The 57,671-nt window shown below is 45.8% G+C and carries 55 protein-coding genes and 1 rRNA gene (1 of these 56 running past the window's edge); 7 read left to right on the plus strand and 49 right to left on the minus strand.

What is annotated here, in order from left to right; translation table 11 throughout:
• From AAC978_RS06350 to AAC978_RS06525, 36 genes are all read right to left on the minus strand, one after another.
• A 16S ribosomal RNA gene (locus AAC978_RS06350) occupies positions 1-239 on the minus strand; the annotation flags it as partial.
• 517 nt (positions 240-756) lie between these two features.
• Positions 757-2,223 (minus strand): lysine--tRNA ligase, encoded by a 1,467-nt coding sequence (lysS, locus tag AAC978_RS06355; protein ID WP_341547209.1) that lies wholly within the window; start codon positions 2,221-2,223, stop codon positions 757-759.
• A gap of 319 nt (positions 2,224-2,542) precedes the next feature.
• Positions 2,543-3,013 carry a transcription elongation factor GreA gene (gene greA / locus AAC978_RS06360; protein WP_341547210.1) on the minus strand — a complete coding sequence of 157 codons (471 nt, stop codon included), beginning with the start codon at positions 3,011-3,013 and terminating at the stop codon, positions 2,543-2,545.
• A gap of 216 nt (positions 3,014-3,229) precedes the next feature.
• On the minus strand, positions 3,230-4,195 hold the full coding sequence (gene dusB / locus AAC978_RS06365; protein ID WP_341547211.1) for a tRNA dihydrouridine synthase DusB: 966 nt from the start codon (positions 4,193-4,195) through the stop codon (positions 3,230-3,232).
• 18 nt (positions 4,196-4,213) lie between these two features.
• On the minus strand, positions 4,214-4,990 hold the full coding sequence (locus AAC978_RS06370; RefSeq protein ID WP_341547212.1) for a type III pantothenate kinase: 777 nt from the start codon (positions 4,988-4,990) through the stop codon (positions 4,214-4,216).
• Positions 4,991-5,101: 111 nt separating this feature from the next.
• Entirely contained in the window at positions 5,102-6,082 is a 981-nt protein-coding gene (locus tag AAC978_RS06375; protein ID WP_341547342.1) for a biotin--[acetyl-CoA-carboxylase] ligase, read from the minus strand.
• Positions 6,072-6,956 (minus strand): carboxylating nicotinate-nucleotide diphosphorylase, encoded by an 885-nt coding sequence (gene nadC / locus AAC978_RS06380; RefSeq protein ID WP_341547213.1) that lies wholly within the window; start codon positions 6,954-6,956, stop codon positions 6,072-6,074. Before nadC ends, AAC978_RS06375 begins: the two co-directional genes overlap by 11 nt.
• Positions 6,922-8,541, minus strand: coding sequence for an L-aspartate oxidase (gene nadB / locus AAC978_RS06385; RefSeq protein ID WP_341547214.1), 1,620 nt, complete (start codon positions 8,539-8,541; stop codon positions 6,922-6,924). Before nadB ends, nadC begins: the two co-directional genes overlap by 35 nt.
• 164 nt (positions 8,542-8,705) lie before the next feature.
• A complete protein-coding gene (gene panD / locus AAC978_RS06390) occupies positions 8,706-9,089 on the minus strand; it encodes an aspartate 1-decarboxylase (RefSeq protein ID WP_341547215.1) in 384 nt (127 codons plus the stop codon).
• The gene (panC, locus tag AAC978_RS06395) at positions 9,090-9,938 is read right to left on the minus strand and encodes a pantoate--beta-alanine ligase (protein ID WP_341547216.1); all 849 of its coding nucleotides are present in this window, start codon (positions 9,936-9,938) and stop codon (positions 9,090-9,092) included.
• A 23-nt stretch (positions 9,939-9,961) separates the two neighbouring features.
• Complete coding sequence (locus tag AAC978_RS06400; protein ID WP_341547217.1) at positions 9,962-10,840, minus strand: Rossmann-like and DUF2520 domain-containing protein; 879 nt, start codon at positions 10,838-10,840, stop codon at positions 9,962-9,964.
• A 201-nt stretch (positions 10,841-11,041) separates the two neighbouring features.
• Positions 11,042-11,524, minus strand: a complete 483-nt coding sequence (gene folK / locus AAC978_RS06405) for a 2-amino-4-hydroxy-6-hydroxymethyldihydropteridine diphosphokinase (protein ID WP_341547343.1) — start codon at positions 11,522-11,524, stop codon at positions 11,042-11,044.
• A gap of 5 nt (positions 11,525-11,529) precedes the next feature.
• Positions 11,530-11,898, minus strand: a complete 369-nt coding sequence (gene folB, locus AAC978_RS06410) for a dihydroneopterin aldolase (RefSeq protein ID WP_341547218.1) — start codon at positions 11,896-11,898, stop codon at positions 11,530-11,532.
• Positions 11,888-13,111 (minus strand): dihydropteroate synthase, encoded by a 1,224-nt coding sequence (gene folP / locus AAC978_RS06415; RefSeq protein WP_341547219.1) that lies wholly within the window; start codon positions 13,109-13,111, stop codon positions 11,888-11,890. The genes folB and folP overlap by 11 nt, the downstream gene beginning before the upstream one ends.
• Positions 13,112-13,144: 33 nt before the next feature.
• On the minus strand, positions 13,145-13,669 hold the full coding sequence (locus AAC978_RS06420) for an HD domain-containing protein (RefSeq protein WP_341547220.1): 525 nt from the start codon (positions 13,667-13,669) through the stop codon (positions 13,145-13,147).
• Between the two features lie 133 nt (positions 13,670-13,802).
• Positions 13,803-15,473 carry a formate--tetrahydrofolate ligase gene (locus AAC978_RS06425; protein ID WP_341547221.1) on the minus strand — a complete coding sequence of 557 codons (1,671 nt, stop codon included), beginning with the start codon at positions 15,471-15,473 and terminating at the stop codon, positions 13,803-13,805.
• A gap of 143 nt (positions 15,474-15,616) precedes the next feature.
• Positions 15,617-16,312 (minus strand): DUF881 domain-containing protein, encoded by a 696-nt coding sequence (locus AAC978_RS06430; protein WP_341547222.1) that lies wholly within the window; start codon positions 16,310-16,312, stop codon positions 15,617-15,619.
• On the minus strand, positions 16,312-17,022 hold the full coding sequence (locus AAC978_RS06435; RefSeq protein WP_341547223.1) for a DUF881 domain-containing protein: 711 nt from the start codon (positions 17,020-17,022) through the stop codon (positions 16,312-16,314). The genes AAC978_RS06430 and AAC978_RS06435 overlap by 1 nt, the downstream gene beginning before the upstream one ends.
• Before the next feature lie 125 nt (positions 17,023-17,147).
• Entirely contained in the window at positions 17,148-17,597 is a 450-nt protein-coding gene (gene ndk / locus AAC978_RS06440; RefSeq protein ID WP_341547224.1) for a nucleoside-diphosphate kinase, read from the minus strand.
• Positions 17,598-17,608: 11 nt separating this feature from the next.
• Positions 17,609-19,612: an ATP-dependent zinc metalloprotease FtsH gene (gene ftsH, locus AAC978_RS06445; protein ID WP_341547225.1), complete on the minus strand. Its 2,004-nt coding sequence runs from the start codon at positions 19,610-19,612 to the stop codon at positions 17,609-17,611.
• 126 nt (positions 19,613-19,738) lie between these two features.
• Positions 19,739-21,202: a tRNA lysidine(34) synthetase TilS gene (gene tilS / locus AAC978_RS06450; RefSeq protein ID WP_341547226.1), complete on the minus strand. Its 1,464-nt coding sequence runs from the start codon at positions 21,200-21,202 to the stop codon at positions 19,739-19,741.
• A gap of 58 nt (positions 21,203-21,260) precedes the next feature.
• Positions 21,261-23,351, minus strand: a complete 2,091-nt coding sequence (locus tag AAC978_RS06455) for a SpoIIE family protein phosphatase (protein WP_341547227.1) — start codon at positions 23,349-23,351, stop codon at positions 21,261-21,263.
• Between the two features lie 285 nt (positions 23,352-23,636).
• A complete protein-coding gene (locus tag AAC978_RS06460) occupies positions 23,637-24,035 on the minus strand; it encodes a S1 RNA-binding domain-containing protein (RefSeq protein WP_341547228.1) in 399 nt (132 codons plus the stop codon).
• 133 nt (positions 24,036-24,168) lie between these two features.
• Positions 24,169-24,495: an FtsB family cell division protein gene (locus AAC978_RS06465; RefSeq protein WP_341547229.1), complete on the minus strand. Its 327-nt coding sequence runs from the start codon at positions 24,493-24,495 to the stop codon at positions 24,169-24,171.
• Complete coding sequence (locus AAC978_RS06470) at positions 24,464-24,703, minus strand: sigma factor-like helix-turn-helix DNA-binding protein (protein ID WP_341547230.1); 240 nt, start codon at positions 24,701-24,703, stop codon at positions 24,464-24,466. The genes AAC978_RS06465 and AAC978_RS06470 overlap by 32 nt, the downstream gene beginning before the upstream one ends.
• A 209-nt stretch (positions 24,704-24,912) precedes the next feature.
• On the minus strand, positions 24,913-25,422 hold the full coding sequence (gene yabQ, locus AAC978_RS06475) for a spore cortex biosynthesis protein YabQ (RefSeq protein ID WP_341547231.1): 510 nt from the start codon (positions 25,420-25,422) through the stop codon (positions 24,913-24,915).
• Between the two features lie 45 nt (positions 25,423-25,467).
• Positions 25,468-25,737 carry a sporulation protein YabP gene (gene yabP / locus AAC978_RS06480; RefSeq protein ID WP_341547232.1) on the minus strand — a complete coding sequence of 90 codons (270 nt, stop codon included), beginning with the start codon at positions 25,735-25,737 and terminating at the stop codon, positions 25,468-25,470.
• Positions 25,738-25,912: 175 nt separating this feature from the next.
• Entirely contained in the window at positions 25,913-26,179 is a 267-nt protein-coding gene (locus tag AAC978_RS06485; protein ID WP_341547233.1) for an RNA-binding S4 domain-containing protein, read from the minus strand.
• Between the two features lie 69 nt (positions 26,180-26,248).
• Positions 26,249-26,524, minus strand: a complete 276-nt coding sequence (locus AAC978_RS06490; protein ID WP_015260648.1) for an HU family DNA-binding protein — start codon at positions 26,522-26,524, stop codon at positions 26,249-26,251.
• Between the two features lie 75 nt (positions 26,525-26,599).
• Complete coding sequence (gene mazG, locus AAC978_RS06495) at positions 26,600-28,063, minus strand: nucleoside triphosphate pyrophosphohydrolase (RefSeq protein ID WP_341547234.1); 1,464 nt, start codon at positions 28,061-28,063, stop codon at positions 26,600-26,602.
• A gap of 143 nt (positions 28,064-28,206) precedes the next feature.
• Entirely contained in the window at positions 28,207-28,749 is a 543-nt protein-coding gene (gene spoVT, locus AAC978_RS06500; protein ID WP_341547235.1) for a stage V sporulation protein T, read from the minus strand.
• A 365-nt stretch (positions 28,750-29,114) separates the two neighbouring features.
• Positions 29,115-30,065: a peptidylprolyl isomerase gene (locus AAC978_RS06505; protein ID WP_341547236.1), complete on the minus strand. Its 951-nt coding sequence runs from the start codon at positions 30,063-30,065 to the stop codon at positions 29,115-29,117.
• 38 nt (positions 30,066-30,103) lie between these two features.
• Positions 30,104-33,640: a transcription-repair coupling factor gene (gene mfd / locus AAC978_RS06510; RefSeq protein WP_341547237.1), complete on the minus strand. Its 3,537-nt coding sequence runs from the start codon at positions 33,638-33,640 to the stop codon at positions 30,104-30,106.
• 137 nt (positions 33,641-33,777) lie between these two features.
• Positions 33,778-33,954 (minus strand): hypothetical protein, encoded by a 177-nt coding sequence (locus AAC978_RS06515; protein WP_341547238.1) that lies wholly within the window; start codon positions 33,952-33,954, stop codon positions 33,778-33,780.
• Between the two features lie 105 nt (positions 33,955-34,059).
• Positions 34,060-34,566: a GNAT family N-acetyltransferase gene (locus tag AAC978_RS06520; protein ID WP_341547239.1), complete on the minus strand. Its 507-nt coding sequence runs from the start codon at positions 34,564-34,566 to the stop codon at positions 34,060-34,062.
• A 115-nt stretch (positions 34,567-34,681) separates the two neighbouring features.
• Entirely contained in the window at positions 34,682-35,032 is a 351-nt protein-coding gene (locus AAC978_RS06525; RefSeq protein WP_341547240.1) for an arsenate reductase family protein, read from the minus strand.
• A 198-nt stretch (positions 35,033-35,230) separates the two neighbouring features.
• On the opposite strand from AAC978_RS06525, the gene AAC978_RS06530 reads away from it, so the two are divergent.
• A complete protein-coding gene (locus AAC978_RS06530; protein WP_341547241.1) occupies positions 35,231-36,280 on the plus strand; it encodes a hypothetical protein in 1,050 nt (349 codons plus the stop codon).
• Between the two features lie 199 nt (positions 36,281-36,479).
• Here AAC978_RS06530 and AAC978_RS06535 read toward each other — a convergent pair whose 3' ends face one another.
• The gene (locus AAC978_RS06535; RefSeq protein WP_341547242.1) at positions 36,480-37,898 is read right to left on the minus strand and encodes a DUF4179 domain-containing protein; all 1,419 of its coding nucleotides are present in this window, start codon (positions 37,896-37,898) and stop codon (positions 36,480-36,482) included.
• 1 nt (position 37,899) lies between these two features.
• Positions 37,900-38,400: a sigma-70 family RNA polymerase sigma factor gene (locus tag AAC978_RS06540; RefSeq protein ID WP_341547243.1), complete on the minus strand. Its 501-nt coding sequence runs from the start codon at positions 38,398-38,400 to the stop codon at positions 37,900-37,902.
• A 362-nt stretch (positions 38,401-38,762) separates the two neighbouring features.
• On the opposite strand from AAC978_RS06540, the gene AAC978_RS06545 reads away from it, so the two are divergent.
• A complete protein-coding gene (locus AAC978_RS06545; protein WP_341547244.1) occupies positions 38,763-40,373 on the plus strand; it encodes an ASKHA domain-containing protein in 1,611 nt (536 codons plus the stop codon).
• 11 nt (positions 40,374-40,384) lie between these two features.
• On the opposite strand, the gene pth is transcribed toward AAC978_RS06545, so the two are convergent.
• A complete protein-coding gene (gene pth, locus AAC978_RS06550; protein WP_341547245.1) occupies positions 40,385-40,942 on the minus strand; it encodes an aminoacyl-tRNA hydrolase in 558 nt (185 codons plus the stop codon).
• Between the two features lie 98 nt (positions 40,943-41,040).
• Between pth and AAC978_RS06555 the strand changes: the two genes are divergently transcribed.
• Positions 41,041-41,931: a PRC-barrel domain-containing protein gene (locus tag AAC978_RS06555; RefSeq protein ID WP_341547246.1), complete on the plus strand. Its 891-nt coding sequence runs from the start codon at positions 41,041-41,043 to the stop codon at positions 41,929-41,931.
• 57 nt (positions 41,932-41,988) lie between these two features.
• Here the strand turns inward: AAC978_RS06555 and AAC978_RS06560 are convergent, their stop codons facing one another.
• The 8 genes from AAC978_RS06560 to AAC978_RS06595 all read right to left on the minus strand — a co-directional run bounded on the left by AAC978_RS06560 (position 41,989) and on the right by AAC978_RS06595 (position 51,254).
• A complete protein-coding gene (locus AAC978_RS06560; RefSeq protein WP_341547247.1) occupies positions 41,989-42,930 on the minus strand; it encodes a ribose-phosphate diphosphokinase in 942 nt (313 codons plus the stop codon).
• Between the two features lie 16 nt (positions 42,931-42,946).
• Positions 42,947-44,305: a bifunctional UDP-N-acetylglucosamine diphosphorylase/glucosamine-1-phosphate N-acetyltransferase GlmU gene (glmU, locus tag AAC978_RS06565; protein WP_341547248.1), complete on the minus strand. Its 1,359-nt coding sequence runs from the start codon at positions 44,303-44,305 to the stop codon at positions 42,947-42,949.
• A gap of 206 nt (positions 44,306-44,511) precedes the next feature.
• Positions 44,512-44,766 carry a septation regulator SpoVG gene (gene spoVG / locus AAC978_RS06570; RefSeq protein WP_005814955.1) on the minus strand — a complete coding sequence of 85 codons (255 nt, stop codon included), beginning with the start codon at positions 44,764-44,766 and terminating at the stop codon, positions 44,512-44,514.
• 213 nt (positions 44,767-44,979) lie between these two features.
• Positions 44,980-45,798 (minus strand): pur operon repressor, encoded by an 819-nt coding sequence (gene purR, locus AAC978_RS06575; protein WP_341547249.1) that lies wholly within the window; start codon positions 45,796-45,798, stop codon positions 44,980-44,982.
• 11 nt (positions 45,799-45,809) lie between these two features.
• Positions 45,810-46,526, minus strand: coding sequence for a GntR family transcriptional regulator (locus tag AAC978_RS06580; protein ID WP_341547250.1), 717 nt, complete (start codon positions 46,524-46,526; stop codon positions 45,810-45,812).
• Entirely contained in the window at positions 46,519-47,391 is an 873-nt protein-coding gene (gene ispE, locus AAC978_RS06585) for a 4-(cytidine 5'-diphospho)-2-C-methyl-D-erythritol kinase (protein ID WP_341547251.1), read from the minus strand. The genes AAC978_RS06580 and ispE overlap by 8 nt, the downstream gene beginning before the upstream one ends.
• A 263-nt stretch (positions 47,392-47,654) precedes the next feature.
• Entirely contained in the window at positions 47,655-50,306 is a 2,652-nt protein-coding gene (cphA, locus tag AAC978_RS06590) for a cyanophycin synthetase (protein ID WP_341547252.1), read from the minus strand.
• Positions 50,307-50,444: 138 nt separating this feature from the next.
• Positions 50,445-51,254, minus strand: a complete 810-nt coding sequence (locus tag AAC978_RS06595) for a cyanophycinase (protein ID WP_341547253.1) — start codon at positions 51,252-51,254, stop codon at positions 50,445-50,447.
• Between the two features lie 136 nt (positions 51,255-51,390).
• On the opposite strand from AAC978_RS06595, the gene AAC978_RS06600 reads away from it, so the two are divergent.
• Positions 51,391-51,738, plus strand: a complete 348-nt coding sequence (locus AAC978_RS06600; RefSeq protein ID WP_341547254.1) for a L,D-transpeptidase — start codon at positions 51,391-51,393, stop codon at positions 51,736-51,738.
• A gap of 302 nt (positions 51,739-52,040) precedes the next feature.
• On the opposite strand, the gene yabG is transcribed toward AAC978_RS06600, so the two are convergent.
• The gene (gene yabG / locus AAC978_RS06605) at positions 52,041-52,877 is read right to left on the minus strand and encodes a sporulation peptidase YabG (RefSeq protein WP_341547344.1); all 837 of its coding nucleotides are present in this window, start codon (positions 52,875-52,877) and stop codon (positions 52,041-52,043) included.
• Between the two features lie 112 nt (positions 52,878-52,989).
• Here yabG and AAC978_RS06610 point away from each other — a divergent pair, with 112 nt between their 5' ends.
• Both AAC978_RS06610 and AAC978_RS06615 read left to right on the plus strand, forming a co-directional pair.
• Entirely contained in the window at positions 52,990-53,841 is an 852-nt protein-coding gene (locus AAC978_RS06610) for a glycosyltransferase (protein WP_341547255.1), read from the plus strand.
• Positions 53,842-53,974: 133 nt separating this feature from the next.
• Positions 53,975-54,727 (plus strand): heparan-alpha-glucosaminide N-acetyltransferase, encoded by a 753-nt coding sequence (locus tag AAC978_RS06615; RefSeq protein WP_341547345.1) that lies wholly within the window; start codon positions 53,975-53,977, stop codon positions 54,725-54,727.
• Positions 54,728-54,738: 11 nt separating this feature from the next.
• On the opposite strand, the gene AAC978_RS06620 is transcribed toward AAC978_RS06615, so the two are convergent.
• Positions 54,739-56,505, minus strand: coding sequence for a methyl-accepting chemotaxis protein (locus AAC978_RS06620; RefSeq protein WP_341547256.1), 1,767 nt, complete (start codon positions 56,503-56,505; stop codon positions 54,739-54,741).
• A gap of 551 nt (positions 56,506-57,056) precedes the next feature.
• Between AAC978_RS06620 and AAC978_RS06625 the strand changes: the two genes are divergently transcribed.
• On the plus strand, positions 57,057-57,671 hold the 5' portion of the coding sequence (locus tag AAC978_RS06625) for a methylenetetrahydrofolate reductase C-terminal domain-containing protein (RefSeq protein WP_341547257.1). 933 nt of this gene lie beyond the right edge of the window; 615 of the gene's 1,548 nt are visible here — the first part of the coding sequence; its start codon is at positions 57,057-57,059; the stop codon falls past the right edge of the window.

Here is a 57,671-nt window from a genome sequence, read left to right on the forward strand (position 1 = left end):
GTTACTCACCCGTCCGCCACTAACTAACGTCTAGCACTCAGTGTTCCTAATGTTCTTTTCTACTGAAGTTGTGTCGGCCCTTTATATAACGTGGAGCTCTCTCTCCGTTTCACTACGTTCGAGCTCTCGCTTTATCCAACTTCACTGACCACTCAGTGCTAAACGCTAGCCCGTTCGACTTGCATGTGTTAGGCACACCGCCAGCGTTCGTCCTGAGCCAGGATCAAACTCTACATAAAATTTATGAAGAAAATTTGATTGCTCAAATTGTCTTTACTCATTTGACGAGTCATTGGCTGTTCCTTGTTGTTTAGTTTTCAAAGACCATTATTTGTAGCCTTCGTGGCTTGAGCCACATTTATAAATGATACTCGAAAATCCTTCAATTGTCAACTATCATTTACTCTTTTTATTCTGTCACAACAGTGTGTGAAGCGGAACATTTGATACTATACCACAGCGCGATATTACTTCACAATCGCTAAATTCATCGGCAATCTTTGATATTTTTTGTTTATCCTTATTTTACGCCAGATACCTCTCCTATCTTCTTACTTTCATGAACTTACCCATGTGTATTTATGCTTATTAGTCGATGCCATTGGCCGTTCATTTGCTTAATGAAGGTAGACAAAAAGGGAGATGTCCATCCATCTCCCTTTTTAACTAGCCTATAAGGCATATTCTTTATCCTATAAGACAATAGAAGTCTATATCTATATTATTAGGAAAGTATACAATTTTTCTCGCCGTCACTTAGTCATCTTCTCTGGGCCGCATGGTCGGGAAAAGAATAACATCGCGAATCGATGGAGAATCCGTTAAGAGCATGACTAGGCGGTCAATACCGATTCCTAATCCCCCTGTCGGTGGAAGGCCATACTCTAGGGCTTGGACGAAATCCTCATCCATCATATGAGCCTCATCATCACCTTTATCCCGCTCGGCAACTTGTGCCTCGAACCGTTGTCTTTGATCAATGGGATCATTTAACTCCGAGAAAGCATTACCTAATTCTCTACCATAGGCAAAAGCTTCAAACCGATCCGTATACTCTGGGTGTTCGGCATTTCTCTTAGCCAAAGGAGAGATTTCCACCGGATGCCCAATAACAAAGGTCGGCTGAATGAGTTTAGGTTCTACAAATTCTTCAAAGAACTCATTGATAATCTTACCCCGTGAACTGCCTGGTTCAACCTTCAATCCCTTATCCTTAGCCGCTTGTTGTGCCTCTTCATCAGTGAGAATCTGGCTAAAGTCGATTCCCGCATACTCTAAGATTCCTTCAAGCATGGGCAAACGACGCCAAGGTGTTTTAAAATCAATGGTTTGCTCTTGATACGTGACTTCCGTCGTTCCATGAACCTCTTTCGCGATCGAGGAAATCATGTTCTCGGTAAGCTCCATAATATCTTCATAGTTAGCGTAAGCTTGATAGAGCTCCATCATAGTGAATTCAGGGTTATGCTTAATGGAAATCCCTTCATTACGGAAGTTTCGACCAATCTCAAATACTTTATCAAAGCCGCCGACAATTAAGCGCTTCAAAGGGAGCTCCAGAGCAATCCGCAGATAGAGGTCCATATCTAAAGTGTTGTGATGGGTAATAAACGGACGCGCTGCCGCCCCGCCCGGAATCGTGTGCAGGGTTGGGGTTTCTACCTCCAAGAATCCTTGACCTTCTAAGAAGTTTCGCATAGAACGAATAATTTTACTTCTCATCACAAAAACATTTCTGACTTCTGGGTTCACAATGAGATCCAAATACCGTTGACGATATCGCAACTCCACATTCGTTAAACCATGGAATTTCTCTGGCAATGGACGCATGGACTTTGATAAAAGCTGGACTTCTGAGGCATGAATAGAGATTTCCCCACGACGGGTGCGGAACACCATCCCTTTCACGCCGACAATATCACCGATGTCGAATTTAGTAACTAGCTCAAACCACTCTTCACCGATATCATCTTTACGAATATAGGCTTGAATCTGTCCGCTAAAATCCTGTATATGCGTAAATATTACTTTACCTTGGTCCCTTTTGGACATCATACGGCCGGCGATTTTGACTTCTTGACCTTCCAGAACCTCGAAGCCGTCCAAAATTTCCTGGGCCATATGTGTTCTCTGATATTGATCCGCATAGGGCTCTACCCCATATTCTCTTAACTGAGCAAGCTTGTCCAAGCGAACCCGCCAAAGATCATTTACTTCATCCATCAATCATACCCCCAACAGTAATTCCTTTAACAATTTTACCAAAACCAAGTGACAATAAACAACATTTCCAGTCAAAAAGTTTTAACTCCTCCGCCATGGAAGGTAAAACAAAGTGTCGGCAAGAGCTCTTGCCGACTTATCTTTATACAAAACTTGGCTGACGTGACGAAAGTACAGTTTTCGTACATATTGTCTGAAGACGACGTCGACTACCCAAGTTGCCATATACTATCAACCGAAGGCATGCTTCGGCGCGTTAGAAAACATTGGTCTTTAACCATTGCCTTCACTCAAACTCAGACTAGCAAAAAGACACTGATTAGCGAATATCGACAATCTCATAATGGAGAATGCCGGCAGGAACATTGACTTCCACGATAACTCCTTTAGGTTGCCCCAAAACAGCTTTTCCTACTGGAGATTCATTGGAAATTTTATTGGAAGTCGGGTCTGCTTCTGCAGACCCGACGATGGTATATTCCTCTTCATCACCATAATCTTTATCTCTCAAAACTATAGTTGTGCCGAGAGCGACGATCTCACTGCCTTCTAAATCGTCAATGACTCGAGCATTTCTCAACATTTTCTCCAGAGTAATAATACGACCTTCAATAAATGCTTGTTCATTTTTGGCGTCATCGTACTCTGAGTTTTCGCTGATATCTCCAAACTCGATGGCCTGCTTAATTCGTTCTGCCACTTCGCGTCGCTTTAAAGTCTTTAGAAGTTCTAGTTCTTCTTCTAATCTTTTCAATCCTTCAATAGTTAAAATTACTTCCTTTTCGGCCATTCATAATCCGCTCCCTTTTCTCATCCTACGCATGGCGCTTCTTCTCTTGCGCTTCATTTAAAATTAGGGCCTTAATTCCATAATATGTAAACACAGCTATTTACATTACTCGTATTATATGTTCACTTCAAAATATTGTCAAGGTTCCCGCTAAGTCCCTTTCCAATGATTTGCCGTGACTAATACGTTCTAATATTCTTCCTGATACAATTTTGCTTATACATTTTCTTTTAAAATCCTTTGGAATAAGTCCTTCATCGCGCCGGATGTTTTAGTTTGCATGATTTGATCACGCAATAATGCCGCATTGCGAATTCCTTTAATGTACCAGACAGCATGCTTGCGCATTTCGTTCAGGCCAACTCGTTCTCCCTTATATTTTAAGACCCGGTCAAAGTGTTCCGAAGCTACGCGTATTTTCTCCTCCAGAGAAGGATCTTCTTGTAGGACTCCCTTACTTAAATAATGGTCTATTTGAGCGATAAGCCATGGGTTCCCAAGGGCACCTCTGCCTACCATCACTCCATCACAGCCTGTTTCTCTTAAGGCCCTTTGTGCATCCTGAGCAGAAAAAATATCCCCATTGGCAATGACAGGGATTTTTACACCTTCTTTTACCTTTTTGATCCAGTCGCGATTGGCTGTTCCAGAGTAAAACTGCTCACGGGTTCGTCCATGCACACTGACCATTCGAACGCCGACATTTTCCATGCGTTTAGCCAACTCAGGTGCCACAATCTCATCTTCTGTCCATCCCAGGCGCATCTTTACTGTTACAGGAACCTCCACTGCTTTAACAACGGCTGCAGCGATCCGTTCTGCTAAGGGAAGGTCCCTCAACAAGGCCGAGCCTTCGCCATTCTTAACAATTTTAAGGGTCGGACACCCCATATTAATATCGATTATATCGGCATCTCTCGCCACAGCTAAGGTTGCCGCCTTCGCCATGACCTCCGGCTCCGAGCCAAAAAGCTGAACAATCCGTGGGGAGTCTTCCCCTGAGAGATCCAACATCTCAAGGGTCCGCGAATTCAGATAGGTCAGGGCCTTATCACTGATCATCTCTGTCCAGACATGACGGCCTCCCACAGAACGAACTGTCTCCCGAAAGGCCTTATCTGTAACGCCTGCCATTGGAGCAAGAAATACAGGTACTTCAAAATCAAATTTTCCTAAACGCATAGCTCTCCAATCCACCTATCAGGGAAGTTGATTAAAATTCTTTTCGTAGATTAACAATAAACCCTCTAGGGTCAAGAAGGGATCGACTTGCTCGATCTCCTCTGAATCCTCTTTGATTAGTTCCGCCAAGCCCCCCGTGGCAATCACTCGGGTATCAGGCCCTAATTCCTTCTTCATAAGAGCTACGATACGATCGACTTGGCCCGTATAACCATAATAAATACCTGACTGCATCCCGGCAACCGTGTTCTTGGCAATGACATTTTTGGGCCTTAGAATTTCAATGCGGGGAAGCTTCGATGCTCTTTGAAACAAGGCTTCAGTGGATATTCCTATTCCAGGAGCAATAGCACCGCCCAAATACTCACCCCGTCTCGATATCGCGCAGAAGGTTGTCGCCGTACCAAAATCGACAATAACCAAAGGACCGCCGTATTTATGGTAGGCCGCAACAGCATTGACAATTCGGTCCGCTCCCACTTCCCGGGGATTATCGTAAACGATAGGCATGCCTGTCTTTACTCCAGGTCCTATCACCAAGGGTTCCACATTAAAATATTTTCGTGCCAAAGATTCCAGCGTCGGCATCACCGGAGGAACGACAGAAGACATGACAACCGCTTTAATCTGCGAGAGACTGAGTCCATTCAGATCAAAAAGGTTTCTAATGATCACTGCATACTCATCCACAGTTCGAGATTTGTCCGTGGAAATGCGCCAATGGTGAATCAACTCTTTCTGAGCGTATACACCCAAGACTATATTTGTGTTTCCTACATCAAACACTAGAATCATCGTCATTCTCCTTAAATTTAAAATTATATTTCAGACGATACTCAACTGAGTGATCTACTTCAATTAAAGAGACATCAATTGAAGGGACCTTAAGATACTCTTATGAGGTTGTTAATTGGGACTATACTGTCCCTCTGCTCTTAACGTCACTTCCCCCGAAGAAAAAGCCATTTCCTGACCCTCATGGCTAATAATCAGCTCTCCGTTCTCGCGAATTCCCTTAAAGATTCCCGTATAGACAATTCCCGCTCTGTTGATCTGAACCGATTGGTTGATGCCTACCGCGAAAGAGGTCCAACGTTGGATAAGACCCTGAACATCTCCCTGTTCTAAGGACTGAATTTCCTTCTCCAAAATAAAGAGAAAGGTGGCTGCCAAACCGTTGAGATTGATCTCTTTCCCCAATATCTCCAATAATGTGGTGGCGGGTAGCTTAGGACTAAGCTGCTGCAGGGAGAAATTAGCGTTCACCCCAACCCCTAAAATGAGACTTTGTACAGCATTCCACTCCCCGGCCACTTCTCCGAGAATTCCGGCAATCTTTTTTCCTTCATAAACCAGATCATTGGGCCATTTAATTCCTGCCTCTATTCCATAAAGCTCCTTCAAGGTTTGAGCCATGGCGACCCCGGTGCTCAAGGTTAGCTTAGCTGCATCACCCAAGCTCAGTCTGGGCTTTAGCAAAATACTCAGCCAAAGGCCTCCCTGCGGAGACTCCCACAGGCGCTGCATCCGTCCATGACCAGAATTCTGTCGCTTCGCAATTACCACTGTACCATGCTCCGCATCTTGTGGAGTAAGATTTTTGAGCCAGTCATTAGTTGAAGGTAATTCTTCAAATAGGAGGAGTCGCCTGCCCAAGGCCTCTGTTCTAAGCTCTTGTTGCAGCGCCCATTCATCTAGGGCAGAAGGGGTCTTCAAGAGTCTATACCCCCGCCTGGTTTGACCCTCTATGTCATACCCGGCTTCCTTCAATCCTTGAATCTGTTTCCAGACGCCTGCCCGAGTGATGTTGAGAGAATCACTAATACTCTCTCCCGAAACATATTCACCTTGCTTAAGCTTCAATAGATCCAGAATCTTATTTCGCACAATTTTCTCCATCTTCCCAGCGTTCCTTTGTCTGAGCCTTTATATCACCGATATCCAAGGAAAAGTCCAATGCTTTGACAGAATGGGTAATAGCCCCGATGGAGATTACATCTACCCCGGTTTCAGCTACTGCGCGTATGGAGCCCTTTTTGATGCCACCTGAGGCTTCTAAAACAGCCCGGCCGTTAACCATTTCAACCGCCTTGTGCATTTCCTCCAAATCCATATTATCCAACATAATGACCTCGGATCCCGAGGCTACGGCTTCCTCCACCTGCGCTAGGGTCTCACATTCCACTTCAATCTTTACCATATGTCCAATTTGGCGTCGAGCCGCTTCTACTGCCGGTCGTATCCCTCCGGCAGCCGCAATATGATTATCCTTAAGCATTACTGCATCATAAAGACCGAAGCGATGGTTCTGTCCACCGCCCATCCGTACAGCGTACTTTTGCAGCATGCGCAAGCCCGGAAGGGTTTTTCGAGTATCCGTAATCCGCGTAGGGAGTCCTTCACATTCTTTTACCGCTTGATAGGTAGCCGAAGCCACACCCGAAAGATGCTGTAGAAAATTTAAAGCGGTACGCTCAGCACTAAGAATTGATCTTACCCGACCGCTAACCTCTATAACAACGGTTCCCCGCTCTACTTTCTCTCCATCCTTAGCGAGAACTTTGACATCCAGTTGCGCATCCACGGTTTTGAAGACTTGCTTTGTCACTTCCAGACCGCAAAGGGTGCCTTTTTGTTTAGCATATATCTTAGCCTTGGTCCATGCTGATTCAGGAAAAATAGCTGCGCTTAAATCTCCTGTCCCTAAATCCTCCTGTAAGGCCTGTTCAATTAGCCCTTGATACTGGAATGCTGCCAACATCGTTAATCCCCCTTGTTTGAATGGAATGATTGAGAGTATGTTCATAGCTTTCAGGATAATCCGAACGATAATGTCCCCCTCGGCTTTCTTGACGTGCCACGGCGGCCCGTGCGACACAGACTCCAATGGTTAAGAGATTTTTGAGCTCTAATTCTTCGATTTCTCTCCCTGGGTGAAAGGTGCTATCCCATTGCCCAAGAAGAGTAATAGCCTTCTCTAGACGTTCCTTCTCTCGGATAATACCGACGTACTCCCACATGACTTCTTGGAGGTTCTCCCGCTCAATATGAGCCTTAGAGTGCGTCTCCAACCCATCTTCTTGATCTATGACAACATCACTTATTTGAGGAGTGGGACGGGCTGAAGCTTGAGCTCTCTTAACAATATCCTCAACGATGCGTCCGCCAAACACCAGCCCATCCAGCAAGGAGTTGCTCGCCAAGCGATTAGCCCCATGCACGCCATTGCAGGCACACTCTCCGCAGGCATACAGAAAGGGGAGACTTGTCCTACCTAGTTGATCCGTACGGACTCCGCCCATCATATAGTGAGCAGCAGGGGCCACAGGAAGCAGATCCTCTAACACATTTATCCCATGATCTAGGCAGGTCTGGTAGATCAAAGGGAACCGTTGAGTCACCTTTTCCACTCCAATAGGGCGGAAATCTAAGAACACCTGACCCTTAGCTCGTTCTCGCCAAATCGCCCGCGCCACCACATCCCGAGGAGCTAGTTCCTTACCTGGTACATCCTCCATAAACCGCTCACCATAAGCGTTCACAAGATGAGCCCCTTCTCCGCGTACGGCCTCAGAAATCAAAAAGCGCTTTGCTCCGGGTATGAAGAGAGCTGTGGGATGGAATTGCACGAATTCCATATCCATCATTTGTGCTCCCGCCCGATATGCTGCTGCCATACCATCTCCTGTGGCCACTCCCGGATTTGTGGTATAACAATAAAGTTGTCCTAGGCCACCTGTGGCTAAGACGACTGCTTTTGCCAAATACATCTCTAATTCTTGATTCTTACAGTTAAGACTCAAGGCGCCAATAACTTCACCTTGATCATTTTTTAGGAGATCTAGGAAAAATTGCTCTTCTCTTACAAGGATTCGGTCTCGGCCAAGGGTTTGAGCTACCAAGGCTTTTTCAATTTCTTCCCCTGTGGCGTCGCCATTGGCATGGAGAATCCTGCGCCGACTATGAGCCGCCTCCTGAGTAAAACTCAACCGACCGTTCTTTTGATCGAAATGAGCCCCCATATGAATTAATTCCTCAACCCGAAGCGGACCGTCTTCAGCTAGAATTCGTACTGCTTCTGGTTCACATAATCCAGCGCCGGCATACAGGGTATCGTCATAATGCAAAGAAGGAGAATCCTCCTCCTCCAGAGCTACCGCAATTCCGCCTTGGGCATGCTTGGTGTTGCTTTCCGGGAGGCCCTTCTTAGTTAATACCGTCACATCAAAATGCTCGCTCGCCTTAAGTGCTGTATATAAACCAGCAATTCCGCTCCCCAGAACCAATACCCCGGTTGAATGTACGCGTACTTCCTCCAAGTGCCATGGCACCAAAAATTGTCTCATATTTGTCCCCCTGCCCCGCCAAATTGCCCCTTTTAATCTCTATTTTCTATTGAATACTAAGCTCTAACTCTGCAGTTATTATTCCACTCTCATTAAACAACTTGACATTATGTCATCCTAGGGATAATAAAAAATCTGGATTCGAGCCTATGCTCAAGACACACTTAAGTCTCACTGCCATGAATCTCCTCGTGGGCGATCTTCACCGGGTCATTCTTCTCGTCGACAAAAACGACCTTTGGCTGATAGTTCTTCGCTGCCTCATCAGTGAAAATGCCATAGGAAATAATAATGACTTCATCCCCCACTTGCACTAATCGTGCTGCCGCACCATTGAGACAGATCGTACGCTCTCCACGTGCTCCGGGAATGACATAGGTCTCCAGTCGGGCCCCATTGTTATTGTTGACTACCTGCACCTTTTCATTAGGCAGTATATCTGCAGCCTCGAGTAGATCCTCATCAATCGTGATGCTGCCCACATACTTAAGATTAGCTTCTGTAACTGTGGCCCGATGAATTTTGGATTTCATCATTGTCCTAAACATTTATAACCCCTCCAAAACCTTATTATCGATCAAGCGCGTAGAACCAAAACGCACGGCTAAAGCAATTAGGACTCTTCCCTGAAGGATTGTGAGAGCACTTAAGTCGTCTGCGGAACGAATCTCGACATAGTCCACTTCTCCGGATGTTTCACTCGTTATCTTAGCTTTAATCTGCTCGGTGATAACCTGAGCACTTCGCTCCCCTTGGCGCACCCACTCTTCTGCTTCTGTTAAGCTCCGCTGAAGCACCAACGCTTCTTTCCGCTGTTCCGGAGTTAAGTAGACATTTCTTGAACTCAAAGCCAGCCCATCTTCTTCTCTGACAATAGGTACCGCGATGACCTCTATGGGGAAATTCAGGTCCTGAACCATTTGACGCACAATCAGGTACTGTTGATAATCCTTCTGACCAAAATAAGCCTGATCGGGTTGAACACAATGGAAGAGCTTGCTGACCACTGTCGTCACTCCTCGAAAATGTCCCGGACGAGAAGCGCCACAAAGGCTATCTCCCAGCTCGCCAACTTCTACATAGGTCAAGTTTTTCGTAGGGTACATCTCTTCAACCTCAGGATTGAATATGACATCAACCCCTGCACCTGCTGCCTTTTGGGCATCTCGTTCCAAATCCCGCGGGTAACGAGCAAAATCTTCATTTGGGCCAAATTGCAAGGGGTTCACAAAAATACTCATCACCACGAAGGCCCCACTTTTCTTTGCTTCCTCTACTAGAGTTAAATGCCCTTGATGTAAGAAACCCATCGTGGGTACCAGAGCGATGGACTTTCCGTTCGCCCGTTGCTCTTTGACGATTTGTCTAACCTCCGAAATTAATTTACAGATTATCATACTTCATGCATTCCCTTCTCCAGCTAGCGCTGTAATCTATCTTGTTCGGAAAAAAGCCTATTCATCTCTTCCCACGACTCTTTTGTATAAGCTCCCCCGGTCATTTCCATCTTCCGTCGACCTATTTCCAAGGTATAAAGCCCCAAGGCTCGATACACCGAATCAATGTCAGCCGGCATCTGTTCAAGATGCCCCCGGATCACATCCGCATCCCCCCGGGCAATAGGCCCAGTCAAGGCTTGGGGCAATCCTACCTTCTCTAAGTTTTGAATAGCACCCTTCATTAAAGGGAGCAAGCTTGCCAAGGCTTCCTTTTCTTCTATTCCTACCTTTTCGAACAAGCGAACCGCCAGACCGGCTAAGGTCACTAGATAATTCGAAGCAACCACTGCCCCGGCATGGTAAAGGGGCTTTTGCTGAGGGTCCAGTCGGTGAGGAATTCCTCCTAAGTGAGTCACTATCTCAACGCCGATGTCTTCCTTATCACCCTCGATACCAAAGTGTGTCCCCGGAATCAGATCCACAGCTTGCTCGATCCCGGCAAAGGCTTGTAAAGGGTGGAGAGATAAATAACTAATCGGCAAATTCTTATTCACTTCCATCACCCGGGAGCTGGCGGACCCTGAGCAGTGAATCCAGATTTGTCCCTCTTTATAGAGGTTCCTTTGTGCTAGTTCCTCAGCGGCGACCCGAATCATCCCATCTTGGGTTGTGAGGAAGAGAAGATCCGCCTCAACAATCCATTCCTGCAAAGGGCGCTTCTCCCAGTGGAGATGGTGACAAAATCGTTGGTAGGACTTTTCACTTCGTGTATGTACACCGACTAGACGATATCCCGCCTGTTCCAAGCGAATAGCGATCGCCGTGCCAACGATTCCTGCTCCGATGATGCCAAACCTCATCTGCTTCTCCTCCAATAAATAAAAGCACCCCACAAACGTGAAGGTGCCCAGTCTGCTTTCCTTCGCCGTCTCGGTCAAAATGATCCAAGCGGTATTCTCAAAAGCCTTAGCTCTATTGTCAAAATAATCATGGCCTACGATTAGTTCCTAAAACCCTGCCAACATTTCCACAGTACAATTCCCTTGAGATATTGTCTGAAGTTAACTATTGTCAGTAGCCTCCAGGCGCCATACAGTTCCCTCACCAATGACTTCAGTAACCCTCCGGCCCGAAGGCAGAATGAGCTCCGGAGCAATTTCCCGTAACGGAGCGAGAACGAACTCTCGTTGTTCCATACGAGGGTGCGGGAGAATAAGTCGTTGATCTTCCCATACCCTATTATCGTAATTTAACAGGTCAATGTCAATGGTTCGCGGCCCCCAATGAATAAGTCTTTCTCTCCCCAAAGAGCTCTCTACTTCCTGACAATAATCCAAAAGCGCCAAAGGGGCTAAGGAGGTCTCAATCTCCAAGACTTGATTCCAAAAGTCGGATTGATCTGTCTTTCCCCAAGGTTTGGTCTCGTAAATACTGGATTGCTTGAGAACCTGGATATCAGGATGAGCCATTAATTTTTGACGGCTCTTTGCTAAATAATCTCCCCGATCCCCTAGATTGCTACCCAAGCCTAAGTATGCTTTAATGATTTTCATAATTTTTTCTCACGATAAATTTCCACAAAAGCATCATCAAAAATACCCTGCATAGGAGCTTGTGGTTTATGGACAGTGACGGAAACTCCTTCACAGGCAAACTCAGCCAAAACGACCTCCGCAATACGTTCCGCTAGTTTTTCAATCAATTGATACCTTTCTTTTATCACAATGGTTTTAATTCGCGTGTAGACCTCAGCATAACTAATCGTATCTTCTACTTGATCGCTTCTTCCCGCTATACTCAGGTCAGCAAAAAGGTCAATATCCACAATAAAAATCTGCCCCAAGCTATTTTCCTCATTCAGTACTCCATGAAAACCATAAAACTTTAAACCTCGCAAACCGATTCGATCACGCGCCAACAAAGTTCGCCCCTCTCTTTTGCCGATAGATAGCATCGGCCATCTGCACCGCTCTTTTGTTCGGCAAAACATCATGGACCCGTAGAATATCCACTCCAGCCGCTACCCCTATCACGCTGGTCGCAATAGTTCCCTCGAGGCGTTGATCTGGGGGCAAGTTGAGAGTCTGACCAATCATCGACTTGCGAGATGTCCCTAGCAATATAGGGTGACCTAAGGACCGGAATTCACTTAATCGGCTCATAATCTCGAGATCCAGGTCCAGACTCTTGCCGAAGGCAGGGCCACCGATTCCAGGATCTATGATGATCTGGTCACCCTTCAAGCCCTGCTCTTCCGCAAGGAGGATGCTTTTCTTTAAGAAAGCCATGATATCTCCGATCACGTGACGGTAGTTGTCTCCTTTTTGATTATGCATAACAAAGACTGGTGCTTGGTACTTCCCCACGACCTCAGCCATCCTAGGGTCTCTTTGTAATCCCCAGACATCATTGATCATATGTACGCCACTATCCAAGGCTCGCTCTGCCACTTCTGCTTTATAGGTGTCCAGGGAAATGGGAATAGATAGCCTTGGCACGAGAGCCTTTAATACAGCCTCCAAGCGCTCCCACTCTTCCTTGGCACTGACCGGGTCATGGCTTATACGGGTAGACTCTGCTCCGATATCTAGGATATCCGCACCCTGCTCCACCAGCGCTTCCGCTTGCTTTAGCGCTTGATCTAAAGTGACAAATTTTCCTCCATCGGAAAAAGAATCGGGAGTAAGATTGAGAATTCCCATAATCAAGGTCCGCTCACCGAGAAGCAATTCCTTACCTCGGCAAGAAAGTACCCTTTTTTGAGGAGGTTCAAAGCCTTCAAGAAGACTTTTCAAGGTCTTACCCAAGTCTTTTAAGCCAAAGGGTTGCGCTAACAGTTTTTGACTTAACTTCCGAAACTGCTTGACGGTCCCGACTAGAAGCATATCCGTTGCTTCAATCTTATTGACAATTACATTCCGATGGACGGCTGCATCGCCACCTAGGGAAAGCATCTCCTGCTTCAAGATATGCGCCACATGCAGGGGTACGTTTTCTATCTTAAGAGCGCGCCCCAGCGGCTTACCAGCCATCTGGGCGATCCCTCCTGGGTCTGAGCCGATTATTTCCATGGCCTTCTTGCTCTCCGTCTCATTATCCAGCTTAATCCAACGCAGATGAAAATCTTTCATAACTTATCCTCCTAGCCTAGAATCGACCCCGACCTAAATGATTATCTCCTCCATTGACTTCGAATACTTATAGCATGTTTCTTGGCTCGGACAGTTTTTACAATCCCTTGCCCAATCATCGGCAAGCGCTAAGGCTTGACCGAGAGGACTGCTTGTCTTATCCGGAGACAGACGATGTTCCAAGATCCCTAAAGCGATCATCTCAACCTCCGTAGAGGAAAAACCACAATCCCTCAAGATAGGCAAACTTATCCTAGCACTTACCAGCGCGTGATCTTCTTGAGTTTCATACTCTACCCAACGTCCAATATCATGTAATAACCCCGCCGCATAGACAATTTCTTTGTCAATCTCCGGCATCTGTTCTTGCCGATCCTGAACTCCAACTTCCAGAAGTTTTTCCAATAGATAAAGATAGGCGATCCGAGACACCGTCAGCCCATGATCCGATCCATGCCGACAATAGATCCGGTTCTCCTCTGCCTGTGTGTTCTTCCGGCAATAATCTTCATAGCTTTGGTGTTGGATGATGAGATTTACGCGGGGCATGGAGCGCATACTTGCTATTCCTCCTATCTATGATTATACCTTGCCCATTTCCAATCGGAAATAATAATTCGTCTCTAACCGTTCACCTAATATAGAAAAGCCCCAGAAAAATCTTTCTGGGGCATAACCAAATAACTCGTTTTTAGAAAAGACCCGTAATGCGCCCTTCAGCATCGATATCCATTCTTAGAGCGGCCGGTCGCTTAGGCAGTCCAGGCATGGTCATAATTGCACCGGTAATGGCAACTAGGAAACCTGCTCCCGCAGATAAGCGTAGTTCACGAACCGTAATCGAGAATCCTGTGGGACGACCCAGAACGCTTTGGTCATCTGTCAAGGAGTATTGGGTCTTGGCCATACAAATAGGTAATTGGCCGTAGCCTAAATCTTCATATTTCTTCATGGAGGTTAGCGCTTCTTTGCTGAAATTCACACCATCTGCACCATAGACCTCTTTACAAATGGTTTCTACTTTCTTCGCAATCGGTTGATCCAAATCGTAGAGCACGTGGAAATTTGATTCCTTCTTGGCTAGAATATCGAGAACGGCATTAGCCAGCTCAATACCACCTTCTCCACCCTTAGTAAAGACCTCGGATAGAGCAAACTCAGCACCTAACTCACGGCAACGTTGAGCAATAAACTCAAGTTCAGCATCCGTATCGGTAGGGAAACGATTGATGGCAACGACAGCTGGCACACCAAACTTGCCAATGTTCTCGATATGTTTTTCTAAGTTGACAATTCCGCGGGCCAAGGCTTCCAAATTCTCTGGACCTAAATCTTCCTTAGCCACGCCGCCATTCATCTTGAGAGCACGTACCGTGGCTACAATAACCGTAGCCGCGGGCTTCAAGTTAGCAAAACGGCATTTCAGATCATAAAATTTCTCAGCACCTAGGTCTGCACCAAATCCAGCTTCCGTAATGACATAATCAGCTAGCTTCAGAGCCAACCTAGTGGCAACAACACTATTACAACCATGAGCAATATTGGCAAAAGGACCACCGTGAATAAATACCGGTGTATTCTCTAAGGTTTGTACCAAATTCGGCTTAATGGCATCCTTCATGAGTAGAGCCATAGCACCTTCTGCTTCCAAATCGTGAGCAGTCACAGCCTTACCATCATATGTATAGGCAACCACGATCTTACCAAAACGTTCTTTAAGGTCCATCAAATCATTGGCTAAGCAGAGAATAGCCATAATCTCGGAAGCAACGGTAATATCAAAGCCGTTCTCCCGGGGAACTCCCTCTGTCCGCCCCCCTAAGCCAATAATAATCTTACGCAAGGCCCGGTCATTCATATCCATAACACGACGGAACACAACTTGACGCGGATCAATGTTGAGTAAATTCCCTTGTTGGATATGGTTATCTAATAGTGCCGCTAGTAAGTTATGGGTAGAGGTTATAGCATGAAAATCACCGGTGAAGTGTAAATTGATATCCTCCATGGGCACGACCTGAGCGTATCCTCCGCCAGCAGCTCCCCCCTTAATACCAAAGCATGGTCCAAGGGAAGGTTCACGCAAAGCAATCATGGCCTTTTTACCAATCTTAGCCATTGCCTGCCCTAGTCCAACTGTTGTGGTGGTCTTACCTTCTCCAGCCGGAGTCGGATTAATGGCAGTGACTAAAATGAGTTGCCCATCGGGTTGATCTTTAAGGCGATCCCAGGCACTGAGATTGATTTTGGCCTTATATTTTCCATAAAGCTCAATCTCATCGTCTAACAAATCCAAACCCTGTGCCACATCCACAATGGGCTTCATCGTTGACTCTTGTGCAATCTCGATATCTGTTTTCAATTAAGTTCACTCCTTTTTCCACTTTTTCTCGGTACCAAAAGCCCTTTTCCTTATCTAGGTTTTACTCCAGTCTTGTTACTTTTATTCGGCGCCAAGATAAGTTTCCCTGCTAATTTTTTACAAGCTTTATAAAAATTATTGAATTATCTGCTTTCGGGCTCCTTCAGCGGTGAAACTCCCTTATATGAAGGAATGGTTACTGTTTTCCGCACGACGCTAACGCTCATTCCATATTGCTTTAGGCCGGGCGCCTCAAGGTTTGTGAAATAATCCAAAAGTTGATCCTGATTGCCGCTGGCCAAAATCTCGTAAGGGACTCCATCGGTACGCGTTATGGGAACTTGATTGACCAGCTGGGTGGAGGTTCCACTTAAAACGATGGAGGTAGAGGCAACAATGCGCTGACCATTGACGCTAATCGCCTCGGCCCCGGCCAGCTTAAGTATGTTGATGATTCTCAATAGATCATCGGTGGTCAACGGAAATACCACTTTATGCTCCTGCTGCCTGTCATCAATAGTAATCATAATCCCCTGACCTTGGACATCCACAGTTCCTTCCATCATGCGATAGCGGTCTAATTCAGCAAGCAGAGTCGGACTAGCTCCCCCTTCTTGGCGTGCACCTTCCAGTTGTGCTGTTAACTCTTTATGCCGCTCTTTAAAAATTTTGTTTTCCTCTTGGGCATCTTTAAGAAAACTAACGACAGACGCCGCTCTTTGCGATTGAATCTTTTCTAACTCAAGCACACTTTTCTGAGTTTGCATCTGTAAAGTGAGTAAAAAACCTAGCACAATAGCTACCAGAGTTAAGGGAATAGCGAGAGAAGACCTCTTCATTACTTCGCCTCCTTCACTGGTTCTGTGTAGCGGAACTGCTGAATCTTACCTTCCGGGATGACAACAGGCTCAGTGGGCACTTCTAGCCTACGGGTAATTCCGTACTGCTCCTGATACTCCCCTAAACGGTCCCAGAAGTAAAAATTCAGGGCAGATTGCAAATAGTTTACGTCACCGACAGCTTCTATCACATAAGGTGGCATCTGACGCGTTCCGTTAATCTGGATAAAGGCACCGCTGCAGAAAATTTCCGTATTTCCCATAATTCGTTGCCCGTTCACTGCAATAGCTTCTGCTCCACCATTCCATAGCCAATTGACGATCTGGCGAATATATTCCTCATGGATGAGGTAATAATAAATGTCCTGTTCACTTGTATCTCGATTGGAAGCATCATCGAGAGTAACCCGTATTCCGGGTCCTGTGACTTTGGTTAGCCCCGAGTTACGTTTGGATTTCTCCAATTGTTCTAATACCACTTTCGAGGCATTCTGTCCGGCTTGGAATTTTCCCATCTCCTCTTGTAGCTTCGCAAGGTCATTTTTTAACTGATCGTTTTCCTGGCCAATTTGCACAAGGGAAGCCAAAGTTGTATCCGTTCTTGCAACTGGCCCTGTGGTGCCTGTGGCTTTGATCAGGGTAACAAAAAGCATGCCTAAGATTAGGCTAGCCACTGTCAGCATCATTTTGCCGTTTTTCGGCAGTTCCATTTTACACACCTCTGACCTTTATCGACATATTTTTATCAGTGATGCCGCAAAGCGACATGGGTCTGATAGTGGGAAAAAGGACACCAAGTCGGTGTCCTTTTTAAATTTCCTATTAGAAGTCTCGTTCAATCGTTGAGCCACTCTTCGCCCGCTTTACGATAGTCACATAGTTCTTCCTGTTTAAAGTAAAGGGCGATTTCTCGCTCTGCACTAGCTACAGAATCGGAGCCATGGATCACATTACGGCTGATATCCATACCAAAGCTGCCACGGATAGAACCAGGGTTAGCACTAGCCGGATTGGTCGCGCCCATGAGCTCGCGGGCGATCGTCACGACATTTTTGCCTTCCCAAACCATGGCCACCACTGGAGAAGATGTAATATAGGCAACCGTGGGCTCAAAGAAACCTTTTCCCTTGTGCTCAGCATAATGATGTTCTGCAAGAGCTTTGTCAACATTCATAAGTTTCATTCCCACTAATTTGCAGCCCTTCGCTTCAAAGCGTCCGATGATTTGCCCTACTAGACCGCGCTGTACTGCGTCTGGCTTGAGCATGATGAAGGTCTTTTCCATAGAGGTCCTCCCTAATCAATCTTATTTTTCTCTTCTTCTAAGGTCGATCCACTCAATTTCGCAGTTACTTCAGCGTGCTCCACCTCATCTAATTCCTTCGCTGGAGTTGATGGTTGAAGCTCTTCACTGTACACCATATTGCTTGGTGTCTCATTTGCTAGTGCCTCAGACGGTTCCGAGACGGGTGAGCTATCTTGCGCTGCATCCGTTGGCATATCGAATTGAGCCATCAAAGCGGCAAATTCTTTTGAATCAATCGTTTCTTGCGCCATCAAGGTCTCAGCAATGGCATTCAGCTTATGCATGTTCTCTTTAATGAGATTCTGAGCTTTCTGATAACACTCATCGATAATGCGTCGCGCTTCCTTATCGATAGCGTAAGCTACGGCTTCACTATAGTTACGGTCCCTAGCGATATCACGGCCTAAGAACACTTGACCTTCCTTTTGACCAAAGGTAAGGGGTCCAAGCTCGTCAGACATCCCCAGTTCAGTAATCATCTTACGGACCAAACCAGTAGCACGCTCGAGGTCATTGGAAGCACCTGTGCTGATTTCATGAAGAACTAACGCTTCAGCAACTCGTCCCCCTAGCAGCATGGTGACTTGATCGAGGAGTTGTGATTTTGTCATGTAATTCCGATCTTCCTTAGGTAACAGGAGGGTGTATCCACCCGCACGTCCCCGTGGAATAATGGACACTTTATGCAGAGGATCAGTATGGGTGAGAAGCTCTCCTACCAAAGCATGACCTGCCTCATGGTAAGAAACCAGTTTCTTTTCAAAGTCACTAATCACTCGCGCCTTTTTCTCCGGTCCGGCAATAACCCGCTCCACAGAGTCCTCAAGGGCATTCATTTTAATCTCCTTCTCATTCCGACGTGCGGAAAGCAGAGCAGCTTCATTGACAAGGTTGGCAAGGTCAGCACCCGTGAAGCCAGGTGTGCGTCGAGCTAAAACACCCAACTCCACTTCGCTACTGAGGGGTTTACCTTTAACATGGACTTTTAGAATCTCCTCACGGCCTTTAACATCCGGAACATCGACCACAACTTGCCGGTCAAAACGTCCTGGTCGCAGTAAGGCTGGGTCTAAAATATCTGGACGGTTGGTTGCTGCGATAATGATGATTCCTTCATTACCATCAAAACCATCCATCTCGACAAGCAATTGGTTCAGGGTTTGTTCCCGTTCGTCATGGCCGCCGCCTACGCCGGCGCCTCTTTGACGACCCACTGCATCGATCTCATCAATAAACACGATGCAAGGAGCACTCTTCTTGGCCTGTTCAAATAAGTCACGGACACGAGAGGCACCCACCCCAACGAACATCTCTACGAAGTCCGATCCACTGATACTGAAGAAGGGAACACCCGCTTCTCCGGCGACAGCACGCGCCAACAATGTTTTACCGGTTCCGGGAGGGCCAAAGAGAAGTACCCCTTTAGGAATCTTTGCTCCCAGTTCATTGAACTTCTTAGGGAACTTAAGAAACTCTACTACTTCCACTAGCTCTTCCTTTACCTCATCTGCACCTGCCACATCAGCAAAGGTTACCTTTTTCTTTTCATCGCTGACCAGCTTAGCGCGACTTTTGCCAAACTGCATCACGCGATTGCCCCCACCTTGGGACTGCTGCATCATAAAGAAGAAAAAGCCCACGATTAAGAGAATCGGTAATATCGTCGTAACCAAACCAGCCCACCAAGGGGTCACTGCTGGTGGAATGGTGCGCATAACTACGTTATGATTGAGCATTTGCTCAGTCAGTACATCGTCGTCTGCATTACCTAGGGCTTTGTATTGTTTACCATCTTTGGTTGTGACCTCATAGGTATTCACATTGTCATCAGCATTGATTACAACTTCTTGAACCTGATCACTAACCACCGCCTTATAGAACGTCGTATAATCCATATCCAACGGTTGCGTGGCAGGTGGGTTGGACAATCTGATAAACATAATCGCAATTAAAATAATCAAAAGATAAATCGCGGAATTCTTGAAAAACTTCAAAAGTTAGGTCCTCCCCTCTCAAATGGAAAAACTAGCCATATTACGAGACAATATGCAATATTATACCACGGAAAAGGCCTTTTTACAACGAATCCAGCCTTTCTTCTTCCTTGCTATTTCGACCCTTCAACACCCACAAGAATCCTCCCGACATCTCTTCAGGAGTCCGACTAAGCCTTTCCGCTGACCCCGATAACGTTCTCCGCCCTTTACCCCCGGAACCCAGAGAATCTCATCACCTAAGGCTAATAATGGTATGGCTTGACGCTGGGATGCCGAAACCTTGGCCTCCTGGAAAACCTTTTTCAAGGATTTATGACCCAAGCCGGCGATCCAGAGGGAATCCCCTCCTTGCCGATACCGCCATTGTAGCTCGCCAGGTTTGTCTTGCATAGTGTGCAGATCGAAAAAGACTTGGTCTACATTTTTGTTATTAAGTTTGTTATTTAGTTCGTCATTATATTCTAACCAATCCCCTTGGCTCTCCAAATTAAAGAGACCGACTTGCCATCTTTGACCATGGGCATCCTGCCAAAATAACCATTCTCCCCAGTGAACTTGTTGAGGCAATGGCGAAATGTCGAGCTCATTCGTATTTCTACGTATATCCTGCCCCAGATCGACCGTCAGAAAACACGCTCCCTGATAATTAATTTCTATCTTCAGTCCAGGCAGATCCTGACTCCAACCGACTTGTCCTTGAGAGGCAATAATCTGGTCTACATAGTGATAGCTTATTCCCCGTGGTTCTCCCGAAACCCGCGAGACAGCCTTCCTTATTAAACGCGATAGAATGGCCTTGGGGAGATCAAAAACTTTCCTATGCAAAACTACGCGCTGTTCCGTGCTTTCTAAGGCAACCCCCTGCCAGGCCTTTTCGGTTTCTTCCGCCAAGTATTCCTCATCCCAACGCAGAAGCTCCGCCATGCGACCTAGAGCCACCATGATTTGAGGATTATATTCTCTTTGCAGTTCAGGCAAGAGCTCTAGGCGTATCTTATTCCTCGTATAGATTGGGTCTGCGTTCGAACAATCAATAGCATAAGGCAAATTTTCATTTCGACAATATTCCAAAATCTCCTCTTTTGTGACTCCAAGAAGAGGACGAATGAGTTTTCCTTTTTGCGGATAAATACCCGCTAACCCAGCTGTTCCGCTACCGCGTAGGAGACGATAAAGCACAGTTTCCGCCTGATCCCCCAGATGATGTGCTGTAGCCAGAAGGGAACAGCTTTCCTGCTGCATATCCTCTTCCCAGCGAGCATAGCGCCATTCACGAGCTGCAGTCTGAAAGGATTTACCGACAGATTTTGCGTAACCTTTCGAGTCGAAACGATGAATAAGACAAGGTATTTTCCAATCCCTTGCCATGCGAGTCACCATCTTCTCTTCCTCATCGGATTCCTTGCGCACACCATGATGGACATGGGTCAAAACCAAGCTTATCTCCTGGCCCTGATTCTCTATCATAAAACGCCATAAGATATGAGCCAGGACCATGGAGTCCGGTCCACCTGATACGGCTACCAAAATCCGTGACCCAGGAGGAATTTGCTTAGGCAAAACATGCTGCTTTAGCTTTTCGTACAAAGCGTCTATCCTCCTTATTTATTTCATCCATCACCATCATATTTGCACATTGCTATCTTTAGTCAAGGACATTCTTTTTTATAACCATAGCAACTCCATCATCCAACATTTCGTTGCCGCTCATTTTTCTTGCCTCGCGGATGATGGCGTCCGCAAGTTCTTGCGCAGTACCCGGGTGTTGGCTATCCAAAAAGTCTTTTACCCAATCGGTTCCATCTTTTAGTATATCCTGAATTCCATCAGTGACAAGCACTAAATACTCTTCTGAACGCAATTTTTCTTCAATGACCGGTATTTCCACATGATTAAGTATCCCTACAGGCAAACTTGAGGATTCATATTTGCGAATCGCATCTTCGCCGACAATATAGGAAGGACAAGCTCCCACCTTGATGAGCTTGAGTCCATCCGACTCACAATCAATGATCCCAATATCCAAAGTAACGAAGCTCTCCTCTGGGGAACGCAAAACTAAAATCGAGTTCAGCGCTTGTATGGCACTTTCCGGTTCAAAGCCCGTAGTCAATAATTGTTCTAAAAGACTCAAAGCGGTGGAGCTCATTTTGTCTGCCCTTTCACCCACTCCCATCCCATCGCTGACCACGAAAGCATGTTGGGTAGGAGAAAAGGCTAAAGAAGCGTAATTATCTCCCGATATGGTATTCCCCTTTTTGGTAAATGTCGCTACTCCTACATCCAAGAACTGTCTACGCCTTCTGGCAAGATTGGATGGCTTAACCTGTTCTAGATTATGTCGGGTGTTGAGCTCTTTAGCAAGGTGCCCGATTACTTGGGATACACTTTGAAATTGACGTGCTAAGGCTTCTTGATTGGTCGTCAGCCTTGACCGCCAAGACTCAATACTTTTCTCATGCTCCATAATAAATTGGACGCCGAGAAGCATTTCTTTGAGCTTCCCACAATGTCGTTTATACTCCAACGGTAGATTTTGAACGTTGACCTCTTCTTCCCTTTCAACCCATTCAAATAAATTGAATAGAAGGTGGTAGGTCCGATAGAATTCTCGCGTCCAGCAGGTGTCAATGGTCGGACAATTCTTGCAAACCCTTTCCACCAGAACATTCATAAGCTCCGGTATTTCCGGTTTGGACTTTCCTACTTCAGCCTCCGCCGCTTGAGCGCTGTAGGCAATCTGATCAAATATCTCCGCTACAGTCTTCACTTTCATTACCGTCGATTCCACTTCCGGCATTGGCTTGTCCTTTAAAAAATCACTTTGGGGAGAGGAACTAGGAAATAGTAAAAAAAGCAGAAGACCAATGCCCGCGGATAAGAGCTGTGAATAGAGCACCTCAGGTTGAAGATAGGCTGTGAACATCAAGGTAATACTTATAAAGGCGACACCCAGCCCGATCTTACCCAGTCTCTGAAAGGCCCCTGTGCCAAACCCTGCTAGGCCATAAATTCCCGCAGTCATAAGATTCAGCGGGTTAAATTCCAGCTGAGGCAGGAACCCTAACAGCGCCCCTACTCCAGCTGCTGTCCCCGCACCAAAACGCTGGGCAACAAAAAGAATAAAGAAGCTGAGGAGAACCACAGAAAAATTAACCCCCTTAAAGGTTATCCCTTGCAAACCACTTATAACTCCAATCAGGACAAATAACCAGGCCATCCCTTGCTCCCGGGTGAAGCTCCCCCGCCAGATAGCATCCTGATAACGCCAAGCATACCAAAAGACCACAGCCAAGCCACCATTGAGCAAACCAAATAGTGCAGCCTTCGCCCCGATCATCACTTCAGGTTGACCGATCCTCATGACGATGAAGGCCACACACCCTGCAACGAGCGCTACCACTAACCCTAGATAGAGTCCTTCACGCTTACTGCCGCGCAATCGTGGAACAAAGAGACTCAAAACAAGCAATGTCAGCAAAATCTGTAGGGAAGCTGCTAAGTCCTCTATAAACAAAGAAGCTACTCCTGCTGTAACGCCCAATAAGCCCATAATAGTGCCTTTGCGTCCATATAGCATCAAGGCAGCCCCGAAACCTATACCAAAGGGGTATAACTCCATAATACTACCCCGCGCGATCAATAACCCCAATATAAAAGGCCAAAAATGCCCTTCCAGAGTCAACCTTTCCTTCCGTAAGCCTTGTTTGGGTTTTAATGTAGCCCATTCAGCCATTACCTCACCTCTTACCATATAATACCAATATTATAACTGATAGTTTTGGCAAAGGTTGTCTAGGAAAGGGGGTGATTCCCATTAGTTTTCGACTCTTTTTACGATTCACTCGTTTTTCCTTTACACTCCCCGTTCAAACTTCAAAATTCTCCGTGATCCCTCATTACTTCCCTATTAAAAGCGACCCAGCCCAGATACGGCGCATCCTAAGCCGCATGGACGTCAAAAAGCAAATGCAAAATGACCGCCCTGCGGCGGTCATCTATCTATAGCATTTTTCGGCTTCTAATAACGGCTTGATCCTCTTCCTCCGCGCTTCGATTCAGTCGCACGTCGGAATTCCAGTTGCCGTTCATCACTATCCTTAATAAACTTGGCTAACTTATCCTCAAAGGATACGGTTGGCTGACGACGCTCCCGCGGATTGTTGCGCGGTGGCGGTGGCGGAGCCGGATTTGCTTGCTTAATCGATAGTCCAATCTTCCCTTTTTCGTCAACGTGAATTACTTTGACCTTTACGCGGTCTTGTTCCTTTAAATAATCCCTAACATCTTTTACATACGCATCTGCAACTTCTGAGATGTGTACTAGGCCTGTAACTTTCTCGGGCAACTCCACAAAAGCACCAAAATTTGTGATACCCGTAACCACACCCTCAATTATAGTGCCAACCGCTATGGCCATACGAAGTAAACTCCTCCTTGTGATGATTTAAGTCATTATTTTTATTATATCTTTCTAAGAAGAGAACTGTCAAGGTAACAACTCAGGAGTAGCCTTACAAATTTTTACTGAATCATTCGATTCTATTATTCATCTATTCCATTTTTGGTGCAATGCGGATTTCACCCTTACGAACCAATCCTAATTGCTCCCTAGCCAATTGCTCAATAAAACTGGGCGTGTTCAGCTCTAGAATTTCCTTTTCTAAGTTCTTCTGCTCTTTAAGCAAATCTTCCTTCTCAATAGTCAGCTGAGCGATACTCTGATTAACCTCTTGTCGGAGTTCATACAGCTGATAGGCGGAGCTAATAAGAGCAAGGGTAATACACAGGATGATGGCAGTCTGTATAGGCCGAAGGCGATGCTTTCGGGTCTTGGGTCGGGACTCTTTAGCTGTCGGATTCTTCTTCGTCAAAATCATACCCTCCTAGACCAAGTTCAGCCTCTGGAATAATACAAACAATCTGATAGCCCTTCCCTTTGGCCCGATTGAGTAAGGTCGCCACGGAACTTTGGCTAAGATGCAACTTCTTGGCAATTTGCTCTTGAGATTTTCCGCTTTCTTTTAAGACAACCGCTTGGCGCTCGCGAAAGCTCAACTTTTCCAAACCACGAATCTCTAAATGCACTGCATCCACCTGTCTTATGCGAATTTGCCGATGACTACCGCCACTATTCCAAGTTCGTCTCCCTTATCCACATTATCAAAAAGTTATCCACAAACTGTGCCTAACTTGTGGACAAAATATGGACAAACAGGGGACAAAGACGCTACAAATTGTGGACACCTCCTATTATACATAGGACTGCCCCATTTATCAATCTCTCCATGTTAAATTTACCCATTAGTCCTAGGCGGAAAGAGTCGATTCCAAAAAACAAGCGCTTTTTTGCGAATTCTTACCACCGACTCTCCCCATAAAGCCTCATTTATCCGGAATAGCAAAAGGCTAAACCACCGTAAAATCGCGTAGGGTGGTCCCATTAACACCCTCACGATTTTTACAGGAATACTTAAGAGACTCAGAATGAGCCCCATAAACCGCTCGATTAGCCAGTAGCATTTAAAAAATAGCCATAGGATTATCGGACTTAAGATTCGTGAATAAAGAAAGAGACCCAAAGCGCTGCCCCACACAATATAAAATCGAAAATCTAAATGGTTAGCTTTCAAGAAGAACCTAAAAAGCAAATACAAGGCCGCTGCTGAGAAAACTAAATCTCCGACAATAGTTAATAACTTTCCCCAACCAAGCCATTTGCGCAGGGAGCGATAAAAGTCAAAAACTAAGCCGACAGCCGCTCCGGCTGCCACGACCCAGATTAAGGCTACAAAGTCAGTAATCATCCATCCCTCCCCTTGTCCTAGTCCTAACAACTGATCGTTGGAGACTTAGCGGAAGACTTTTGCCCAGATGTTTTGTCTCGATCCCCCATGACGGGGATAGACCATGGCATCGATTTGCCCCTCAACCTCAACCTGCCCAGCTTTCAAATCCAGGTGTTTAACCCCTAACTTCTCTCCCTTTATGCTTAATACACCTTGGATCGTTTCCAATAGAATCTCCTTAGGATCAAAGGACTGTACCTTAGATACCCCTGTGATCGAGAGAAATTGGCGATTATCCATGGCTAGCCGGTGATTGGATGGAGTCTTTTCCATACTTCCCAGCCCCCCTTTTTACTCTTCTTCTTAAACCATATTCTCAATAACTTGAATTTAGACATACCAATCTGAACTGCCTTGAAGCAAAAACAAAAAGACAAGGTGCTTCCTCCGCCTTGACTTAAAGCGTAAGAAATCCTTGTCCTGAAGTTACTGTTCCCAGTCCTTTATTCTATTCCTCTTGCCCCCGCTTTTCGTCCTTCAAAACCTCATAAAGCAAATGAGCTTCATTGGCCTTCACACTGTTGGGTGTAGATAGAACGCGCACTTCCAGAAGATGACGGGCCATCTCCATCGTCACAATATCGCCCGGCTTCACTTCTGCGGAGGGTTTCGCGATTCGGCCATTCAACCGTATTTTCTCCCCTTCGCAGATATCCTTGGCGACCGTTCTCCTTTTAATCAGACGGGAAACTTTTAAGTATTTATCAATCCGCATATGTAATCCCCTTAAAACTTGGCCATAGAGAAAATCAGGCCCATAGGACCTGACCAATCTCGAGAAGTATTATTTTTGAACAGCGTCCTTTAAGGCTTTACCTGCTTTAAACCCAGGAACCTTCGAAGCGGGAATAACAATGGCTTCTTTGGTTTGTGGATTTCTACCAGTACGCTCAGCACGATCTTTCACTTCGAAAGTTCCAAAACCGACCAATTGTACTTTTTCATTTTTTGCTAATGCTTCCTCAATTGAAGCAAATACAGCACTGACTGCCTTTTCAGCATCCTTTTTTGATACTTCGGCTTTTTCTGCTACCGCAGCCACTAAATCAGCCTTATTCAAAATGATTCCCTCCCAAATATGTATTGAGTTTCAGCATTATATTTTCGCGATAAATAGCCAAACTCCTGCTTTTATTTATGGATTGTTGCCAATCTCTTCATTTTTTTCTCTCTTTTTGGCCATTTCCCAGTACTTGTCCATCTGATCTAAGGTTAAACTCGGTAATTTCTCTCCTTCATCCTCTGCTAATTTCACCATTTCTAAGAAACGTCTCTGGAATTTCCCTACCGTCTTACGAACGGCATCTTCAGGATCTAACTTAAGAAATCGGGATAAATTGACAAGGGCAAAGAGCGTATCTCCGAATTCTTCTTCAATCCCTTTTCCGTGACCCATAGCCTCTTCTAATTCCTGCAGTTCCTCATAGACCTTGGCCAGAGGACCTTCAAAATCAGACCAATCAAAACCAAGCTTGGCCACTTTCTTTTGGGTTTTCACCGCCAGCATTAAGGACGGCAACCCTTTAGGAAAATTAAACAGCTCCTCTGATCCTTGTTCCCCCTTTTCCTTTTGCTTGATTTGATCCCAATTTTTCAAGACTTCAGTAGAATTCTCCACCTCAATATCCCCAAAAACATGGGGATGGCGACGAATCATCTTCTCAATAATACTGCGTAAAACATCTTGAAACTGGAACTCACCTGCCTCTTGAGCTACTTGGGCATGAAATACTACTTGCAGTAATAAGTCTCCCAATTCTTCAGCTAAATTATACATATCTTGGGCTTCAATGGCTTCGAGAACTTCATAGCTTTCTTCAACAAGGTAGGGCTTGAGGGAGGTATGTGTCTGCTCTTGATCCCATGGGCACCCCCCCGGGCTGCGTAGAGTCCTCATGATCTCTAATAGCTTGGTCATCGATATGCCAGCCCGGTGGGGCGGTAGCACGACTGTAGTCAAATGATCAAAGGTTTGATGATCTAACTCAAACAATTGACACTTCAGCACCTTTTGCAACTTTGTCCCGAGTGCTTGAACCACGTAAGCTTCAGCCTCATCTGCGTAAACCTCCATGAGGTCCAACTTCACTTCCGAAGCAATGAGTCCATCATAAACCTGAGGAATAACCAGCCATTCCCTACCGGTTAGACCACTTTCCTTGAGATCATCATAATTGCGTAGCAAAAACCCTTCCACAGGGTCCATAGGAATCGCCGAAAAAAGCGGGTCAAGAAAACTCAAAGCCGGATGAACTTGAATCTCCACTTGGTTGGCTAGCATGTTCACCAGTAACTGAACACTGCGCTCAGCTACCGTCGGATGACCCGGAACAGCATAGACCACTTCGGGGTATATGTTACACTCTTTCTCCAAGCGTTTAACAATTCCCTCATAGACCTTTTCAAAGGATTCCTCTTGGTCATAGAGATCATCAAAGGATTCCACTTGAAGCCCCTCGGCAAGCAGATCTTGGGCACAAGGGTGATTTACGGTCCGAAAAAAAACCCTTTTGGCCTGCTTTATCATTCGATAATCACCGAGGGTCATAGATTCCAGTCCTGCCGGACCTAAGCCCACGACATGCAATACGTTACCCATTAACATCCTCCCGAGTTGATCCATGGCAGACTGCCACGGAACTCAACATTTTCCTAAACTTTCCTTATTGATTGTATCACATCTATCCTCGCAATAAAAATGAAGCGGCCGATGCCGCTTCAATCTTAACTCTTTACAAGGGACTACTGCTCCATTTGCTTAGCTAAAAAGCCTGCAGCTGTCTCTACTAACTTTAACTCTAGGTCAGCCATTTTGACATTGGGATCCTTTGACATCAAGATGACGGCTCCAATCGGATCACCCTCGGCGATAATTGGGGCAACCACTTGACTGGTCAGCCTGCTCAGCTCATCCTCCTCATCTTGCTTGCCCTCTCCAGCTTTAAGTGCGAAGGTCTTACGGTCAGCCATAGCTTGTTCAATGCTGGGCCAAATGGGTTTATTTAAGTACTCTTTTTTAGAAGCTCCTGAGACCGCGATGATGACATCCCGGTCGGCGATACAGGCAATATGGCCGGTAGCCTCAAAGAGGGAATCAGCATATTCCTTAGCAAAATCGCCCAGTTCACCAATGGGGGAGTACTTCTTGAGAATGACTTCTCCTTCACGATCGACGAAGATCTCCAAGGGATCGCCCTCTCGAATGCGAAGTGTCCGACGTATTTCTTTTGGAATAACAACACGACCAAGATCATCAATTCTTCTAACAATACCTGTTGCTTTCATGGACGCTCTTCCCTCCTTTTGTCATTACGAGCCACCGAGTTTGGGGCCGTTACAGACACAGCAAGACCACACTTAAGTAACGAATTTCTGACAACTGTCCTGCCTGTGGAAAATTTTGCGTTGTCTTTAACTTCATAGATAGTATATATCTGGTCATTCTCTATTATTCATATTTTTCCATGAAGTTACTCAACTGGATAAGAGAAAGTTTAGAAAAGAAAGCCCCAGAGCAATTTGTTTATAAAACTTATTATTATGAGTTTTCAAAAGATAAATCGCTGAATAAAGGAAGTCTGTCAATTAATACAAAAACGCTTGGATTTACTCCAAGCGTTTTTGGGTTATTATGCTGTGTTGTCCAAATCTTAGGTGGCTGGCTTAAATTCTGCGGTATACTCGATATTCCCCTTGGCCTTTTCCCGCAGCTCCGTAAAATAGGACTCGAACTTTTGGGCCTTCGCATCAGCTAAAGCATCCTTAGCAACTTGGTCCTTGGATGCCTCATAATCGGCTTTGGTGGCTGCTTTGTGGTCTTCTACCAAAATAATATGATAACCGAACTCGGATTTTACAGGTGTCGTGGTGTAAGTACCGACTTTTTGGGCGAAAGCAGCAGCTTCAAATTCTGGGACCATCGCACCGCGTCCAAAAAAGCCTAAGTAGCCACCGGATTCCTTTGATCCTGTATCCGTAGATTTCTCCTTAGCCAGTGTTGCAAAATCCGCTCCCTCTTGCAGCTGGACGACAATCGCTTTAGCCTCATCTTCAGTATCTACCAAGATGTGACGAGCTTGCACTTGCTCCCCGCTCCCCCCATAGAGGTCTTGATTATTATCAAAAAATGTTTTCTTTTGCTCATCGGTAACGGTGACATCTTTAGTGATTTCAGCAGATAGAGCAAAGTAATTCCGTACTTCGTCATTGGTCATCGCTTGCTGCTTAAGCCACTCTTGGTATTTGGCCTCATCGCCCACCATCTTCTTGATATTCTCTTCTTGCTCTAAGATAGCAGGATCATCAGGATTTAAATTTAACTTTTTTGCTTCCTGCATCACTAGCTGGGAAGCAATCATCCCCTCAAGAATCTGGCCCTTTACCTGTTTTAATGCTTCTTTACCTTGCTCAGTGCTAAAGTCCATACCCATTCCTTCATAGGACTTCTGGACATCGGAGATTCTTGCTTCAAACGCTTCTTGAGTAATAATTTGTCCATTTACTTTAGCAACCCATTGCTCTCCACCTAGGGAAGAACAACCTGTTAATAGTAATGCAAAGGATAACGCTCCGGCGATGATTCCCTTCCGGATTTTCTTCATGATTACACACCCTTTCGTATCCACTAAAAGCAATTATATCAGGATGCAGTTTTTGAGGCAATACCACTAAATACCATCAATATCTTATGAACTGCTTCCAAAACTTCTTCCTGAACTACAGATCGGAGACGTAGTTTTATCTCTAGATTACTATTGGCAGAGGTGCCAAAGGAGATCGGATAAGGAGATTCGGTGGCCATCGTCATGAGCGTTTCTCCGGAAATTCCCGGATCGACTGCGAAACGGAACACAACCTGTTGTTTAACCTGTTGGATTTGTTCAATTTTTAGAGCGGATGCATACCATTTAATCCGGACAATCTTCAAGAGATTCTCAACCTCCCGTGGGGGGGCTCCGAAGCGGTCAATCAATTCATCAATCATGGAGCTGAGATCCTCTTCGTTATCAATGGAAATCATCCGCTGATAGAGCGCCGCCTTTAATTTACGCTCCCCAACATAGCTATCCGGCAAATAAGCATCCACCGAAACCTCAATACTGGTCTCGATCTTCTCCTCTACTTTTTCGCCCTTAATCTCTTGAACGGCTTCTTTAAGCATCTGGCTATAGAGCTCAAAGCCTAATGCAGCCAAATGTCCGTGCTGTTGAGCACCAATCAGGTTACCCGCCCCGCGGATTTCCAAATCTCGCATGGCAATTTTTAACCCGGAACCAAACTCGGTAAACTCTCGAATAGCTGCCAAGCGCTTTTCCGCTACTTCCGATAAAACTTTTTGCGGCTTATATAAAAAATAGGAATAGGCCTTTCTGTTCGAACGTCCGACCCGCCCCCGCAGCTGATAAAGCTGGCCGAGGCCGAGGCGGTCTGCTTCATCAATAATCAGGGTGTTGACATTGGGCATATCCAAGCCCGTCTCGATGATGGTGGTGCATACTAAAACATCGCTTTCCTGCTCGAGGAAATTCATCATTTCTCGCTCTAATTCTTTTTCGCTCATCTGCCCATGAGCTATTCCATATCGAGCCTCGGGTACGAGCTGGCTTAGGAAGCGAACGACCTGATCCATATCCTCCACCCGGTTATGGACGAAAAACACTTGACCGCCCCGTTGAATTTCCCTGCGGATGGCTTCTCGTACCACATCCGGACGGAATTCCGCTACATATGTTTGCACAGGAAAACGATCTTCCGGAGGGGTATCAATGACACTGAGATCTCTCACCCCTACCAAGGACATATGCAAGGTACGAGGAATGGGAGTAGCCGACAAGGTCAGGACGTCCACATTGGTCTTCAGGGTTTTTAGTTTTTCCTTATGGGCAACCCCAAACCTCTGTTCTTCATCAACAATCAACAGTCCCAAGTCCTTAAACTTAATGGAATCCGAGACCAGTTTATGAGTCCCTACCACAATATCGATAGCGCCTTCCTTCAAACCCTGCAGAATCAACTTTTGTTCCTTTGGGGTGCGAAAACGACTCAACATCTGAATACTTACTGGGTAACCCATGAACCGCTCCAGAAAGGTGTTGTAATGCTGCTGGGCAAGGATGGTCGTAGGAACCAACACAGCCACCTGCTTGCTATCCATCACGGCTTTAAAGGCCGCTCGCAAGGCCACCTCGGTCTTGCCATAACCCACATCCCCACAAAGCAAGCGATCCATGGGGCGTTTGCGCATCATATCTTCCTTAACCTCAATGATACATTGCATCTGATCAGGCGTCTCTTGGTAAGGGAACTTCTCTTCAAATTCCTGCTGCCAGACATTATCGACCGAAAATGCATACCCCTGAGTAGCTTCTCGTTGAGCGTAGAGCTTGACAAGGTCAAAGGCCATCTCTTTGATGGCATTTTTAGCTTTCGCCTTAACTCTTTTCCACTCAGAACCGCCCAGCTTATAAAGCTTCGGCAGGGTATCGGCATCTCCACCCAGATACTTTTGCAGAAGGTTCAGCTGATCGAGAGGAACATAAAGCTTATCCTGGCCTGCATATTTTACGCTAAAATAATCTTTTTCGACTCCTCCCACAGCAATCCGTTCGATTCCCATGAACTGCCCGATACCATGTTGGACATGAACCACATAGTCCCCCGGCTTTAGATCGGAAAATTGTAAGCGCTGCCCTGTTTTCTCCGGTGCCTTTTTGCGTTGGGAAGTCCCTTTGCGCTCCCGTTTATAAATCTCTGCTTCGCTGAGGACGATTAGCTTACTTAAGGGGAGCTCGAAGCCCTGATCGATGGAGGAGGCATGAACATACACCCCTCCTTCTTGGACCCCTTCCTGAAGTCCCTGCTTCTTGGCTAAAGCCCCTCGATCCCTCAAGCCCTGTAGCATCCGTTCAGCATGCTCCTCATCCCCGACGAACAGAGAGATGATGTGCCCGGATTTTTGCCAAAGATCGATTTCATCGACCAAAACACCGGTTTTACCCATGAATCCGGTCAAAGGACGAGCTGTCGAGTTATAGATTCGCTTCGGCGTAACCCCAGGAATTTGCCGAGGCAAAGTGGAAAGCACAATGAGAGGATGCCCTTCTCCATCCTTTAAGAGCTGTTCATAGGTTACGAATTGAGCCTCCGGACTTAAGAACTCCTCCCCTTTTGCTAAAGCCCGCGTATATTCCTCCAGTCTTTCCTTCTGTTGGAACTCAAGCTGTTCTTTCAGTCGTAAGGGTTCATCTAAAATCAAATAACAATCCTTAGAAAGCAAAGAGAAAAATGTTTGCAGAGGCTCCTCAAGGAGACTGAGATAGGGATAGATTGATTCATCTAAGTGACCGAGCTTCAAGCGCTCTTCAATCTTCTGGGCCTGCTTCATAACCAGCTCAGCTACCTCAGACCGACCGTTGCGATTCAAGCGTCCTGCTGCCTTCCTAGCCTGTGCACGAACCTCCCAGGTGAGCTTCTCGAACTCCTCAGGGCGAATCACCATCTCTACAGCAGGGGCAATTTTGACACTTTTTAAGGTTTCAGTGGATTTTTGAGTCTCGAGATCAAAGACACGTATGGAATCCACTTCGTCATCGAAAAACTCGACCCTTAAGGGCTCCCCGTCGAGAGGAGCAATATCCATGATGCCACCCCGGATGGCAAACTGACCCTTGCCATCCACCACATCGAGGCGTTCATACCCTGCGGTGATTAAATTATGGGTCAGCTCCTGTAAGTTATAGGAGACCCCTTCCTTTAACTCCAGGGTATACTCCTGCCAGCGGGTGGATGAAAACATCCGCTGCTCCACCGCCAGCACAGGGGCAACGACCGTACATTGATTATCCTCGGCTAAACGATTTAAAACCTTAATCCTCTCGATGGTGGTTTCACGACTTTTACCAAGGACCTCAAAGGGCAACCAGTCTGTGGCCGGAAAATAAAGCACAGATTCCTCTGGGAGCCAAGTACGCAAATCATTAACCCACTTTTGCGCAAGATCCTCGGAATAGGTGAGGATCAAGCCCGGTTTACCCTTCTTTAATAGCTGAGAAGCGAAAGCGGGCTTCTGACTTCCTGTTAAGTTATAAATCATTTGCGGCCATTCCTGATAGGAAATCGCCTTTTCCACTGCTTCAATATCGAAGCCTAAACGCAAATAGTGGTTGAGGGTTCTCAAAAAATCCTTCCTTTCAGGGCAATGCAAAACCATGGACGTCCGCTTAGGGGACCCCCATAGTGCCTAATTTAAAGTGTTGTTCGTGCGAGAGTGAACAAAGGCAAAAATAGGCTGATTCCGTGACGCTCATAAGCAGCCTAGTTTAAACGCCGGAACTCACCGACTTCCAGTTCGCTCATACAATCTGGGCAAAGAGCGTAAGCCACATTCCCGGTGATATTTATTATAGAGTCCTGCTGTCCCGAGGTCAAGTCATCCAGCTCCAACTCTCCCAAGACATGATCACAAACCTGGCAAACTCTCATAACCAGCATGAAAACACCTCCTAGGCATAGGTTTACCTAGGAGGTGAAGTGTTATTCATCGGAAGCTATCTTAGCCACCTTATGACCGTAGCGTCATTGCACTAAAGCCACGATCTAGTTCTTAAATTCCCTAGCTAATTGATCTAGTGCAGTATCATAAACTCGATATACAGTCCAGTCATCCATAGGCACCGCTCCGATTCGCTTATAGAATCCAATAGAGGACTTATTCCAATCCAAACACCACCACTCTAATCTTCCGCATTTTCTTTCTAAGGCAAGTTTAGCTAGAAAAGAGAGGATTATCCGTCCAATTCCCTTACCCCTCACTTCCGGTTGAACATACAAATCTTCTAGGTAGATGCCTGGTCTCCCTAAAAAGGTAGAAAAGTTGTGAAAGAACAAAGCAAAGGCCACTGGCTTTTCTTGATATTCACCAATAATTACCTCAGCTATTTTTCGCTCAAATAAGGACTTTTTGAGTATTTCTTCAGTAGCCACTACTTCATGTAATAGCTTCTCATACTCCGCTAATTCTTTTATGAATTTTAAGATCAAAGGGACATCATACTCTTCTGCCAATCTTAACTTTAAATCAGGTAGATTAGTTTCTATCGTCATTGCTTTACTTCTCCTAAAAAAGTTATTATCTCATGCTAGGACAAACCCGTTGCAATCGTTGTCGCAACGGGTCGAATTTTCTTATAGGATTACAACATAATTAATCTCAGCCAGCTTATGCTTGCAAAGTAACCCACTCATCTTCTTTAAAGCCAACTCTTACGAAGTCCTTATCCACTAAGATCGGACGCTTCACTAACATCCCATCAGAAGCCAAAAGAGCAAACTGCTCGTCCTCACTCATGGTGACAAGGCGATCTTTAAGATTCAATGCTTTGTACTGCTGCCCACTGGTATTAAAGAAACGCTTCAAAGGCAAGCCGCTCGCAGCATGCCACCGACGCAACTCCTCTAAGGTAGGATTATCACCTTTAATATCACGCACTTCGTAGGCGATTCCCTTTTCCTCCAGCCATTTCTTCGCTTTTTGACACGTCGTGCAGCGCGCATAACATATAAATACCATCTAAAGATTCTCCCTTCAGTTCAAATTCCCAAACATAGAATGTAGATAAAAATAATTAGTATTATTTTCTTCTTCTCTTTTCGCTAATCCTGCCTGCAATAGCCAAGAATCATATAAGACTATATTTAATCCATCATTTCGCCGATAACATAGATAAGGGTTATTTAAGGATGAAAGCAACGACAAGGAGGTCGCCCTATGAAAATCCTAAGCTCGTCTATTGCCATGGCCAGTGAATCCAAGTACACAGAGAGTTACCAGAGGGAAGTCACCCTGCAGGGCTGGGTGGGTAAAAACATCACCGCAAGACCGCCCCTTAATCTGGAAAACGCAGACATCCTAGATCTATCAGAATCGGTTAAAAATCTAAACCCTCCCACTTCTAATATCCAGCAGTCCCAAGAGATAAACTTAGAAATGAGTGACGAGGACAAACGAAAGCTGGAACTTCTCCAACGAATGCTCGAAGCGATCACCGGTAAAAAGATGCGCTTCTTAGTACCCAAAAAGCTAGTTATTGATGAAACGAGCAAGCCCTCCCTTCCCACTGCCCAAAGCCCCATTCAAGGCCCTCGGCAAGGCTGGGGAATCATCTTCGAATCCAGAGAGCAGTATATCGAGCAACAGTCCATGTCCTTTTCCGCCCAAGGTCAGGTGACCACCGCCGACGGCAAGACCATTAACCTGCAACTTCAGTTGAACGTGAGTCGTAGCTTTGCCTATCAAAACAACATCAGCTTTCGGGCAGGAGATGCGGTAACCATCGATCCCTTAACCATTAATCTGGGGGTTAGTTCTGCCCAGTTGACTCAACAAAAATACGTCTTTGATATCGATAATGATGGTGATACTGAGCTTATCTCCTTTCTCGCCCCAGGGAGTGGGTTTATCGCTCTGGATAAAAATCAAGACGACATCATCAACGACGGCAGTGAGCTTTTTGGAACGCAAAGCGGGAACGGCTTTGCCGACTTGGCCGTTTATGACAGTGATAACAATGGTTGGATTGATGAAAATGACGCCATCTATGATAAGCTCCGCATCTGGACTAAAAACGAAAAGGGAGAAGATATACTCTTTGCCCTCGGTGAAAAGGGAGTAGGAGCACTCTACTTAGGAAACGTAGCCACCGACTTCAGTCTGAAGGATTCCAGCAATCAATCCCTAGGTGAAATCAAAAAAACCGGCATCTACTTGAATGAGAACGGCACAGTCGGTACCCTTCAGCATGTGGATTTGACCATCTAAAACTCAGGTACAGAGTCATTAGCAGCGCCCATATTTATTAATGGATCCTAGCAAAAAGAGAGCTGAAACTCCTGAAAGAGTTCTGCTCTCTTTTGTTCACTCTATTCTTATTGACCTTGTTATCCATGTTTCCTTAACTAATTGACTAAGCACCAACCCTTGCATGCACTTTTCACTGCAGAGGATGATCTATGGAGAATTATCTTTGAGGCAATTCGATTCTGATTGGCTCTTCCAGGGTGAGCATAGGCGTTAACGTCCTCTGTAAAATAATTCTGCCGTTCTCCGGATATTCTACAGTAATTCTTGTTTCCATCCATGAATCTCGAGGCGAAGAGGTGCCCTCGCTTTTCAGCGCATAAGTGTTTCCTTCTTCATCCCGATACTCAAAACTAAATACTCCAAAACCATCATCTTCCCTGACTTTTGTGGCAAAAACCAGATTCGCTTTTCCTTCACCTTTTATAACTTCTTTAAGCTCCATTCCCTCAATAGCCGGAGTTATGGTCTTCTTCTCCATATCTACAGTAATAGACTCCTCTTCCTTATCCAATAAGCGCAAGCCCCGAATCAGAAGCTCTTGTTCCTTTGGCTTCTTGAAATAGTCAGATTCAATAAAGACACTCATCCCGCTTTGATCTTCTTTATGCATAGCGCTAATTCCATGACTTCCTTTGAGCACTATTTCCCGGTCTTCCTCGATAGCCAAGTTCATACCTTTGATCCAGGCCGGATTCTTGTCGGCAAAAGTAAAGAACACTTCAGTTCCAGTCGGGTAAACTCTCATTTCTTCAAGGGTTATTGTCTGTCCGTATATGCTTAAATCCTCATGAAATTCATACACCATTGGCTTCGCAAGCTCCTCGAATTTAACTTCGAAGGTGAATGTCCCCATTTCTTTCATATTACGTTCATGAACATCCTCTTCAAACTCTCCAACCTGCACAACTTTCTCTTCATTAGGAAGGATTTCAATCTCCAAAAGCACATCAAGGGAAATTGATTCCGGTACTTTGCCTTCTGCAAAGTGATATTGCTGCATAATGAAGCCATGGTTTTGGGCTATCCCCTCACGGGACAAACTGGCTGTAGAGTAACTGAAGCCATCTACTTTATTTCCGTTGCTTTCATCCTTCATATCCTTAAGACTAATATTAGCCCACTCATTGTCTGCAAGTCCAAAGTCCTTTGGAAGTTGAAAAAAGAGCACCATATTCTTTTCATCGGCAAGCACATAAGGTAGCGATAATTGCTCTTCTCCATCCCAGGCGGTCAGCGCCACTTCCTGAATGTATTCGTTTTCAATAGCTTGGCTAAGGCTTTTATCAAACTGAATATACTCAATCAATTGGCCGATAACCGGGATATTAGACATTGTATGAGCGAAAGCAGAATTGGCATTAACCAAAAAGATGAGTAATAGCGCCGCAACCGCCGTCGAGAAAAAACTGTATATCGCTCTCTTTTTCCTCTTAGCTATGCCAATCTTTTTCTCTAATCTATCCTCCACGGAACCTAACCCCTTAGGCTCTAAATAAGCTTCCTCGACAAAACCTTGCCATTCTTGCCCCTCATCATGTCTGCCCCTTGCCAAATTCTCTTGGTTGTTCTCTGTCATACTACTCTCCCCCTTCCTGCTCACTCAGCTCGACTCTTAAGAGCTTCAAAGCCTTTCGTGTACGGGTGGTTACTGTCCCTTCCGGGATACCCAATAGAGCGGCAGCATCAGCAATGGTATATCCACCAAAATAGCGAAGGACTATGACCCTTCTGAGATCTTCCGGCAAGTCTTGTACAGCCATCTTAATCGATAACGTGCCCTCTAAGTAAGATTGACCTTGCTCAGGTAGAACATCCATGGCCACTTCTCGCTTCGTCTTCCTCAAGACGCGATAGCATTCATTGATTAGGATTCGAGTCAGCCATGTCTTGAGAAAACTAGTCTCTCTCAATTCCTTTCTGTGAACATATCCAAGATAAACGGCTTCATCTATTGCATCCAAGGCTTTTATCTCATCTCCGAGATATCCAAAAGCAATGCGATACATGATGCTTTTATATTCTGTAACAAAAGTCACATAAGCCTGTTTATCGACTCCTTGTGCGTCAAAGATACCCATGTCTGCCCCCCTTTCTATCTATTAGAGAAACTCCCAGCGTGTTTTCATTTCACTATTAAGTTATTTCTATAAGATTAATTTTACAAGATTCTGCTTGATTCTATCAATCAAGCAATTAAAGTCCTTTCCTATATTTTTGAGACGAAAGCCTAAGACCATTGGATAAAAGCTCGTGTCAGAGAACTAGTCGTTCTTTAACACGAGCTTTTTTCTTTATATGAAAACAGGAATCTGTACACTGAATTTTCTGTCTCTTAGGAAGGTATTATCCTTCTCGCGTCCAATTAATGATCAGAGCGTTAGAATTACACCTTAGACCGCACCAGTATTGCAAATGATTTTTAACAATAGTTATCAAAGGAGTGAGGAAAACGAATAATTATCAACCGGTCATCTTAGCAGAGCAAAGAGTTGGCCATGATTTTAAGTTCGATCCACTTACAACAAAAATAAATATCGACGCCTCCCAACTCAGTGCCCAAAGCAATAAGGGCCTGATTGATACCCTCCGTCAACGCTTACAACAAAGGCTGGGGGTCCCAGTGTCGATTCCGCTCTCCCTTATGAACACCCTCGGCAAGCTTTGCCGCGAGGATATCGAAGCTATCACTGTCACCCTAGCTGCCGGCAATGATCTTGATGAAAATGGCAGCGCCGCAAATTATCAGCTCATCCATCTGGAACCCGGGAATCAATCGCATTTTAATGTCGGGCTCGCTATTGATATTGGGACCACAACCGTAGTTGTCTATCTTGTCAACATGGTTAATGGCGATATTATTGCTAAAGCCTCTGCTTACAATAGTCAAATCAAGCTGGGAGATGATCTCCTCAGCCGCATTATGGCGGCTAGGGATGAGAAGGGTTTGTCAGAGCTGCAATCCCTGATTGTCGAAACTCTCAACAATCTTATTCGACAAATCTCTGCAGAAGCTTTCCTGCAAGCGCCAGCTATCAGCGGTGTATGCATCGGTGCCAATACAACGATGGTTCATTTACTCTTAGGTTTGGACCCTAGTTCAATTTGCCGGGAACCCTACCAGCCGGTGGTTAATAAGGCGGGGATCGTTTACGCTAAGGAGATTGGCCTCGAGGTCAATCCCCTCGCTCCCATCTATTGTTTACCGAGCATCGGCAGTTACATTGGCGGTGATGTCTTAGCGGGTATCTTGGTAAGCGGTATGCATCAGGAGGAAGAGCTTGCTCTCCTAGTGGATATCGGGACAAACGGGGAGTTTATCTTGGGCAATAATGAATGGATCGTCGCCTGTGCCGGAGCCGCCGGTCCAGCTTTGGAGGGGGGCGTAACCGAGTGTGGCATAAGAGCCGAAGAAGGGGCAGTCGACCACGTGACCATCGACTCCGAATCTCGAGTGAGCTATACAACTATTACTAATGCCCCCGCTCGAGGTATCTGCGGTTCCGGGTTGATCGATTCCTTGGCAGAGCTTTTCCTAGCCGGAATAATCAATCGCGCGGCACAATTCAGCGACGGTCGTGAACGTTTTGTCATTGTTCCCGCAGATGAAAGCGCCGATGGCCGAGAGCTCTATATCAGTCAACAGGACATCAACAGTCTGATGCGGACCAAAGGAGCGGTCAACGCAGCTCTTGAAGTATTGTTTGAAAGTGTGGGCTGTCGCTGGGAAGAAATTACTAGATTTTATGCCGCAGGCGCCTTCGGTCAGTATCTCCCCCTTGAATCCGCCATTACCATCGGTCTCTACCCCGATCTTCCTCGCGAGCAGATGATGCGACTAGGCAACAGCTCCGGCGAAGGGGCGCGACAGGTTCTGCTTTCTAATCAGAGACGCCGGGAGATCGAGCAAATCGCCAGTAGGATCACTTATTTTGAAATGAATGCCAGCAATAGGTTTATGGATAAGTACAGTGGCAGTCGCTTTTTACCTCACACAAATATGGAATTCTATCCGAGTGTTAAAGAGAAATTGGCAGCTCGGCAAAAAGGGTGAGCATTATTGTCTCACCGGTTATACTCGTTCATGGCCTTATCCCCTTCACCCTTGGCCCACAGGGTTACCGCCTTTGTCCCCTTATCCAGCACTTCCTCTAGCACCGGAATTTCCTCCTTGGTGAAGCTCGCTAGCACATAGCGGGCCGAGTCCCAGCCGGCAGGGGGTCTGCCAATACCTACCTTCAGTCGCCAAAAACCCTCCGTTCCCAGCTCTGCGATTGTCGACTTAATCCCGTTATGTCCGCCGGCACTTCCTGAGCTCCTTAAACGTAGACGACCTACAGCCAGGTCCATATCATCATAGATTACTAAAATATCTTGGGGCGCAAGCTTATAGAACTGCACCAATTCCCGAATCGAACGGCCGCTCAGATTCATAAAGGTCTGGGGCTTAAGTAGATAGATCTTCTCCCCACCCATTTGGGTTTCTGCTACCAAACCTTGGAACTTGGGACGAAAATCTAATTTTAATTCTTCGGCTAAGCAATCCAGTAGGAGAAAACCAGCATTATGCCGAGTTTCCGCATACTGCCCTCCCGGATTACCGAGACCTACGATGAGCTTCATGAATCCCCACTCCTCTAAGCATATTGTAGACATCCCGTGAATACATTGATGATAGCATGATTCTCATGTTCTTGCACATAAATAAGGGGGTATTACGATTGAAACCGAGTAAAAAATTTCTATCCCTACCGATCGTCTCCCTAAGCGAAGGACAGCATATCGGATATGTAAAAAGCCTGGTCATTGATTCCCGTTCCAAATCCCTAGCCGCCTTAGTCATCGATCCCAAGGGATTTTTCAAGGACCAGCGCATCATTCCTTATGCCAAAGTCGTTAGCGTGGGGGAAGATGCCATTACCATCGACAAGGGCGTTTATGTCGAAAAATCAGCCAGCTTGCCCGAGATCCTAAGCCTCATCAAGGAAAAACTAACCATCATCGGTACCCGCGTCATCACTCAAAGTGGCAAAACCCTCGGGGTCGTGGAAGAATTCTATGTCGATCCGGAAACTGGTAAAATCACTCAGCTGGAAATCTCCGGCGGCAAACTTGAAGGACTCTTCAGCGGCAAGGGCTTACTGGATGCCGACTATGTCCTTACCATCGGTCAAGATGCCATCGTCGCTCAAAAAGGCTGTGAAAGTAACTTAATGGTCGCTGACAAAGGAATCAACGAAGCTTTTAAATCCATTCTACACTCTACTTCTAACCTTGCCACGGGTACAACAAACACAATCAGTAAGATTTTCAGCAAAGATAAAGAAAAAAGCAAGATCAAGAGTAAGGGCAAAGGAAAGAACAAAGGTAAGGATATCGTCGATAATGTAGCCATGGCTCCGGTAGAGGAAGAGAATGCAGAGTCCCTAAAGGAGCCCATTTGCGCCGATGACTCAATGATTTCTCTAAGCATGGAGCCCTCCCTTGGAGCCGAGCCGGATTCAGCTGATCCGGGCAGCAGTGACCCAGAAATGGCGACATTCCAAGAAATCAACCCCGATTTAACCCAAGTAGCAGATCAAGCCCCGACCACAAAAGAACCCCTGGGCTAAGACCCAGGGGATAGGAATTGGATTGGATTGAATTGGATTGGATTGAATTGGATTGACTTAACTAAATAATTTACTTACCGAAAGGTCCTCATGAATACGCACAATGGCTGCTCCCAGCAAGGGGGCAACGGAGAGCGTTTTAATCTTGGGGATCATTTTTTCTGGATCCATGGGGATAGTATTCGTGATAATAACTTCTTTAATCACCGATTTCTCCAAGCGTTCAAATGCCGGACCAGATAACACTGGATGGGTACAGCAGGCATATACTTCAATGGCCCCGCGATCCATCAGTACTTGAGCTCCTTGGGTGATGGTCCCTGCTGTATCGATGATATCGTCGATCATAATAACGCGCTTGCCTTCTATATCACCAATGACATTCATAATCTCTGACACATTGGGCTCCGGACGGCGTTTATCGATAATAGCTAAGGGCGCCCCGATGCGTTCCGCCAGATTTCGTGCCCGTTGTACCCCGCCATGGTCCGGAGAAACCACGACCACATTATCCAGCCCTTTACTCTTAAAATATTCCGCGAGGATGGGCACACCTGGTAGATGATCTACCGGAATATCAAAGAAGCCTTGAATAGCCGGGGCATGCAAATCCATAGTAACCACTCGATTAGCTCCTGCCGTGGTAATTAGATTCGCCACGAGCTTGGCCGTGATGGGATCCCGGGCCTTGGATTTGCGTTCTTGACGAGCATATCCATAGTAAGGAATAACCGGAGTGATGCGGCTGGCTGAAGCCCTCTTGAGAGCATCAATCATGATTAAGAGTTCCATGATGTTATCATTGGTCGGACTACAGGTAGGCTGTACCACAAAGACATCGGCTCCTCGGACGCTCTCATCAATGGCAATGGTCGTTTCTCCGTCCTGAAAGCGTTTCACTTTCGCCTCTCCCAGCGGAACTCCCAGATAATCAACGATTTCTTCCGCTAATGCTCGGTTAGCATTGCCGCAAAAGATTTTCAACTCTTTGACTGACATCCCATATATCCCCCTATTATTTCTTATTTCGAACCCAATTTTCGATATGTCTTTGGGTACTGCGTTCAACCGCTAAGGTATGAGCCGGTACATTCTTGGCTATCGTCGATCCTGCTCCGGTTACAGCGCCTTCACCAATTTCCACCGGGGCTACCAGATTAGTATTGCTCCCAATAAAAGCCTTATCCCTAATGATGGTCTTTGACTTATTCACCCCATCATAATTACAGGTAATGGTTCCCGCCCCTATATTCACAGATTCCCCGACCAGAGAATCTCCCACGTAGCTCAGATGGGGTATCTTTGAGCCTACCCCAATCTTACTGTTCTTAATCTCTACGAAATCCCCAACCTTAACTTTATCCGCTAAAATCGTCCCGGGACGAAGATAAGCAAAGGGCCCGATAGTGCAATGGTTGCCGATGATAGCCTGATTCCCAACGGTATGGGACACTTCCGATCCCACGCCGACAGTACAATCCGTTAGGGTGGTATGGGGGCCGATCACTGCATCCTCTTCAATATAGGTCTTCCCTTTAAGAATAGTAAAGGGCTGAAGGACAATATCTCGCTTAAGTACAACTCCGGCTTCGATAAAGGTTGAAGAGGGGTCGATAAGGGTCACCCCTTCCTCCATCCAATAGGTCAGAATGCGTTGGCGAATCACATCTTCCGCCACGGCCAACTGAGCTCGGCTATTGATGCCAAGAGCTTCATGGACATCCTCGGTGCAGTAAGTCTGAACCACATCCCCTTGCGAATGGAAAAGGGCAAAAACATCCGTCAAATAATATTCCCCTTGAACATTCTTGGGGGTAATATTCTTTAACGCTTCCCTAAGCTTAGCAACATTAAAGCAATAGGTTCCCGTATTGATCTCTTTAATTAGTCGTTCCTCGGCAGTAGCATCCTTTTCCTCTACCACCCGCAAAAATACATCTCCCTCTTTGATAATCCGTCCTAATCCAAAAGGATTCGCAAAGGCAGCCGTCAAAATGGTAGCCGCCGCCTGACTTGAGCGATGAACATCCATCAATTTTTGCAGGGTTTCTGGGCGAATTAAAGGTTGGTCACCGCTTAGAACAATAATATGATCAACCTCATGACAGTGAGGAATAACTTGCATAATAGCATGTCCCGTTCCTAACTGTTCCTCCTGAACAACGATCTCTACCTCTCTGTCCAAAGCAGCCTCAACCTGCTCCCGACCATGACCGAGAATCGCCATCGTCCTTGGTATTTGAACAGAACGTACACAATCTATGACATGTTGGAGCATTGGTTTTCCGGCAAGCAAATGCATGACCTTTGGCAATTTAGACTTCATTCGTGTCCCTTTGCCCGCGGCCATGATCACTGCAGCCCAATGTGGCATCCATCTTCGCCTCCACTCATAGTTTACCCTGATGATACATTATAATATATTGAACTCCCCAAAAAACTTTTATTCGTCAAAAAGCTGCAAATTCCTCTTTTTATTTCAATTTGCTTCCTTGCTCTACCCAAAGAAGTCAATGATCTTTGCACATGTGCAAAAGAGACCCTAAGATAGGATCTCTTTCTTCCCATGTCTGATTATCTTTACATTGCTTCTTGATAAGCTTTTAATACTGCATTTTGAATCACTTCACGAGCAGCAGAAGAGATAGGGTGTGCTATATCGCGAAATTCTCCCTCCGGAGTTTTTCTGCTTGGCATAGCAACAAACAGTCCATTCGTCCCTTCCACAACCTTAACATCGTGGACGACAAACGAATTGTCGAAAGTAACAGAAACAACAGCTTTCATTTTACCTTCAACATTCACCTTCCGGACACGTACATCAGTAATGTTCATTATGAATCACCACCCTTCTCATCCCGGTGACCAACGATATTCTTACAAAACATATTCTCTATATGGTAAAAAACTCCTTCTTTTAAGGGAAAAATTCTTATTTTCTATCATTTGGGGCGATATTTAGGCAAAATCCAATCTAAATCTCGAGTCGCCCTTTAATAATGTGTTTTTACACGATATCTCTCAGAACTTCCTCTAAGGAATCTAACCTTAAATAATCTCCTGTGGAATGACGCGAACGACTCCCTTGTAGGGATCGAGCTCCCGTAATTGAAGAAGGGACATGTAATGGTCCACCAGCTTTGGTTCGCTTTCCCGCGGGGTCTCCATGAGGACCCCAATGCCAACTACATCGGCTTCAAATTCCTTCATTAGATTCATCATCCCTAAGGCAGTCCCACCAGCCTTCATGAAGTCATCGATCAGCAATACTTTCCGGCCCGGCTCCAAAGCTCTTCTCCCTAAGGACATTGATTGAATTCTTTTTGAAGAACCGGAGACATAATTGATACTCACCGCCGTTCCTTCGGTGACCTTATTGCCATGTCGAATAATAATCATAGGTAGACCTAAAGCTTCAGCAGCAACCAAGGCCAAGGGAATTCCTTTTGTCTCGATGGTAACTATCACTTCCGGTTTTTTCTCACGGAAGGCTCCCGCAAAGATTAGCCCTAGGGGACGTAGAATCGCGGGATCATAGAGAAGATCGGTCATGTATAAGAACCCCCCCGCTAAGACGCGGTCTGGCGAACTTAGACGATCTGCTAAGCCTACTAGGAATTCGTTGGCTTCCTCTGGGTTGATCTCCGGAATATAGCGTACCCCACCGGCAGCACCGGACACCGTCTCTAAACGTCCTTGGCCCGTATAACGCATACTCTCTTTCACAGCCAGCAGATCCTCACTGATGGTTGATTTTGCGGCACCAAATCGTTCCGCCAACAAGGTTAACGGGATTAGCATATTTGGTTTTGACATGAGCACCTGCATCACAGCAACCATACGCTCAGCACGTTTCATCTTATCCACGAGCCTAACCTCTATTCTTTCTCAGGAGCTTGATCAGCCTCCTGAGCTTTTTCTTGTTCACGAGAAAGTCGCAAGGCTTCAAACATAACATTCTCTGCTGTCACGATATGCGCATTAGCTAGAGCTTGAGCTTCCTCCACATCATGGCGAGCTAGAGCCTCAACAATCCCACGATGCTCATCAATAGCATCTTTTAGACGCCCAGGGACGGAAAGGGAGGTAGCACGAAAGCGCTGAATTTGCTCTCTTAAATTGTCAAGGATCTGCACCAAGCGCTCATTGCGGCTCGCTTTATAGACTAAAGCATGAAAGCCGGTGTCAGAAGTTACGATCTGCTCTAAACTCATTTCCTCCCCTTCATGATAAAGAAGGAACCGCTCCATCTGCTCAATCTCTTCATCGGTAGCCCGCTCAGCCGCAAGCCCTGCCGCCAAGCCCTCTAAAGCTGAGCGAATCTCGAAAACATCCGCTACGTCCTTATGGGAGACACCTGCTACATATGCCCCCTTGCGAGGGATCATGACCACGAAGTTCTCCAATTCCAATTTTCTAATAGCTTCTCTGACCGGAGTACGGCTGACTCCCATCTCATCAGCTAATTGAATTTCCATTAAGCGTTCACCGGGTTCAAGAACTCCATTGATAATGGCCTCCCTTAATGATTCAAACACAATCTCTCGTAAAGGCTTGTAACTATCAAGCTTAACCGGTACAAGTTTTCTACCCATGACAATGTCCCCTTTCCACAGTATGCGTTACCCAAAGCATGTCTTGTTTATCTTGCCACGAACCGGCAACTCTTTGTGCCTGTTCAGAGGATTGAAACATCCCGAATACCGCTGAGCCACTGCCGGACATTAAAGCACCTAGGCACCCTTCTTCCTCCTGTAAAGCTCCTTTAATGCGAGCGATCTCTGGAAGAAGCTTCATGGAGGCCGGCTCCAAATCATTATAAAGCAAGGGTGCCAGGGCTTCCGCTTCCTTCGATGCTAGCGCCTTCTGCCACGCCTCATAGGATAAGTGTGTAAACTTACTTTCCTGATCAAAGGAACGGTAGGCTTGTGCTGTATTCACCCCTTGCCACGGTTTAACGATTAGCAAATGGATTCGAGGTGCTAGTGGTAAATCCTTTAATACATCACCGACACCGGTGGCCCATTGCGTCCCGCCTTGCAGGCAAAAGGGCACATCCGCACCCAAGCCAGCGGCCAGACTCTTAAGCTGTTCCAAGGAATATGGTTCCTGAAACAACTGATTGAGGGCATAGAGAGTTGTAGCGGCGTCTGCGCTACCTCCCCCTAACCCTGCTTGGACAGGGATATTTTTCTCTATTTCTATTTTTATACCGGAAGTTGTGTTCAATCCAGCCAGAAAAACCTGTGCTGCCTGATAAGCGAGGTTTTCGGGTCCACTCCACTCACCACAGGAGCAATCTATACCCCCTTCGGTTAGGGTGATCTGAATCCGGTCAGACAAGCCAATGGATTGCATAACGCTTTCCAATTCATGATAGCCATCAGGACGGTGACCCGTAATGGCTAGGGCAAGATTGATTTTGGCATAAGCGAACAATTCGATCTGTTTCTGACTCATCATGCCTTCCTTTCCGAACGTTCGATAACTATTTTTACTTATTATACCCCAAAAATCCGCTAATCTTCTAGTCTCTTGCCAAATTTTTGTGGATTTAAAGTCTTTAGTCCCCATAAATGCAAAAAAGTATGCTCCACTTCAGCAAGATCGACCTCGATCTGTTCCTGAAAGGGGAGCATACCTATCACCATTAGCAGCCCAACAACTGTATAGCTACTATTTACCTGCTTTATTTATATCGTGCTTTGAAATTCCAATCCTACTTAAAAGCCTCCTATATTAGCCAACTCCAAAAACCCTTCATCATTTAGTTCACTGTGCTTTAGCCGCAGCGTGATTTCCTCTTCTATCAATTCCAAATGCTCATAAAACATGACGAAAATTTCACCGGCTACACAGGTGTCCAAACCATGGCAGAAAGCCTCTCGTTCAGGGAGAACGACAGATATTTTGCGGGGATCCATTCCTGAAGCAATGGCTTCCTCCATAAGCATCCCGGCAATCTCCCCCGGTCGGCGTCCGCGCAAATCTCGATCCTCGCGAATAATTAATCGGTGAAAGCCACGGGCAGCTACCCTAGCCACCTCGCGAATAGAAGCATCCGGTCGATCTCCGGGCACTGTGATACAGCCAACAACGGCCGGTGCCTTGAACTTGCGCAGGGTTTCAGAGATCGCTTTAATCCCAGACGCATTATGTCCATAGTCAATAAAGACTTGAACGCCGTTAAGTACATATGAATTTAACCGTCCACGATTGCATTCTGAATCAGAGGTAAACGCCATGAGAGATGTGCGAATTCCCTCGACCTTAAGGCCCAATGCCCATCCTGCTGCGATAGCCGCCAAGGCATTCTGGATATTATGGTGGGCTCTGCCATTCCAAGTGACCGGCAGATCTTTAATTCCGCAAATACGATGGGATTGATCCCCTTGGCAGAGCAGGATATTCCCTCGACGAACGAAAACGCCAACCCCCCCTAGGGCTAAATGCTTGCGCAGGGTAAGATTATCTTTTTCTGTGCTAAAGAAAATGACCTTCCCTTTTGTTTTTCGGGCAAAGGAAGCCACCCGCGAATCATCAGCATTCAGAACCACATAGCTATGCGGACGGACTACTTCCGCAATAAGACTTTTCACGTGGGCGATATCCTCAAGGCTCTCCATGCCATACTGACCAAGGTGATCATTGGCGACATTCGTAATGACCGCTACATCCGCGTAATCGTAGGCCAGCCCTGCTCTCAGGATCCCTCCCCGAGCAGTTTCTAAGAGGGCCACTTGAACATCAGGATGTCTAAGAACGATCCGTGCACTTTCCGGACCTGCGGTATCCCCCTTGAGGAGTAACTTCCCCCCTACATAAATCCCATCTGTCGTGGTCATCCCTACACTCAAGCTGCGATCCTGAAGCATTTTTCCAATCATGCGGGTGGTTGTGGTTTTACCATTGGTTCCGGTAATAGCAATAATAGGAATTCTGCCATTTCCTGCAGGCATCACATGATCGACGATCATTTCCCCCACAGCGAGGGGTTCGCCAAATGTCGGAAATTGATGCATCCTCAAACCAGGCGCCGCATTCACCTCAATGATTGCACCGTTTTGCTCCCTATAGGACTGTGCTATGTTCTCAAGAACCAGATCGACTCCGGCAATATCTAAACCGACGATGCGTGCCGCGTACTCTGCCAGAGCTTTATTATCGGGATGAACACGATCTGTTACATCTACAGAGATTCCTCCTGTGCTCAAGTTGGCGCTATCCCGTAGATAGACAACCTTGCCTTTAGCAGGTATTGTGTTAAGGGTCAGGTTCTTTTGAGTTAAAGTCATTAACACAACCGGATCAATTTTTATTTTGGTAAGAGCTTTTTCATGGTCCTCTCCCCGTTTCGGGTCAACATTAACCTGCTGAACAAGCTCTTCAATCGTAGAAACTCCGTCCCCTAACACATGGGCAGGGATTCGCTCAGCGGCAGCCACCATTTTGCCATTGACAATGAGCAGCCGATAGTTTTTCCCTTCAATATATTCTTCAATGACCACCCGATCCCCATAGGTTTGGGCTACACGAAAGGCCGTTCGAACTTCAGCCTCCGTCTTGAGCTTCAGCGTTACTCCCTTCCCCTGATTACCATTATAGGGTTTAACGACGACTAGCTGTGCTAAGCTCCTATACCCTTCCACTGCTTCATCCTCTGACTCAGCAATAATACCCTGAGGAACAGGGATTCCCCCTTCATACAGAAGCTTTTTAGTTAAGCCTTTATCACAGGCAATATCGACACCGATACAGCTGGTCTGATGGCTCATGGCCGCTTGAACTCTCTTCTGATTACGACCGTAACCCAGCTGCAATAGACTACTATCATTTAAGCGCATGACTGGGATCCCTCTTCCCTTAGCCGCCTCCATGATTGCTCGGGTGGATGAGCCTAACTCATAGCGCTGGATCACCTGCCTGATTTTTTCAATCCGCGGGGTAACATTGGGCTTTGATCCATTGAGCAGTTCTTGCACAAGCTCATATCCTTGCTTAAATGCTTCCATTGACCCTTCCAAGGAATCATAATTGAAAATAATCTCATATTGCCCCGGATTCTCCGGTAGGCAGAGGGTTTTCCCATAAGGAATATTCTGTCCTGCTTGTGTAAGCAGCTCAATGGTCACATGTTCTATAATATGTCCGACTAAGGTTCCTTCTTCTAACCGTTCCAGAAATCCTCCTGGTTTGCCTCGGGAACAATAATGCTCGTATAACGTGGGTAAGCATTGAACTAAACGGGTATTAAAGTCGCCAAGGGTGTCACTTGTTCGTTCTGTCCATTCCTGGAGATCCACGACGGCCCGGATTACCGGTCGATAGCTATACACGTTCGCACCCGGGATCGCCTGGATTTTCAGTATCTCCATTGTGCTATTTGTCCTCCTTCAACCCATAGGAAAAGTACACCTTTATTATTTTTACCCTTTTCCTGTACAATATTCCTCTTCTCTTATTTTTCCGCTTTAACAATCTCTTTCTCTAGCTCTATCCCTCTTAAGCCTACCCTAAACGGGTGTCATGCTTGAGACACGTCGTTTCATGTCGAAGCTATACCCATCGGCTAAAACATGCATAAGAACCGGGGTGAGCACGAGTGCCTGTCCAGGGGAAACTTCTGATACATTGCTGGCGATAGAGGGTGAGGCATCTACTACAGTCACTGTCTGACTGCCCACGACAGTAAAATGTCCGTCGGCATAGACAAGGATTGAGGTATCTTCATCAATACCAATCCCCAGGACATAAGGATTTTGAGCAATCGCCGTCAGTAAGCGACCGATGCGGCCCCTTTGCGCAAAATGTTGGTCCACAACGACGGAATGGAGAAGCCCTAACCCGGGGGCCATGGTCAGGGTGTCTTTTTTGGCCGTACCGGCTTCACCGCCGACAATCATGGTATCCGACATCACCGAGGCTCCTGCACTCGTCCCGGCAATAATTACCCCGCGTTCGTAAAGACGATGCAGAGTTTTCCCAAGGCGAGTGCCTCCTAAAACCCCCGTAATACGAAGCTGATCCCCTCCGGTAAAGAAAACTCCGGTGGCTTTTTGTAGTTCCTGAGATATGGACTCCCCGTTGGCAGCAAGGCGTTCAGGTATATCGAGGACTTCAACCTTGGCTGCTCCTAAGCCGAGAAGGATATCCTTATATTCCGCGCCTACCTGTTCCGGTAATTCAGTAGCCGCGGTCAAGACGACCAAGTGACTTTCCTTGCCACCGGCCTCATGAATAAACCGCTTCAGAATTTTGCATTCTCCCTTTTTATCTTCGGCGCCACCGATAATTAAGAGTTTACCCTCCACATAATGGCTCATGGAATTCCTCCCTTTTTTACCTCATGGGATTTTCATCTTTAGTTATTCTCCGCCACAAGTGACTAAGATTATTCAAAATTAACCTTTACTCACGCAAGTCATAAACTATTTTAGGAAACGAGAAGGAGGTACATCCATGAATCCTATACCCCAACGAAAAATTATTATTCGTCGCTCCTCACGACAATTGGAGCTCTATGACGGGAATCAACTCTTAGCCAGCTATCCCTGCGCTGTGGGTAAAAATGCCACACCCACCCCCATCGGTAGTTACGCAGTTGCCACGAAGATCATGAACCCCGGGGGTGCCTTTGGCACCCGTTGGCTGGGTCTGTCCCTCCCGGACTACGGGATTCACGGGACCAACAAGCCTTCTAGCATCGGCACACAGGCATCCTTAGGCTGTATTCGTATGCATAATCATCATGTGGAGGCTCTTTATAATCAGGTGGGAGTGGGAACTCCGGTGGTTATTACTGATTAGGGAAGCTTGAGAGCTTGTCTCCATGATTTTGTTTACATCGTTCGCTAAGAAAGCTGCGCAGTACCAAACTAATCGCTCAAGCACTCCGCTCTGTCGAATGCCCAGCTAAATCGCCTCCTGGCTCGTAGCTGGTTGGAAACGTCCTGTTTCCAATTCGACTCCGCTGCATGCTTTTCGCGAAGTTTGGCATCCTGCTCGCTTTGAAGTCGCTCTCTTTTGTAAATCAAAATCCTTGGGTCATGTTTTTCAAGTTTTAACTTGCATGTAAAAGCGCCTGCATTCACCTGCAGGCGCCATTGTAATTAGTATGGGCTTCTAGGATATCCTTTGCGGAGCTGACCCCGGGTTTCAATTCCACCCAGACCGTCCGTTCCTGTGACTGTATGCTGGATGATTTCTTTGAGGGACACCATGCGATCGATGGGTGTGAAGGCGATTCTCTCCACAATGAAGACGGGGTCAAAGGCGTGAATCAAGGTGCGCTTAGGGGAGGAGGCAAAGTTTGCTCCTGCGCTTATGATGGCTTCGTAATTGGATTGGCAGGCCCCGGCAAAGATAACCAGGGCATCACGATTAGGCTGAAAGCGGCGAGCCTCGAGGACGGATTGCACAAAATAGCGTGAACTCCGATAGCTATCAAGGCTCCTAAAATCCTTTTTTCCCTTTAAAAACCCGTCGTGACCTGTGAGTACAACAATATCCGTGGGGTTTTCTTGGAGAACATTCCTAATTTTTTTCGGTTGCTCAGCTTCAGAGATACAGATTCCCTTAGCCTCCAGTCCCAGCTGTTGATATGTCTTAATGCATTGCTTCAGATAGTCCTCATCCCCATCAAGATGGAGAATCCGACCTGGGATTTCGTAGAATTCATCCTGTGCTGTTTCCTGAACAAATTTACGCTGATTAACCACGAATCTCAGTTTGTTATATATATCTTGGTCATCCTCACGCTGGTAATGAGCAACCTCTGCAGGACTCTTTTGAATCAAATCATGAAGAGGGGCATCGGCAATCAGCCGAAGATTAATCCCCTTTAAAATGGCAATCCGCTCACCCTTCATCAACATGATCTGCTCAATGCGGAAAAACAAATCTTGTTTATGGGACTGTCTAGCCACAATGTCGCCAACTTTCAAAATTCGCGACCTCCTTCCTGCCTCTACTCTATATCCTATGACCGAACATAAAAAACGGCATATAAATATAGAGAAAACGTTTTAAATAAGTAGAGCTTCCCTAAGGGGGGATAGCATGTATGATGTAGTCATACCCGCTCATAATGAAGAAAAAAGCATTCTTGCCGTCCTTACCACAGTATTAAGGTTGCCCATCCAACGCATCATTTTGGTCCTGAATGGTTGTACAGATCGAACCCTTGATTTAACTCGTACCATCCCGGATCAACGAATTCATACTATCTATTTTGCTGAACCCCTGGGCATTGATGTACCTCGGGCGATCGGTGCCCTTTATGCCCGCTCTACAGACTCCCCTGGTGTCCTTTTCGTGGATGGGGATATTTCGGGAAATGTTTTTACAGAGCTTCAGGACTTGTTAGTCGCTTTGGATGAAGGCACGGATATAGCCTTAACTAATTGCTATCCCTACATTACAAACCGTGCCAAGCTTGCCAAGCTCGTCCTCCGCTTTCGAGGTAATTTGAATAAGGAGCTTGGGTATTTTCAAACATTAGGCAATGCCACTCCCACCCATGGCCCCCATGCTTTATCAGCTAAAGCCCTCAGCCTGCTTAGCCCTGAAGCTATTGCTATTCCTCCCCTTACCTTAGTGTTTGCAAAGCGTTATGATCTCAATGTCAAGGTGGCTACCTCAATTCGCCATCAGGATCTCAAGTCGCCTCGTAAACACCGCCGTCATGCTCGTCTTATTGCCGAGACAATTATAGGGGATTGCGTCATGGGCTTGACACTTGCCCGAGGCCAAGAGGTCACACGCTCTCTTGAAAAACACAAAATGTTAGGCTATCACCCCGATCGACGGTTTGATTTACTCCAGCTTTGGGCAGAATCTTTAAACGCCTCTCATTCCTATTGTGAAAAGCATCTAATTATTCCCAGAAATGCTGACTGGAGTAACGGTTGATTATTGCTAATCCTGTTACTTTGTGTTCACCATATTACCTGATATAATAGAGGAAAACCCGAAGGCATTGTCTTCGCAAAGTAAGGCCTGTCAAGGAGTTGACAGGCCTTACTCATACATTTAATTTGAAGTGATGGTGAAGCAATTGACCCAACAACGCGTTCTAGTAATTGACTATTTACGAACTCTAGCCCTTGTATTGATGATTCTCTATCATTTAGTTTATGATTTAGATCAGTGGACCACCCTTAATGTGAATGTGAATGCCCCTTTTTGGTTTGTGGTTGGTAAAACTGCTGCTCTTCTGTTTATATTCCTCTCCGGACTGAGCAGTGGTTTTAGCCACAGAGCGGTTAAGAATGGGCTTCGCATACTTTTCTTTGGGATGATTATTACTGTGGTGACCTATATTATATTTCCTGAGCAGTACGTGCGCTTTGGGATTCTGCACTTCTTAGGGGTAATGTTGCTCCTCTATCCACTGTTACGAAGGCTGCCGAATTCAGTCCTCATTTTTGCTACTGTTCTTGCACTTTCTCTAGGCTTTTATTTCTCAGAAGTTGTTGTACATACGCACTTAGCACTTCCCCTAGGCCTCATGTATCCTGGTTTTTCATCAATGGATTACTATCCCTTATTTCCCTATAGTGGAGCAACCTTCTTGGGGATTCTCGCCTATCGTTATTTCTTTGCCACCTCTCGAGAACTAAAAGGGAATATTGAAAACCCAGCATCTAATAAAGAACATCATATGTCTTCTAATACGTACAAAAAAAGAGCGGCAGATCCCATCTTTACCTGGATCAGCCGCCACTCCTTAGCAATCTATTTAATTCATCAACCCGTTCTACTTGCCATTATTCTCGGCATTGGTTTTTTATTATAATCCAATGACTTTTATATCTTAAATTTCCTTAGGACCTGTTCCATCTCCTCAGACATTCTGGCTAGAACCTGACTAGAAGAAGCGATCTCCTCCACCGATGCGGATTGTTCCTCTGTGGATGCGGAAACATTTTGAGTTTGTCCGGCAATCGACTTGCTAATTTGGTCCACTTCATGGACAGAGGAAACAATCTGTTCACTGCCTTGAGAAATCTGTCCAATCTCCTGAGATATTCCTTTAACTTGCTCAGTGACTTCTTGAATAAGCTGGGCGATCTCTTCAAAGGCACTTCCTGCCTGTGTTACCACCTTAGCTCCTGTCTCTACCTCTTGAGTTCCATACTTCATCGCTTCTACAGCTTTATCCGTATCGCTTTGAATCGCCCCAATCAGATCGGCGATCTGTTTGGCTGCCGCTTGGGATTGCTCAGCCAACTTACGGACCTCCTCGGCAACCACCGAAAATCCTCGTCCCTGTTCGCCGGCTCTCGCTGCCTCAATAGCTGCATTGAGGGATAAGAGATTCGTTTGATCAGCAATCGCAGAAATGGTTTCCACGATCTGACCGATCTCTTGGGAACGGACTCCGAGCTGTTCCACTAAGGAAGCGCTATTGTTAACAGACTTTTGAATATGATCCATCTGATTGATGGTTGTATGGATCGATTCCTGACCCTTCTTTGCTGCTTGGGCTGTACCCTCTGCAGAACGAACAACATATTCTGTATTCGTCAAAACTTGTTCCATTCCAGCTGCCATTTCTTCCACAACTGCTGCCACGTCATTAACAGCTTTCATTTGTTTTTCCGTACCCTGGGCAACCTCAGTAATTGCTGCGGCAACCTCATTCGATGCTTGAGCAGATTGTTCTGCTCCAGCAGATAATTGTTGGGATGAAGAAGCCACATGCTCTGATGTCTGGGAAATCTGCTTTACCAGTTGAGTAAGATTTTCCTTCATCAAGTTAAAATCCTCCGCCAGCTGGCCTAATTCATCCTGCGAATCAATTGCCAGCTTTTCGCTATTGAGATTTCCTTGGGCAATCTCTTTCGCTCCGCTAGCCACTCTTATAACTCTCCGAGAAATTCTTTGGCTTATCCAGAAAGCATAACCAATCACACACCCCAGACCAATTACTATAACAATAAGACTAGTAACCAGCCCCTGTTTCATTTGATTTTGATTCATCTGATCATGTTGTGCTACTTCTAACTCAATATCGTCAACCCAGTTCCCTGTTCCTATTATCCAACCATAGGGTTGGAAGAGTTGAGTATATCCCCTCTTCGGCTTCGGCTCTGTTTCATTAGGCTTGGCAAATTCATAATCAGAATAGCCACCGCCATTCTCCACAGCATTCTTGACAAAACTCCTAACATAGGCGACGCCATTAGGATCCACCGCATCTAACCGGCTTTTACCTTCAGTATCTCGTCCCAAGAGGACTACATTGACTCCCTCTATGGTATCAACCCAGAAGTAATTTCCCCCCTCAAAGCGAAGATCGCGAACCAAGTTTGCCGCCATGAGCTTAGCTTCTTCCTCAGTAAGCAAACCTGCTTGTTGATCCTTGTATATTTCTTCAACTAGGCTTATGGCAATTTCAACGTCTGTTTTAATTCCCCGATCATATTCGGCAAAAAGGGTCTCCCGATAGCTCTCTACATTGTCTTTTGCCATATCCATCTGCTGGTAAATATTATAGCCCCCCACAATAACACTCATTACAACTGCCGTAATGATAAATGCCGTAATCAATTGTGCTTTGATACTTCTCATTTTTCCTATTCCTCCCTCTGATTTATCATTTAATACTATATAAGTAATTCATTTTAATCTAATGGTATCTGATGGTCAGACCATTAGGCGCGATTGCCTCCCTTCTCAACATGCAATTCAGAGCTCCTTATTTCTCGCTATTTATTCCTAAAATATCACAAATATGTGTTTTATTCTAAATATTTTAACATTTCGTTATCTTCAATGTCTATAGTCCTAAAGACCTATAGGATTATTTAATTATGGCCGATTCGTGATTGTCCGCTTGATAACGATTGAAAAGATAATGTAAGTAGTGTAATATTTTGGATAGGGAATCTAGTCTAGTAGTTTTTATCTCTACTAGATCGATTCTTTGAGATAATCATAATTTTCTATATTATAATTTGTTAAAAAGATGTTTTTCTAATTGAAAGAATTATCCGAATTGTTATACAATTAGTGTGGCCTGTTTTTATTGTTTGTTTATTCTAATCGGAAGGAGGCAGTACCCTAAAGTAAATTTCCAATGGCTATGGGTGGAAAAAAGATAGAGAAGGGATAGGGATAGTATGGATAACCGTTTTAAGCAATCTTTATTGGACCCTAATACTCTCTCCATTACATGGGAATTGGTACCGGGGAGAGGAGCACGGGAGAAGGCTCAAGAAAACGCCTTGCTCGCAGCAGAGCAGGCAGCTAAGGGTGGTAAGGTACACGCCTTAACTATTACCGATAATCCGGGTGGAAACCCCGCCATACTCGCTGATTATCTGGGACAAGAGATTCTCAAGCTGGGGATTGAACCTCTGGTCCACTTTACCTGCAAGGATAAGAACCGCAATCAAATGGAAAGCCAGCTCTATGCTCTGGATCGGGCTGGAGTCCGCAATATTTTGGTGATGACCGGGGATTATACTGTCTCAGGATTCCAAGGCCGTCCCAAACCGGTCTTTGACCTCGATCCCACGCACACCCTAGAACTCATTACCCAGATGAATGAAGGTTTAGGTATACCGGGGCCTAAAGGGATGTCATATCATCAGCCCAGTGATTTTTTTGCTGGTGCTGCAGTCTCTCCTTTTAAGGCAGCCGAAGCGGAGCTTATGGTCCAGTATTATAAATTGAAAAAGAAAGTAGCCAGCGGTGCGCAGTTTATCGTCACTCAGCTTGGCTATGATGTCCGA

The sequence above is a fragment of the Desulfitobacterium sp. THU1 genome (genome assembly GCF_038181555.1).
Classification (GTDB): Bacteria; Bacillota; Desulfitobacteriia; order Desulfitobacteriales; family Desulfitobacteriaceae; genus Desulfitobacterium.

Coding starts and splice junctions, on each gene's coding strand:
- lysS (WP_341547209.1), bottom strand. CDS start 2,223: ATGGATGAAGTAAATGATCTTTGGCGGGTTCGCTTGGACAAGCTTGCT.
- greA (WP_341547210.1), bottom strand. CDS start 3,013: ATGGCCGAAAAGGAAGTAATTTTAACTATTGAAGGATTGAAAAGATTA.
- dusB (WP_341547211.1), bottom strand. CDS start 4,195: ATGCGTTTAGGAAAATTTGATTTTGAAGTACCTGTATTTCTTGCTCCA.
- AAC978_RS06370 (WP_341547212.1), bottom strand. CDS start 4,990: ATGATTCTAGTGTTTGATGTAGGAAACACAAATATAGTCTTGGGTGTA.
- nadC (WP_341547213.1), bottom strand. CDS start 6,956: ATGTTGGCAGCATTCCAGTATCAAGGGCTAATTGAACAGGCCTTACAG.
- nadB (WP_341547214.1), bottom strand. CDS start 8,541: ATGAGACAATTTTTGGTGCCATGGCACTTGGAGGAAGTACGCGTACAT.
- panD (WP_341547215.1), bottom strand. CDS start 9,089: ATGTTTAGGACAATGATGAAATCCAAAATTCATCGGGCCACAGTTACA.
- panC (WP_341547216.1), bottom strand. CDS start 9,938: ATGATAATCTGTAAATTAATTTCGGAGGTTAGACAAATCGTCAAAGAG.
- AAC978_RS06400 (WP_341547217.1), bottom strand. CDS start 10,840: ATGAGGTTTGGCATCATCGGAGCAGGAATCGTTGGCACGGCGATCGCT.
- folP (WP_341547219.1), bottom strand. CDS start 13,111: ATGAAAGATTTTCATCTGCGTTGGATTAAGCTGGATAATGAGACGGAG.
- AAC978_RS06420 (WP_341547220.1), bottom strand. CDS start 13,669: ATGCGCTCCATGCCCCGCGTAAATCTCATCATCCAACACCAAAGCTAT.
- AAC978_RS06430 (WP_341547222.1), bottom strand. CDS start 16,312: ATGAAGAGGTCTTCTCTCGCTATTCCCTTAACTCTGGTAGCTATTGTG.
- AAC978_RS06435 (WP_341547223.1), bottom strand. CDS start 17,022: ATGGAACTGCCGAAAAACGGCAAAATGATGCTGACAGTGGCTAGCCTA.
- ndk (WP_341547224.1), bottom strand. CDS start 17,597: ATGGAAAAGACCTTCATCATGCTCAAGCCAGACGCAGTACAGCGCGGT.
- AAC978_RS06455 (WP_341547227.1), bottom strand. CDS start 23,351: ATGGCTGAATGGGCTACATTAAAACCCAAACAAGGCTTACGGAAGGAA.
- AAC978_RS06460 (WP_341547228.1), bottom strand. CDS start 24,035: ATGGCCATAGCGGTTGGCACTATAATTGAGGGTGTGGTTACGGGTATC.
- AAC978_RS06465 (WP_341547229.1), bottom strand. CDS start 24,495: ATGATTTTGACGAAGAAGAATCCGACAGCTAAAGAGTCCCGACCCAAG.
- yabQ (WP_341547231.1), bottom strand. CDS start 25,422: ATGATTACTGACTTTGTAGCCTTAATCTGGGTCGTGGCAGCCGGAGCG.
- yabP (WP_341547232.1), bottom strand. CDS start 25,737: ATGGAAAAGACTCCATCCAATCACCGGCTAGCCATGGATAATCGCCAA.
- AAC978_RS06485 (WP_341547233.1), bottom strand. CDS start 26,179: ATGCGGATTGATAAATACTTAAAAGTTTCCCGTCTGATTAAAAGGAGA.
- mazG (WP_341547234.1), bottom strand. CDS start 28,063: ATGGGTAACGTATTGCATGTCGTGGGCTTAGGTCCGGCAGGACTGGAA.
- spoVT (WP_341547235.1), bottom strand. CDS start 28,749: ATGAAAGCAACAGGTATTGTTAGAAGAATTGATGATCTTGGTCGTGTT.
- AAC978_RS06505 (WP_341547236.1), bottom strand. CDS start 30,065: ATGAAGAAAATCCGGAAGGGAATCATCGCCGGAGCGTTATCCTTTGCA.
- AAC978_RS06515 (WP_341547238.1), bottom strand. CDS start 33,954: ATGCTGGTTATGAGAGTTTGCCAGGTTTGTGATCATGTCTTGGGAGAG.
- AAC978_RS06520 (WP_341547239.1), bottom strand. CDS start 34,566: ATGACGATAGAAACTAATCTACCTGATTTAAAGTTAAGATTGGCAGAA.
- AAC978_RS06525 (WP_341547240.1), bottom strand. CDS start 35,032: ATGGTATTTATATGTTATGCGCGCTGCACGACGTGTCAAAAAGCGAAG.
- AAC978_RS06530 (WP_341547241.1), top strand. CDS start 35,231: ATGAAAATCCTAAGCTCGTCTATTGCCATGGCCAGTGAATCCAAGTAC.
- AAC978_RS06535 (WP_341547242.1), bottom strand. CDS start 37,898: ATGACAGAGAACAACCAAGAGAATTTGGCAAGGGGCAGACATGATGAG.
- AAC978_RS06540 (WP_341547243.1), bottom strand. CDS start 38,400: ATGGGTATCTTTGACGCACAAGGAGTCGATAAACAGGCTTATGTGACT.
- pth (WP_341547245.1), bottom strand. CDS start 40,942: ATGAAGCTCATCGTAGGTCTCGGTAATCCGGGAGGGCAGTATGCGGAA.
- AAC978_RS06560 (WP_341547247.1), bottom strand. CDS start 42,930: ATGTCAGTCAAAGAGTTGAAAATCTTTTGCGGCAATGCTAACCGAGCA.
- glmU (WP_341547248.1), bottom strand. CDS start 44,305: ATGCCACATTGGGCTGCAGTGATCATGGCCGCGGGCAAAGGGACACGA.
- spoVG (WP_005814955.1), bottom strand. CDS start 44,766: ATGAACATTACTGATGTACGTGTCCGGAAGGTGAATGTTGAAGGTAAA.
- AAC978_RS06580 (WP_341547250.1), bottom strand. CDS start 46,526: ATGGGTAGAAAACTTGTACCGGTTAAGCTTGATAGTTACAAGCCTTTA.
- ispE (WP_341547251.1), bottom strand. CDS start 47,391: ATGAGTCAGAAACAGATCGAATTGTTCGCTTATGCCAAAATCAATCTT.
- cphA (WP_341547252.1), bottom strand. CDS start 50,306: ATGGAGATACTGAAAATCCAGGCGATCCCGGGTGCGAACGTGTATAGC.
- AAC978_RS06595 (WP_341547253.1), bottom strand. CDS start 51,254: ATGAGCCATTATGTGGAGGGTAAACTCTTAATTATCGGTGGCGCCGAA.
- AAC978_RS06600 (WP_341547254.1), top strand. CDS start 51,391: ATGAATCCTATACCCCAACGAAAAATTATTATTCGTCGCTCCTCACGA.
- AAC978_RS06610 (WP_341547255.1), top strand. CDS start 52,990: ATGTATGATGTAGTCATACCCGCTCATAATGAAGAAAAAAGCATTCTT.
- AAC978_RS06615 (WP_341547345.1), top strand. CDS start 53,975: ATGGTGAAGCAATTGACCCAACAACGCGTTCTAGTAATTGACTATTTA.
- AAC978_RS06620 (WP_341547256.1), bottom strand. CDS start 56,505: ATGAGAAGTATCAAAGCACAATTGATTACGGCATTTATCATTACGGCA.